The 57671-nt window shown below is 34.4% G+C and carries 59 protein-coding genes (2 of these 59 cut by a window edge); 26 read left to right on the top strand and 33 right to left on the bottom strand.

Going from position 1 to position 57671, the window contains the following annotated elements:
* From K5R64_RS14960 to K5R64_RS14950, 3 genes are all read right to left on the bottom strand, one after another.
* Nucleotides 1–194: the 5' portion of a heavy-metal-associated domain-containing protein gene (locus tag K5R64_RS14960; protein ID WP_220764573.1), read on the bottom strand. It extends 67 nt beyond the left edge of the window; only the first 194 of its 261 coding nucleotides appear in the window; the start codon lies at nt 192–194; its stop codon lies beyond the left edge, outside the window.
* Between the two features lie 282 nt (nt 195–476).
* Nucleotides 477–1709 (bottom strand): ammonium transporter, encoded by a 1233-nt coding sequence (locus K5R64_RS14955; RefSeq protein ID WP_220764572.1) that lies wholly within the window; start codon nt 1707–1709, stop codon nt 477–479.
* Between the two features lie 15 nt (nt 1710–1724).
* Entirely contained in the window at nt 1725–2063 is a 339-nt protein-coding gene (locus K5R64_RS14950) for a P-II family nitrogen regulator (RefSeq protein ID WP_220764571.1), read from the bottom strand.
* A gap of 673 nt (nt 2064–2736) precedes the next feature.
* Here K5R64_RS14950 and K5R64_RS14945 point away from each other — a divergent pair.
* From K5R64_RS14945 to msrB, 9 genes are all read left to right on the top strand, one after another.
* Nucleotides 2737–3072 (top strand): arsenosugar biosynthesis-associated peroxidase-like protein, encoded by a 336-nt coding sequence (locus tag K5R64_RS14945; protein ID WP_220764570.1) that lies wholly within the window; start codon nt 2737–2739, stop codon nt 3070–3072.
* A gap of 100 nt (nt 3073–3172) precedes the next feature.
* The gene (arsS, locus tag K5R64_RS14940; RefSeq protein WP_220764568.1) at nt 3173–4225 is read left to right on the top strand and encodes an arsenosugar biosynthesis radical SAM (seleno)protein ArsS; all 1053 of its coding nucleotides are present in this window, start codon (nt 3173–3175) and stop codon (nt 4223–4225) included.
* A 191-nt stretch (nt 4226–4416) separates the two neighbouring features.
* On the top strand, nt 4417–5229 hold the full coding sequence (locus tag K5R64_RS14935; protein ID WP_220764566.1) for a purine-nucleoside phosphorylase: 813 nt from the start codon (nt 4417–4419) through the stop codon (nt 5227–5229).
* A 112-nt stretch (nt 5230–5341) separates the two neighbouring features.
* Nucleotides 5342–6310, top strand: coding sequence for an arsenosugar biosynthesis arsenite methyltransferase ArsM (gene arsM / locus K5R64_RS14930; protein WP_220764564.1), 969 nt, complete (start codon nt 5342–5344; stop codon nt 6308–6310).
* Between the two features lie 314 nt (nt 6311–6624).
* The gene (locus K5R64_RS14925; protein ID WP_220764562.1) at nt 6625–7509 is read left to right on the top strand and encodes a DUF488 family protein; all 885 of its coding nucleotides are present in this window, start codon (nt 6625–6627) and stop codon (nt 7507–7509) included.
* Nucleotides 7510–8082, top strand: a complete 573-nt coding sequence (locus K5R64_RS14920) for a hypothetical protein (RefSeq protein ID WP_255580394.1) — start codon at nt 7510–7512, stop codon at nt 8080–8082.
* An 11-nt stretch (nt 8083–8093) separates the two neighbouring features.
* The gene (locus K5R64_RS17260; RefSeq protein ID WP_255580393.1) at nt 8094–8330 is read left to right on the top strand and encodes a hypothetical protein; all 237 of its coding nucleotides are present in this window, start codon (nt 8094–8096) and stop codon (nt 8328–8330) included.
* Nucleotides 8331–8598: 268 nt separating this feature from the next.
* Complete coding sequence (gene msrA, locus K5R64_RS14915; RefSeq protein ID WP_220764811.1) at nt 8599–9216, top strand: peptide-methionine (S)-S-oxide reductase MsrA; 618 nt, start codon at nt 8599–8601, stop codon at nt 9214–9216.
* A 173-nt stretch (nt 9217–9389) separates the two neighbouring features.
* Nucleotides 9390–9929 (top strand): peptide-methionine (R)-S-oxide reductase MsrB, encoded by a 540-nt coding sequence (msrB, locus tag K5R64_RS14910; RefSeq protein WP_220764560.1) that lies wholly within the window; start codon nt 9390–9392, stop codon nt 9927–9929.
* A 4-nt stretch (nt 9930–9933) separates the two neighbouring features.
* Here msrB and K5R64_RS14905 read toward each other — a convergent pair whose 3' ends face one another.
* The 15 genes from K5R64_RS14905 to K5R64_RS14835 all read right to left on the bottom strand — a co-directional run bounded on the left by K5R64_RS14905 (nt 9934) and on the right by K5R64_RS14835 (nt 23406).
* Nucleotides 9934–10872, bottom strand: coding sequence for a patatin-like phospholipase family protein (locus K5R64_RS14905; RefSeq protein ID WP_220764559.1), 939 nt, complete (start codon nt 10870–10872; stop codon nt 9934–9936).
* Nucleotides 10873–10890: 18 nt separating this feature from the next.
* Nucleotides 10891–11148, bottom strand: a complete 258-nt coding sequence (locus K5R64_RS14900) for a hypothetical protein (RefSeq protein ID WP_220764558.1) — start codon at nt 11146–11148, stop codon at nt 10891–10893.
* Between the two features lie 14 nt (nt 11149–11162).
* Nucleotides 11163–11744, bottom strand: coding sequence for a sigma-70 family RNA polymerase sigma factor (locus K5R64_RS14895; RefSeq protein ID WP_220764557.1), 582 nt, complete (start codon nt 11742–11744; stop codon nt 11163–11165).
* Nucleotide 11745: 1 nt separating this feature from the next.
* Complete coding sequence (locus tag K5R64_RS14890; RefSeq protein WP_220764556.1) at nt 11746–13110, bottom strand: glycosyltransferase 87 family protein; 1365 nt, start codon at nt 13108–13110, stop codon at nt 11746–11748.
* Nucleotides 13107–14588 carry a cellulose synthase family protein gene (locus tag K5R64_RS14885; protein WP_220764555.1) on the bottom strand — a complete coding sequence of 494 codons (1482 nt, stop codon included), beginning with the start codon at nt 14586–14588 and terminating at the stop codon, nt 13107–13109. Before K5R64_RS14885 ends, K5R64_RS14890 begins: the two co-directional genes overlap by 4 nt.
* A 4-nt stretch (nt 14589–14592) precedes the next feature.
* Nucleotides 14593–15282: a glycosyltransferase family 2 protein gene (locus K5R64_RS14880; RefSeq protein WP_220764554.1), complete on the bottom strand. Its 690-nt coding sequence runs from the start codon at nt 15280–15282 to the stop codon at nt 14593–14595.
* A gap of 4 nt (nt 15283–15286) precedes the next feature.
* Nucleotides 15287–15673, bottom strand: a complete 387-nt coding sequence (locus K5R64_RS14875; RefSeq protein ID WP_220764553.1) for a toxin-antitoxin system YwqK family antitoxin — start codon at nt 15671–15673, stop codon at nt 15287–15289.
* Nucleotides 15674–15884: 211 nt separating this feature from the next.
* Nucleotides 15885–17477: a 4Fe-4S dicluster domain-containing protein gene (locus K5R64_RS14870; protein WP_220764551.1), complete on the bottom strand. Its 1593-nt coding sequence runs from the start codon at nt 17475–17477 to the stop codon at nt 15885–15887.
* A 2-nt stretch (nt 17478–17479) separates the two neighbouring features.
* Entirely contained in the window at nt 17480–18775 is a 1296-nt protein-coding gene (locus K5R64_RS14865) for an NAD(P)/FAD-dependent oxidoreductase (RefSeq protein WP_220764549.1), read from the bottom strand.
* A gap of 135 nt (nt 18776–18910) precedes the next feature.
* Nucleotides 18911–19693 carry a hypothetical protein gene (locus tag K5R64_RS14860; RefSeq protein WP_255580392.1) on the bottom strand — a complete coding sequence of 261 codons (783 nt, stop codon included), beginning with the start codon at nt 19691–19693 and terminating at the stop codon, nt 18911–18913.
* 327 nt (nt 19694–20020) lie between these two features.
* A complete protein-coding gene (locus K5R64_RS14855) occupies nt 20021–20713 on the bottom strand; it encodes a TIGR04283 family arsenosugar biosynthesis glycosyltransferase (RefSeq protein ID WP_220764547.1) in 693 nt (230 codons plus the stop codon).
* Nucleotides 20706–21464, bottom strand: a complete 759-nt coding sequence (locus K5R64_RS14850; protein ID WP_220764545.1) for a DUF547 domain-containing protein — start codon at nt 21462–21464, stop codon at nt 20706–20708. Before K5R64_RS14850 ends, K5R64_RS14855 begins: the two co-directional genes overlap by 8 nt.
* Before the next feature lie 60 nt (nt 21465–21524).
* A complete protein-coding gene (locus K5R64_RS14845; RefSeq protein ID WP_220764543.1) occupies nt 21525–22397 on the bottom strand; it encodes a sterol desaturase family protein in 873 nt (290 codons plus the stop codon).
* Entirely contained in the window at nt 22398–22988 is a 591-nt protein-coding gene (locus tag K5R64_RS14840; protein ID WP_220764541.1) for a TIGR04282 family arsenosugar biosynthesis glycosyltransferase, read from the bottom strand.
* Nucleotides 22981–23406 (bottom strand): rhodanese-like domain-containing protein, encoded by a 426-nt coding sequence (locus K5R64_RS14835; protein WP_255580391.1) that lies wholly within the window; start codon nt 23404–23406, stop codon nt 22981–22983. The genes K5R64_RS14840 and K5R64_RS14835 overlap by 8 nt, the downstream gene beginning before the upstream one ends.
* A 203-nt stretch (nt 23407–23609) precedes the next feature.
* On the opposite strand from K5R64_RS14835, the gene K5R64_RS14830 reads away from it, so the two are divergent.
* Together K5R64_RS14830 and K5R64_RS14825 are read left to right on the top strand one after the other, a co-directional pair.
* Nucleotides 23610–24524, top strand: coding sequence for an alpha/beta hydrolase (locus K5R64_RS14830; protein WP_220764538.1), 915 nt, complete (start codon nt 23610–23612; stop codon nt 24522–24524).
* Nucleotides 24525–24986: an OsmC family protein gene (locus K5R64_RS14825; RefSeq protein ID WP_220764537.1), complete on the top strand. Its 462-nt coding sequence runs from the start codon at nt 24525–24527 to the stop codon at nt 24984–24986. It abuts the gene before it with no gap.
* Nucleotides 24987–25181: 195 nt separating this feature from the next.
* Here K5R64_RS14825 and pepT read toward each other — a convergent pair whose 3' ends face one another.
* Entirely contained in the window at nt 25182–26468 is a 1287-nt protein-coding gene (gene pepT / locus K5R64_RS14820) for a peptidase T (protein ID WP_220764536.1), read from the bottom strand.
* A 217-nt stretch (nt 26469–26685) separates the two neighbouring features.
* On the opposite strand from pepT, the gene K5R64_RS14815 reads away from it, so the two are divergent.
* Nucleotides 26686–27705, top strand: coding sequence for a quinone-dependent dihydroorotate dehydrogenase (locus K5R64_RS14815; protein ID WP_220764535.1), 1020 nt, complete (start codon nt 26686–26688; stop codon nt 27703–27705).
* 117 nt (nt 27706–27822) lie between these two features.
* Here K5R64_RS14815 and K5R64_RS14810 read toward each other — a convergent pair whose 3' ends face one another.
* The gene (locus K5R64_RS14810) at nt 27823–28773 is read right to left on the bottom strand and encodes a sugar phosphate isomerase/epimerase (RefSeq protein ID WP_220764534.1); all 951 of its coding nucleotides are present in this window, start codon (nt 28771–28773) and stop codon (nt 27823–27825) included.
* Nucleotides 28774–28952: 179 nt separating this feature from the next.
* Here K5R64_RS14810 and K5R64_RS14805 point away from each other — a divergent pair, with 179 nt between their 5' ends.
* From K5R64_RS14805 to K5R64_RS14790, 4 genes are all read left to right on the top strand, one after another.
* Nucleotides 28953–31085, top strand: a complete 2133-nt coding sequence (locus tag K5R64_RS14805) for a TonB-dependent siderophore receptor (RefSeq protein WP_220764533.1) — start codon at nt 28953–28955, stop codon at nt 31083–31085.
* 132 nt (nt 31086–31217) lie between these two features.
* Nucleotides 31218–32360: a PepSY domain-containing protein gene (locus K5R64_RS14800; RefSeq protein ID WP_220764531.1), complete on the top strand. Its 1143-nt coding sequence runs from the start codon at nt 31218–31220 to the stop codon at nt 32358–32360.
* Between the two features lie 82 nt (nt 32361–32442).
* Nucleotides 32443–33357, top strand: coding sequence for an AEC family transporter (locus K5R64_RS14795; RefSeq protein ID WP_220764529.1), 915 nt, complete (start codon nt 32443–32445; stop codon nt 33355–33357).
* Between the two features lie 93 nt (nt 33358–33450).
* The gene (locus tag K5R64_RS14790; RefSeq protein WP_220764527.1) at nt 33451–34089 is read left to right on the top strand and encodes a peroxiredoxin; all 639 of its coding nucleotides are present in this window, start codon (nt 33451–33453) and stop codon (nt 34087–34089) included.
* Between the two features lie 150 nt (nt 34090–34239).
* On the opposite strand, the gene K5R64_RS14785 is transcribed toward K5R64_RS14790, so the two are convergent.
* The 9 genes from K5R64_RS14785 to K5R64_RS14745 form a co-directional block, all read right to left on the bottom strand.
* Nucleotides 34240–36048, bottom strand: a complete 1809-nt coding sequence (locus K5R64_RS14785) for an alpha-amylase family glycosyl hydrolase (RefSeq protein ID WP_220764526.1) — start codon at nt 36046–36048, stop codon at nt 34240–34242.
* Nucleotides 36033–36194, bottom strand: a complete 162-nt coding sequence (locus tag K5R64_RS14780) for a hypothetical protein (RefSeq protein WP_220764525.1) — start codon at nt 36192–36194, stop codon at nt 36033–36035. Before K5R64_RS14780 ends, K5R64_RS14785 begins: the two co-directional genes overlap by 16 nt.
* Before the next feature lie 242 nt (nt 36195–36436).
* Nucleotides 36437–36877: a response regulator gene (locus K5R64_RS14775; RefSeq protein ID WP_220764524.1), complete on the bottom strand. Its 441-nt coding sequence runs from the start codon at nt 36875–36877 to the stop codon at nt 36437–36439.
* A gap of 87 nt (nt 36878–36964) precedes the next feature.
* Nucleotides 36965–37537, bottom strand: a complete 573-nt coding sequence (locus K5R64_RS14770; protein ID WP_220764523.1) for an AraC family transcriptional regulator — start codon at nt 37535–37537, stop codon at nt 36965–36967.
* A gap of 255 nt (nt 37538–37792) precedes the next feature.
* Nucleotides 37793–38374 (bottom strand): GDP-mannose pyrophosphatase NudK, encoded by a 582-nt coding sequence (gene nudK / locus K5R64_RS14765; protein WP_220764522.1) that lies wholly within the window; start codon nt 38372–38374, stop codon nt 37793–37795.
* Nucleotides 38375–38423: 49 nt separating this feature from the next.
* Entirely contained in the window at nt 38424–39695 is a 1272-nt protein-coding gene (locus tag K5R64_RS14760; RefSeq protein ID WP_220764521.1) for an adenylosuccinate synthase, read from the bottom strand.
* An 88-nt stretch (nt 39696–39783) separates the two neighbouring features.
* Nucleotides 39784–40284 carry a Fur family transcriptional regulator gene (locus K5R64_RS14755; RefSeq protein WP_220764520.1) on the bottom strand — a complete coding sequence of 167 codons (501 nt, stop codon included), beginning with the start codon at nt 40282–40284 and terminating at the stop codon, nt 39784–39786.
* Nucleotides 40285–40401: 117 nt separating this feature from the next.
* Nucleotides 40402–42621 carry a bifunctional (p)ppGpp synthetase/guanosine-3',5'-bis(diphosphate) 3'-pyrophosphohydrolase gene (locus K5R64_RS14750; protein WP_220764518.1) on the bottom strand — a complete coding sequence of 740 codons (2220 nt, stop codon included), beginning with the start codon at nt 42619–42621 and terminating at the stop codon, nt 40402–40404.
* 195 nt (nt 42622–42816) lie between these two features.
* Nucleotides 42817–43608 carry an RNA methyltransferase gene (locus K5R64_RS14745; protein WP_220764516.1) on the bottom strand — a complete coding sequence of 264 codons (792 nt, stop codon included), beginning with the start codon at nt 43606–43608 and terminating at the stop codon, nt 42817–42819.
* A 231-nt stretch (nt 43609–43839) separates the two neighbouring features.
* On the opposite strand from K5R64_RS14745, the gene K5R64_RS14740 reads away from it, so the two are divergent.
* The 9 genes from K5R64_RS14740 (at nt 43840) to K5R64_RS14700 (ending at nt 53443) form a co-directional block, all read left to right on the top strand.
* A complete protein-coding gene (locus K5R64_RS14740; RefSeq protein ID WP_220764514.1) occupies nt 43840–44436 on the top strand; it encodes a trimeric intracellular cation channel family protein in 597 nt (198 codons plus the stop codon).
* 43 nt (nt 44437–44479) lie between these two features.
* Entirely contained in the window at nt 44480–45457 is a 978-nt protein-coding gene (locus tag K5R64_RS14735) for a GNAT family N-acetyltransferase (RefSeq protein WP_220764512.1), read from the top strand.
* Nucleotides 45454–46554: a DegT/DnrJ/EryC1/StrS aminotransferase family protein gene (locus K5R64_RS14730; protein ID WP_220764509.1), complete on the top strand. Its 1101-nt coding sequence runs from the start codon at nt 45454–45456 to the stop codon at nt 46552–46554. Before K5R64_RS14735 ends, K5R64_RS14730 begins: the two co-directional genes overlap by 4 nt.
* Nucleotides 46551–47831 (top strand): O-antigen translocase, encoded by a 1281-nt coding sequence (locus tag K5R64_RS14725; RefSeq protein ID WP_308443163.1) that lies wholly within the window; start codon nt 46551–46553, stop codon nt 47829–47831. The genes K5R64_RS14730 and K5R64_RS14725 overlap by 4 nt, the downstream gene beginning before the upstream one ends.
* A gap of 569 nt (nt 47832–48400) precedes the next feature.
* Nucleotides 48401–49450, top strand: coding sequence for a hypothetical protein (locus tag K5R64_RS14720; protein WP_220764505.1), 1050 nt, complete (start codon nt 48401–48403; stop codon nt 49448–49450).
* Between the two features lie 126 nt (nt 49451–49576).
* Complete coding sequence (locus K5R64_RS14715) at nt 49577–49765, top strand: hypothetical protein (protein ID WP_220764503.1); 189 nt, start codon at nt 49577–49579, stop codon at nt 49763–49765.
* Nucleotides 49762–51132 (top strand): class I SAM-dependent methyltransferase, encoded by a 1371-nt coding sequence (locus K5R64_RS14710; protein WP_220764501.1) that lies wholly within the window; start codon nt 49762–49764, stop codon nt 51130–51132. The genes K5R64_RS14715 and K5R64_RS14710 overlap by 4 nt, the downstream gene beginning before the upstream one ends.
* 395 nt (nt 51133–51527) lie before the next feature.
* Nucleotides 51528–51866, top strand: a complete 339-nt coding sequence (locus K5R64_RS14705) for a hypothetical protein (protein ID WP_220764499.1) — start codon at nt 51528–51530, stop codon at nt 51864–51866.
* 1241 nt (nt 51867–53107) lie between these two features.
* Nucleotides 53108–53443 carry a hypothetical protein gene (locus K5R64_RS14700; RefSeq protein ID WP_220764497.1) on the top strand — a complete coding sequence of 112 codons (336 nt, stop codon included), beginning with the start codon at nt 53108–53110 and terminating at the stop codon, nt 53441–53443.
* 62 nt (nt 53444–53505) lie between these two features.
* Here K5R64_RS14700 and K5R64_RS14695 read toward each other — a convergent pair whose 3' ends face one another.
* The 3 genes from K5R64_RS14695 to K5R64_RS14685 are packed head-to-tail and all read right to left on the bottom strand — an operon-like array spanning nt 53506 to nt 56048.
* Nucleotides 53506–53964 (bottom strand): DUF1456 family protein, encoded by a 459-nt coding sequence (locus tag K5R64_RS14695; protein WP_220764495.1) that lies wholly within the window; start codon nt 53962–53964, stop codon nt 53506–53508.
* A 42-nt stretch (nt 53965–54006) separates the two neighbouring features.
* A complete protein-coding gene (locus K5R64_RS14690) occupies nt 54007–55032 on the bottom strand; it encodes an aminotransferase class I/II-fold pyridoxal phosphate-dependent enzyme (protein WP_220764494.1) in 1026 nt (341 codons plus the stop codon).
* A gap of 5 nt (nt 55033–55037) precedes the next feature.
* The gene (locus tag K5R64_RS14685; protein ID WP_220764809.1) at nt 55038–56048 is read right to left on the bottom strand and encodes a dipeptide epimerase; all 1011 of its coding nucleotides are present in this window, start codon (nt 56046–56048) and stop codon (nt 55038–55040) included.
* Nucleotides 56049–56294: 246 nt separating this feature from the next.
* Between K5R64_RS14685 and K5R64_RS14680 the strand changes: the two genes are divergently transcribed.
* Entirely contained in the window at nt 56295–56699 is a 405-nt protein-coding gene (locus K5R64_RS14680; protein WP_220764493.1) for an excinuclease ABC subunit B, read from the top strand.
* Here the strand turns inward: K5R64_RS14680 and K5R64_RS14675 are convergent.
* Nucleotides 56693–57671: the final stretch of a tetratricopeptide repeat protein gene (locus K5R64_RS14675; RefSeq protein ID WP_220764492.1), read on the bottom strand. 1136 nt of this gene lie beyond the right edge of the window; only the last 979 of its 2115 coding nucleotides appear in the window; its start codon lies beyond the right edge, outside the window; its stop codon occupies nt 56693–56695. The genes K5R64_RS14680 and K5R64_RS14675 overlap by 7 nt on opposite strands.

Genomic DNA, 57671 nt, shown 5'->3' with positions numbered 1-57671 from the left:
TGTACGGGAATCATTTTGTTTGAAAAAACCCTAAGTTCCCTAGGAAAAACTGAAAAATTGATTAAAACCTCTTTGATTCCGTCTATAGACAGGATGCTTTTTTGAATGTTTTTTAAGTCTGTTTCTTCTTTGGCATCAGTGCCAAAGGATGTGCCGCGATTACCTGGAATCACATTGTCTGATAGTAAACACATAGGTCGATGTTTTTTAATGGTTAATCATTACTTTATTGTATTTCTAAAATTACATAATTTGTTTAATGAAAGGTATAAATTTTAGTTATTCTATTCTAAATAAAGTCTTGTTTTTTTGTTAAAAAAATGAGTAATGTGTTGTTTTGTTGGTATTATTTAAGGAATTATATTGTTTTTGAGGGTAAATGGTGTGGTTGTTTGAAACTGGTTGGTGTGGGGTATAAAAAAACCTGTTCAGAAAACTGAACAGGTTTTAATGTATAAATAGGAATTATAATCAGATTAATTATCGTTCATACGGTAATCAGGGTAAGCGCTCATTCCGTGTTCGTGCTCGTCAAGTCCTTCGATTTCTTCTTCTTTAGAAACTCTTAATCCCATTGTTTTCTTGATTACAATTAAGATAATGAATGAAGATACGATACAGAATGCTCCAATTACAGCAACACCTGTCAACTGAATTAAAAATTGATCCATACTTGCCATTGCTCCAAAGATACCTACAGCAAGAGTTCCCCAAATTCCACATACTAAGTGAACAGCAACTGCTCCTACAGGGTCGTCAAGTCTTAATTTATCCACTAAGGCAACAGCACCTACAACTAACATACCTGCAATAATACCGATTAAGATAGAATCTGTAGGTCCCATTTGGTCTGCTCCAGCAGTGATTCCAACTAAACCTGCTAATACTCCATTTAAGAACATAGTTAAGTCAAGGTTTTTGTATAAGAATTGAGAGAACATGAAAGCAGCGATTCCTCCAGCGGCAGCAGCTAAACAAGTTGTTACTAATGTTAATGAGGTTAATGCAGGGTCAGCAGAAAGTACAGAACCTCCGTTGAAACCAAACCATCCTAACCATAAGATTAAAACACCACCAGTAGCCAAAGGTAAGTTGTGACCTGGAATAACTTTTGGTTTTCCGTTTTCGTCAAATTTACCAATACGTGAACCAAGTAACCAGATGGCTATTAAAGCAGCCCATCCTCCTACAGAGTGTACTAAAGTTGAACCAGCAAAGTCATAGAATCCCATTTCGTCAAGGAATCCACCACCCCATTTCCAAGAACCAGCTATAGGATAAACTATTCCTACATAGATGATAGCAAATACCATGAATGAATTTACTTTAATTCTTTCAGCAACAGCTCCTGAAACAATAGTAGCAGCAGTAGCAGCAAACATTCCTTGGAATAAGAAGTCAGTCCAGTAAGTGTATCCTTCGTTGTATGCAAGGTCTAATGCACCGTCTTTAAGAGGAGCCTCTAATCCGAATCCTGCAAATCCGAAGAAACCGTTAAAATCTCCTGGGTACATCAAGTTGAATCCTACTAAGCAGTAAAGTAACAATCCAATACAAATGATGAATAAGTTTTTGAATAAGATGTTTATGGTGTTTTTTTGTCTTGTCAATCCAATTTCTAAAAATGAAAATCCTAAGTGCATGAAAAATACTAATGCTGTACATAGCATCATCCATACGTTATTTGTGGTTAATAATCCTGTATCCATGTGTAAATGTGTTTATTAGTTTAATGTATCTCCTCCTTTATCTCCTGTACGAATTCTGTATGCTTCTTGAACGTCTGAAACGAATATTTTTCCATCTCCTACATGTCCAGTAGAACCAGCTTCCAAAATGGCTTTGATAGTAACTTCCTCGAAGTCGTCATTTACAACTATCGAAAGATGTCTTCTTTGGATGTCGCTAGTACTATAGGAAACACCACGGTACACGTGACCTTGTTTTTCATTTCCTATTCCTGTCACATCCCAATAAGTGAAGAAATTTACTCCTACAGCATGTAATGCTTTTTTCACATCAGAAAATTTAGATTTTCTAATTGTTGCTTCAATTTTTTTCATGTTTAATTTGTTTTTGAAATAAAGGTTAATGCTTCTTTTTAATATAATATAAGGTCTTTTGTTTTTTTGTTGCTTTATTGTTAGTATTTCGTTTGTTTTTGGCGAATTTATTAACTTTTTTCAAATCGAAATTAGAATTGATTGGTTTTTTGTTAAAATCGAAGACGAATTATTAATATTTTAAAATTGAGTGCTAATAATAACTAATATTTCGTTTTTTTTAGAAAAAATTATGATTTTAATAATGTGTAATTTTTGGTTTTACTGTCTTTTTTTAAGGCTTAAATTGTTTTTAAATGTAAATTTTGAAATTTTTGGCTATATTTTTAATTGTTATTTTTTTTACCCCCTATAATTTTAGGGGGTATAGTTGTTTGTTTTGATTTTTTCGTTTTGTGAATAGGAAGTTTTTTTTACGGATTAAAAAAAGTTTTTTTAAGTGGAATCGCTATTTTTTTGTCAGGTTTACCCATTGTACTCGTCCATAAAAATCTAAGGTTAGTGCGTACCTTATTTGTTGAAAATTTTAGTAATGCATCAATGAAGATGAGAAGGGGTTGATTTGTATAAAATAAATTAAAACCAAAAATTAAATTAAAACGTAGGTTTATATTATAACCAAGATTGTATTTTTGATAGCATAGAAACAAACAACTCAATAAGACACTATAAAATGGACACAACCTATTACGACCCAGCCGACCTGAAAAAATTTGGTAAAATCTCCGATTGGAATGAAGAACTAGGAGACAAGTTTTTTGATTACTACGGAAAAGTTTTTGAAGAAGGCAGTTTGTCTGCCCGCGAAAAATCATTGATTGCCTTGGCAGTTTCGCATACCGTACAATGTCCGTATTGTATTGATGCCTACACAGGCGATGGACTTAAAAGAGGGATAACCAAAGAAGAAATGATGGAAGCAGTACACGTAGCTGCTGCTATTCGCGGTGGTGCTACCTTAGTACATAGTGTGCAAATGATGAATAAATATGATAAACTTTCGATGTAGTTTTTTTGAGGGGCTAAGATTCTAAGTTTCTAAAAGACTGAGTCATTTAGATTTGATCCTATAAAACCTTAGTTCCTCAGAACCTTTAAACCTTAAAAAAATGCTCAAATCACTACAGGCCAAACACAGCGCACTCTCTAAAACCGAAAAACAACTCGAGATTCTTTCGACAGGGATGTTTCAAGATGGAAGTTTGCCCACTTTTGCGGATAAAATAAAAAAAGTGGGGACGTTTCCACTGCAACCTCGAAAGTTGGAAATTCTCCAAATCAACGTTGGCTATATGTGCAATCAAGTCTGTGCACATTGCCATGTTGACGCTGGTCCTGACCGAAAAGAAATCATGACGGTCGAAACCATGCAACAGATTTTAGAAGTGCTTAAAACCACTGAGGTAAACACCATAGATTTAACAGGAGGTGCGCCTGAGATGAATCCTAATTTTCGCTGGTTTGTTGAAGAAGCGTCTAAATTAGGTGTCCAAGACTTTATCGTTCGCTCCAATTTGACGATTATTTTGGCCAATAAAAAATATCACGACTTACCGGAGTTTTTTGCTAAACACAATATTCATGTGATTTCGTCTTTGCCTTTTTACAAAAGAGAAAAAACGGATAAGCAACGAGGTGATGGGGTTTTTGATAAATCCATTCAAGCCTTGCAAATGCTGAATAAAGTAGGTTATGGAAAAGAAGGTACTGGTTTGAAACTCGATTTAGTGTACAATCCATCAGGTGCTTTTTTACCCACAGACCAGAAAGCCTTAGAACACGATTTCAAAAAAGCCTTAAAAGAAGATTTTGACATCGATTTTAATTCGCTTTTTGCGATTACCAATCTGCCTATTTCTCGTTTTCTGGATTATTTAATCGCTTCGGATAATTACGAAGATTATATGTATGCCTTGGTCGAAGCCTTTAATCCTGTGGCTGTTGCCAATGTGATGTGTACCAATACGATTTCGGTCAGTTGGGACGGCTGGTTGTACGACTGCGATTTTAATCAAATGTTAGAATTGAAAGTTGCTTCAAAAGTCAAACACATATCCGATTTCAATCAAGAAGTTTTACAAGATAGAAACATTGTGATTTCGCAACACTGCTACGGCTGTACTGCGGGTGCGGGGAGTAGTTGTCAGGGAACAGTGGTTTGAGGTTAGAAGTAAGAGATTAGAAATTAGAATTGATATATAGCGATTAATAATCTGCTAAAATCTGCCGAACTCTGCGTGCATTATTTTTCACGCAGAGTTCGCAGATTTTAGCAGATAATATAGTATGTTTAAATAGAAAAACGAATCTTATTTAAATGTATTTAGTACTTACATAGAGATGAAAATAAAAAATGAAAATAGAGACAATAAATGAAACGATTGCTTTTTTGCAATCCAAAGGCTTTACTACAGCTGAATTCGGAATTGTGTTAGGGACGGGTTTAGGACAATTAGTAGAACATATACAAATTGAAAATTCGATAGATTATAAAGAAATTCCGCATTTTCCTGTTTCTACTGTCGAATCCCATTCGGGGAAGCTGATTTTAGGAACGCTAGAAGGAAAAAAGGTTGTCGTAATGCAAGGCCGTTTTCATCTCTACGAAGGCTATTCATTACAAGAAATCACCTTTCCTGTCCGAATCCTAAAAGCCCTAGGAATTCAGAAGTTGTTAATCTCCAATGCGGCAGGAGCGATTAATTTAGGCTACAAAAAAGGCGATATGATGTTAATTGACGACCACATCAACCTACAAGGCGGTTCACCCTTGGCATTCAAAAATGTGTCCGATTTCGGAGACCGTTTTGTGGATATGAGTGCGCCTTATAATGCCGAAATGAATCAAAAAGCTCTTGATATTGCTAAAGAAAATAACATCGTTTTGCATAAAGGTGTTTATGTTGGTGTCGTAGGACCACAGTTAGAAACCCGTGCCGAATACCGTTATTTACGCACCATCGGTGCCGATGCCGTAGGAATGAGCACCGTTCCCGAAGTCATTGTGGCCAATCATCTGCGTTTGCCAGTGATTGCCGTTTCGGTTTTGACAGACGAGTGCGACCCTGACAACCTAAAACCTATCGATATTGCCGAAATCATCGCTATCGCCGGGCAAGCAGAGCCGAAAATGGTGACGATTTTCAAAGGTCTGGTTAGAAATTAAAATTAGTTTAAAAGTTTAAAAGTTTAAAAGTTTAAAGGTTTAAAGTTGGTACGCTAAACTCAAACCATTAACGATAAACCCCAAGCAACAAACTATCAACAATCAACACAAAATGAGCTACCTAAACGCCACCAACGACCTGTACAAACAAGCCGCCTTAACACCTGATGTGGGGCTTTGCTGTACCACAACACCCATTTGGAAATTCCCAGGATTGGAAATTCCGCTGATCATGCAAGAGATGAATTACGGATGTGGAAGCACCATCTCGGCACAAGATTTAATCAACAATCCCAAAGTACTATACGTAGGCGTGGGCGGCGGCATGGAATTGTTGCAATTCTCTTATTTCTCTCGTCAAAAGGGCGGAGTAGTTGGAGTGGACGTGGTCGATGAAATGCTCGAAGCTTCCCGCAAAAATTTCCTCGAAGCCGAAAAACAAAACGATTGGTTCCAAAGTGATTTTGTCGAACTCAAAAAAGGCGATGCTTTAAACCTTCCCATCGAGGACGAAAGCATTGATGTCGCCGCACAAAACTGCTTGTTCAACATCTTCAAAGCCGAGGATTTAAAGAAAGCCTTGCAAGAAATGTACCGTGTCCTAAAACCCCACGGACGACTCGTGATGAGTGACCCCACCTGCGAGCAACCCATGAATGAAGCCTTGCGTAATGACGACCACCTCCGTGCCTTGTGCCTGAGCGGAAGCATTCCCATTGCCGATTACATCAAAGCCTTGACCGATGTGGGCTTTGGAACCATCGAAATCCGTGGCCGCCGTCCGTACCGAATCCTAGACCCTGAAAATTACCCAACCGATGAATTAATTTTTATTGAAAGCATCGAAGTTTGCGCCATCAAAGACCCTATGCCAGCCGATGGCCCTTGCGTGTTCACCGGAAAAGCCGCCATCTATTACGGTAAAGAAGCCTATTTCGACGATAAAAAAGGCCATACCTTACTCAAAAACCAACCCCTAGCCGTATGCGACAAAACCGCCGCAGCCCTAGCCAGTTTAGGACGCAATGACATTTACATCAGCGAAAGCACCTTTCACTATAATGGAGGCGGTTGTTGTTAGTTTATTGAGGGTCTGAGTTGCTGAGGCGCTTAGAGGCTAAGGGTAGGAGGGATTTAGTTTTTTGATTATTAGGGCCAGAATATTAGGTTTTTTTAGGAAACATCGCTCCCGCTCCCGATGCTTCGGGATGGCTATATCTCTTCGTTGCACTACGAGGATACCGCCTCAATTGGGGGTAGAGAGAGGGATTTGATTTCTTTATAGATGAGTGGTGGTGTAAATTAATGTTTCGTAATATAAAAACGGATTTAAATTAGTGTAACTTAAGATGGTTTGCATTAGGAGAGAGAAGTTGATTTTACTACATTTGCAAAATGTTTTACAGAAGAAAAATTATATTAGCATTATTACAACTTTTTGAAGGACAAATAGATAAAATCAGTCTTCAAAAACTACTTTTTTTGTTTACCCAACGACAAAAAAAAGCTGATTATGATTTTATTCCTTATAAATACGGATGTTATTCATATTCAGCTAATGCCGATTTGACAGCCATGGTACGCAAAGGAATGTTGAGTGAAACAGCTAGTCATTTTTCAAGTAATGAAATAACAAACTATTTTAATACTCTAAAAGTTGATGATAAAAGGGTTATGTTATATATCAAAGAACAATACGGAAAAATGAATGCAGATACTTTGATGAAGCATACCTATTTGAACTTTCCATATTGGGCAATAAATAGTCTAAAAGCACAAGAAATATTAACTACCGAACAGTTAAAAAAAGTAGATAATAGTCGTCCGAAAAGTAATAAAACAATTTTATTTACAATTGGCTATGAGGGGATTTCATTAGAAGAATATTTAAACCGTTTATTGAAAAATGACATAAAAATTTTGGTAGACGTTCGGAATAATCCATTGAGTATGAAATACGGATTTAGTAAAAGTCAGTTACAACGGTATTGCAATAGCTTGGGAATAGATTATATTCATTTTCCAGAAGTTGGTATACAATCTCAGCAACGTCAAGAACTAAATACTCAAAGTGATTATGATAAGTTATTTGCAATTTATTGTGAAAATAATTTAACAAAAACTACATCTTCGCAAGAGAAAATTTTAAACTTATTGAAAGAGAATAAGCGTATTGCTTTGACTTGTTTTGAATCGAATATTTGTCAATGTCACCGTAAACATTTGGCAGAAGCCATCGAAAATTTGCCTAATTTTGAATATGAAGTAAAACACATTTAAATGGCAAAGACAAAAGTTTTAATCACTGTAAAGACATATCCTGCTATTTCAGGAAAATATGAAGAGTTGGTTTGTACAGCAGGTTTCAAAGAGGATGGGACTTGGATTAGAATTTACCCAATTCAGTTCCGCAAAAAATCATTTGAAGAACAATACAAAAAGTACGATTGGATTGAATTGGATTTAGTGAAAAACACGAGCGATTTCAGACCTGAAAGTTTTCGTCCGTATTCCCACGATACAGAAATAAAAATTGTAGACCATCTTGATACAAAAGGGAATTGGGCTGAAAGAAAAATGTTTGCATTAGGTAAAATTTATTATAATTTATCCGAGTTAATAGCCGAAGCTAAAAATAAAAGTATTTGTACTTCTTTAGCTGTTTTCAAACCAAGTAAAATTTTAGATTTTACAGTTGAAGATGTTGAACGTGAATGGGACAAGAATAAATTAGCAAAACTTGAAGCAGAACGTCTTCAGGGTAATTTATTTCAACAACCTGAAATCCCTTTGATGTCGTGCGAAAATTACCGTATAAATTTCGTTATGTTTTTGAGGATAATCAAGGATTAGAAAGTAGGATGATGATTGAAGATTGGGAAATTGGCCAACTTTATTGGAATTGCCTTGCAAGACACGAAGGGAATGAAGTAAAAGCAGTTGCAGATGTTAAGAAAAAATATTTTGACGATTTTGCTAAAACCAAAGACTTGCATTTCTTTTTAGGGACATCACAACTCCATCATTACGTGTCTCATAATCCATTTATGATTATAGGTACATTTCATCCGAAAATTGAAACACAAACATCTTTATTCTGATATAATAAAAAAACAATTCTAGTTTTGAGGCAATTTTAAAATCGTTAATAAGAACGATACTCGTCCCAAAGTCTCCTGACTTTCATACCCTTCTTTTTATATTTTTTCCTTGCGCCTTTGCGCCATTGCGGTAAAATAAAAAAATGTAAGGAAACTCAAACTTCATCGTCTATAACATTAACATCGGGAATCGCTTAACATAAGTTTAGCAGTCGTTGAGAAACCAAAATGTAAAATCTCCCGTATATTATTAATAAACAAAGAAATGATGAAAGTACTCTCTTATTTGGCGTTCTTATTAGTTTTTATGAGTTGCCAGTCACAAACCAAAGAATTATCACTAAATGCCAAGCCTAGTAAAGCCATAGCGGTTTTTGCTTCGGGTTGTTTTTGGTGTACGGAACACGTTTTTGAAGCGGTATATGGTGTAGATGAAGCGGTTTCCGGTTATACGGGTGGTACCATTAAAAATCCCACCTACCATCAAGTAGGAACCAATCAAACTGGTCATGCCGAAGCTGTTGCGGTTTTTTATGATCCTAAAAAAGTATCTTTTACTCAATTAGTAGATGCTTTTTTTGCCTCTCAAGACCCAACGACGCCCAACCAACAAGGACCTGATGTGGGGTCGTCCTATCGTTCCATTGCATTTTATGGCAACCTAGGCGAAAAGAAAATCATCGAAGACAAAATCAAAGCGCTAACTTTGGCTAAAGTGTTTAATAACCCTATTGTGACGGAAGTGAAACCCATCTCGGCTTTTTATGAAGCAGAAGCCTACCACCAAGATTATGTGAAAAATAACCCGAATCAAGGTTATGTCAAAGGGGTTTCGATTCCGAGATTTAATAAGTTTGTAAAGACGTACAAAGGGAAGTTGAAGTAGGGATTAAACACAAAGAACACCGCGGTGCGAAGGTCACTATGTTTTTTTAATCTTCTAATTTTTTTAGAATCTGTGCTAATCTGTTCAATTTCTTAAATCTGGTGTTCCTTTTTTAAGAACAATCAACACTAAATTAATACTCCAATGCATCCCTTAATTCAAAATTTAAAATCATGAAACGTTACATACAAATTATCAGTTTTCCTCTTGTTCTTCTTGTATTTATGGCTTGTATGCAGGCTACTAAAAAAGACACAAATGCCATGCAGGAAAATCCTAATCCACCGCAAGAAAAATTATCACTGAATGATACTTCTTTGAAAAAAGTGGTGAAATCGGATGCAGAATGGAAAAAAGTGTTGAGTGCTACGCAATACCATATTCTTCGAGAAAAAGGAACGGAATATCCTTTTAAAAATCCTTATTTTGACAATCATAAAAAAGGCTATTATTTCTGCGCAGGGTGTAAATTACCATTATTCTCTTCGGAAACCAAATTTGAATCGGGGACAGGATGGCCTAGTTTTTATGATGTTTTAGACAAAAAAAGAGTCAAAGAAGTAGTTGATAAAAGTCTGGGAATGGTGCGTGGCGAAATCGTCTGTGCACGATGTGACGGACATTTAGGCCATCTATTTGATGATGGGCCACAACCTACAGGTTTACGTTATTGTATGAACTCTGGTGCCATGTTGTTTCAAGCTGCACGCTAAATTTTTAATCTTCAACCACTTCGTTTTGCGTTGTTTCCTTAGTGGGAACATGACAAAAACTATCGGGTTGTCTGGATTTAGCATATTCATATCCCGCTTTCCACCATTTGGACATTTCGACAGGGTCAAAAATTAGCGGGTTGTCAGTGAGTTGTTCTGGGGTGAAGTAAAAATTTATTTTAATGTTTTGGTTTAACCCTATGAGTTTACCAATAATAATATCTTTAGAGTTATTGGTGTTTTTCATGAATTGAAAAGTTCGAAACAATAAAGAAAAGGCATTTTTTATATCGGGAAAATGAAGGGATTGCACTTCGTTTTCGAGAATGATTACATCAATTTCAGTGGCTCCATTTTCGATAGCGCAGGAAATAGGTACAAAATTCCCAAAACCGCCATCAGCATATTGAAAACCATTTTTGGTCATCAAACTCATAAAAGGAGTGTAATTGGAAGAAGCCCAAGCCCAGTCACAAAAATCGTCATGTGTACAATCTATAGAATTGTAATATTCTATTTGGTTCAAACTAAGGTTTGAAACCGTAACAATGACTTTTTTATTTTCGGCTTGTAATTGGTCAAACTCTTCCTTGGTAATGCTTTTTTTTATGAGTTTTTTTAAATTAAGACTTTCGCCAAATGTGGGACATCCTTTGATAAACGATAAAACGGAGTTGAAGTGATTGATTTTAGTGTCGTATCCGTCTTTGGTTTTTTTGATAATAAAAGGAGAAATACTAAATATGTCTTCCTGAGAAACAGAGGTATATATTTTTTTAATTTTTTCGATTTTGCCTAAAGCGAGATGAGGCAATAACAAACAGCCTGTAGAACAACCTACATACAATTCGTATTGGTTACAACAATCATTAATTAAATACTCGGCAATGCCACCTGCAAAAGCGCCTTTGCTTCCGCCGCCTGATATAATTAGTGCTCTCATGAAGCTTTTTTTTTGGAGTTATACTTTTTTTATTTGGTCAATAATAGCTGCTTTTTTGTGTTCACTTAATTTTTCGGATTTATCTTTGAACCATTTTTGGATTAAGCCGTCCAGTACTTTAGATTGACTTTCATAAGCCGTGCAGGTTTTGCACATGGCTTTATGTGCTTGTAATTGCAATTTCTCCTTAATTGTCAACGATGTCAATTGCTGTTTGTCAATTAATTCAGAAGTTAGTTTACAAGATTTGATAAGCTGTTGCATGAGTTTGTTCATTTTCGTTCAATCTGTTATTTCCATTTGGTTTCTAAACATTTTTTTAAAAGCAATTTTGACCGATGTATAATTTGCCAATAATTAGACGTGGTGATTGCCAGTTCCTTACAAATTGCTGTTGCGTTATGTTTAGAAAGGTATTTGGATGTAATAGCATATTTCCAATTTTTAGGAAGATCATCAATACAAGTTTGCATGACGAGATTAAAATCAGGATTGTCAAGCAATTCTTCTTCCTGTTCCCATACGGGATGATTGGTTTTGTCAATCCAATTTTCGGTAGTATTAAACAGTTTATCGGTTAATTCATAGCCACTTTCTTCGGTTAAACTAAAATGATTCTTGGACGTTCGAGCATGAAGTCGGTAATAATCAACGATTTTGTTATTTAGAATCGAAAACAACCATGTTTTGGGTTGGCTTTTGCCTTGAAAACTGTCAAATTTATTATAAGCCGCTAAAAAAGTTTCTTGTACTAAATCCTCGGCGGTTTCTTTAGACGATGTTTTATACAAAGACCAGGCGTACAATTCATCACTAAATTGGTGAACCCACTTTTCGACAATTGTTTTAGAATTTTCGACAGTAATACTCATTTCAATAACTTTCAAAGGTTGATTTATTCAAATATACTGATTTTTTAAGGCGTAATTTCAACCTCACTTCATAAATTATATAAAAAATTACAATCAAATATTCCAATCCAATAAACCAAAAATTTTCTTTGAATTGGAATTCCCCATAAGCACTATAGCTTAGAATCACTGTCCAACTCCAAAGGAAAGGAAAATTGAAAGAGGTAAAAACACCCATCAAGACAAGATTGATGATGTACCACGGATGAACGGTTGTACTAGTCATAAAATAAACGGTTAGGACAATGAGGAATTGCTGAAAGAGTTGAGAGGTCGTTTTGTTTTTTTCGAACAAACTTTTGTAGAGAATAAACAAGACCATTAAGACAGGAATAATTTTACCCGTAGTATGGATGATATTATATCCTTTGACCCAAAAACCGATGGCTCTTATAATATAATAGATACTCGCATTAAACTCAAAATTAGTAAACCATAAACGGATTGTATTGGTATAATTTTCAATAAGTTTAGGTGAATAAAAAGGTAAAAAGAGCAAGGCTGTACTTCCGATGACAATACTGTAAAAAAGGATGATTTTTTTCCAACCCAACTTTTGAAGGAATAACGGGAGTAAGAGCAACGGAAGTAATTTAGTCGAAATAGATAAGGCTAATAGCACGGCACTCGTTTTCCATTTGCGAAGCGAAAGGAGGTACATGCTCCAGACCAAGAAGAACAGCATGACTCCTTCGAAATGAAGGTTTCCCGTAAGTTCTACAATGACCAGTGGATTTAAGATGTACCAAAAAATACGTTCTTTTTTTTTACCCCAGCGTTTTAATAATTGTAATCCAAAATATAAGGTCCCCATGTCAGCAAGTATAATGAGGATACGCATCGCTATTACCGCTCCGTCGATGGTGTTGTTGCTAAAAAAGGCCGCTATAGCAAACAGCAGTTGGTTAAACGGTGGATAATTAGAATAATGCCCTGCACTTAAAGTTCCCATGCCTTCATAGAGCATTTTTGCGTTTGCTATCGAAAAGTCTGCTTGAGAAATAAGGTCATCCGGCAAGTAGAGATATGGGTTTATTCCTTCTAAAAGCAATCTTCCATCCCATATAAAACGGAAATAATCCTGCGATAAATTGGGTATAACGCTCCACAATGCTATTCGCATGGCCAGACCTAAGCCTACAAGAAACGAGAGGTTCTCCTTTTGTAGTTGGATGATTTGATAAGTGCAAAAAAATAATAAACTATAACTCACTAACAAAGGGAGCAATTCAAAACGTTCTAAATGATACCCCACATATAAATAGAGTACGATGCTTAATAAAGAATAACCAAAAGTTTGTAGAGTGGGTAAAGTAGGTAGTGTCATTTAGGGATAACAATAGATTGAAAAAATACGTAGCCATATCCTAACATCAACATCAGATGAAAGAAGACGAGACTAAAATCGCCTAATTGGACGGCACTGTAAATACCAAAACAGAAATAAAGCATCAAAAAACCTTCGAAATAAATTTTTTTGGAAACTGTTGAATTCAAATAACTATTTTGTTTCCAATGATCTTTTCGACCTTCTATGTTCAGTTTTGGGGTGCGAACAAATTCACTTTTTTTACCCCATAGGCCTTCTAATACCGCTACGCTATTGTGAAAAGAAAATCCCATGGCTATTGTATAAAACGTAATGAACATCAGTAAGTAATCCAAGAAGTTTCTAAATCCGCCACCATGAATACTTTTATAAGTTACCCAATAACAAATAAAAAACAACAAGGAGGTAATGATAAAAAAGATTAAAAAATCGAAAAGTATATCAAATTGTGGAAATTTTTTTTTGATAAATAAAACTGGGATGCTGAGTACTGACATCGTAAATACAGCCATAAACATGGAACTATTTAACAAATGCAAAATACCATGAACTTTAGTCTTAATCGAAATGGAATTTGATTTCAAGACGCGTTTGGCATTTTTACTGAAATTTTCAGCGCCACCTTTGTTCCATCGAAATTGCTGTGAACGTGCGGCACTAATGACAGCAGGCAATTCAGCAGGAGTTTCAACATTTTCAAGGTATTTGAATTTCCAGTTTTTCAGCTGTGCACGGTAACTCAAATCCAAATCTTCGGTAAGGGTATCGCTTTGCCAATTGCCTGCATCTAGAATACAGGATTTTCGCCAGATGCCCGCCGTACCATTAAAATTGATAAAATGCGATTGCGAATTGCGCCCCACTTGTTCTAGTGAAAAATGGGCATCAAGGGCAAATGCTTGGATTTTTGTTAAAATGGAATAGTTGCGATTCAAATGGCCCCAGCGTGTTTGAACCACGCCAATTTTGGAGTCTTTGAAATAGGGAACGGTTTGTAATAACCAGTTTTTCTGGGGTACAAAATCAGCGTCAAAAATGGCAATGAATTCTCCTTTGGCAATAGCCAATCCATCTTTAAGCGCACCTGCTTTGAATCCTGTTCTATGGGAACGATGCAGGTGTATAATGTCTAAACCTGTTTGTGCTAACTCATCAACGATTTTTTTGGTAAAAGCCACGCTCTCATCGGTGCTATCGTCCAGCACTTGGATTTCAAGTTGTTCTCTAGGATAGTCTAAAGTCGCAATAGTACGCAACAAGCGTTCTACCACATATTTTTCATTGTATAGAGGCAATTGTACGGTTACCTTGGGAAATGAATCACCTTTTTCAAAAGTATAGGTATGATTAGAATGGGTGTCTTTTTTGCTTTTCAAATAATTGAACAACAGATTGAACTGCGATAATCCATAAAAGAAAATCAATACAATCGCGAGGCAGTAAAAGAATAAAATGATATAAGAAATGTGTAACATAGAATTATTTGAAGGTGTATTTAAAAATCCAACCGATGATTTTGAATCCTGCCATAACTGTCCCTTTGACGGTTCCTGAAACTTTAGAAACACCTATCCGGTTTTTATAACGCACAGGGATTTCGAGGTAGGTCATTTTGTGTTTGAGGACTTTCAGTTGCATTTCAACTGTCCAGCCATAGGTTTTGTCTTCCATTTTCAAAGCTAACAATTTTTGGTATTTGATAGCACGAAACGGACCTAAATCGGTGAATTTAGCTTTGAAAAACAATTTCATTAAAAAAGTAGCCAACCAGTTCCCGAAAATTTGCTGCGGGGTCATCGCATGTTGTTCTCTCAACCACGGCACTCTAGCTCCAATGACAAAATCGATATTATCGTCGAGTATAGGAGCAATTATTTTAGTCAATTCTTCTGGATAATCAGAATAATCGCCATCTAAAAATACCACAATGTCAGGCTTGTTTTCTTTTTGGGCGAGGTAATCCAATCCTTTTAAGCAGGCGTAGCCGTACCCTTTTTTATTTTCAGTTAGGACAGTGGCACCCGCTTTTTGAGCGACAAGAATTGTATTGTCATTCGAATTATTGTTGACGACTATAACTTCACTTACTATTTCAGGGATTTCACGTATGACGTGACCTATTGCATTTTCTTCATTAAATGCGGGTATAATTACAACGATAGCATTCATTTATTTAATTGTCTTTTTGATATTCAGCTAGGGAATGCCACTCTTTTGTTTTGATACCCATAGCGTATTTTTCGGCTTTGATGATTTTTCCGTCTTTGTACAAGAGATTCAGACCGCTGGGTTTGTCGTTTTGATATTCTGTTTTCCGAATAAGGGTTTCATTTGAATCGTAAAACAACCACCATTTTTGTTTTTTGTTGCCAAGATAATGTCCTTCTTCTTTTTTGTTGCCATTTTCATAATAGAAAAACCAATAATCGACCTTTTGGTTTTGGTTTAACCAACCTTCGCTTTGTAATTTTCCATTTGGATAATAACTTTTCGAATACTGCTTCTTTTCCGAAGCTCCGAAAACAGTCATCATTAAAAGAAGAAAAAGTCCTTTTGTCATTTTATTCTGCTCAAATTATTTGTTTAGCCATAAATCAAAAAGATTAACCTGTGCTAATCCTTTTGATTTCATATTTTTTTTAAAAATCTGTCTCATCTGCAAAAATCTACCTGAAAAAAATACCACGCAGATTGGGCTGATTTACACGGATAATAATTTAGATTTTATACAAATGAAAGTCAAAATTTACTTTCTTGTAATTGAATGTTGCTTATTTTTGATTCACCAAATCCATTAAATCCACATCATTTCCTAATAAGATTTCGTTTGCATTGATGCGTCCCGCGGGGGTATCATTTTCCAATTTCAAAACTCCACGAGGACAAACGGCCGCACATATACCGCAACCCACACAAGAGGAACGCACAATGTTTTCACCTTTTTGTGCATAAGCACGTACATCAATTCCCATTTCGCAATAGGTAGAACAATTTCCGCACGAGATACATTGTCCGCCATTAGTAGTAATTCTAAATTTAGAAAATAAACGTTGTTGTAATCCTAATATAGCTGCCATAGGACAACCAAAACGACACCAAACACGATTTCCCAAAATAGGATAAAAACCCACGCCAATCACGCCACTAAAAGCTGCTCCAATAGCAAAACCGTACCATTCTCTTAATTTATAGCTATCGATAAAAAAAATGTTTGAGTTGCCCGAAAAATAATTCATTACTAAGGCAAGCACCATGATAATGACCAAAGTCAGCATGGTATAGACCGCATCCGTATCTAGTTCTTTTCTTTTGAAAACATATAAAAATGAAGTGAAAATGCCTAAAAAAATAACAATTCCCCAAACAAATTGGTCACGGGTGATAAAACTCATTTCGGGATTGTTCGACAGAAAAGTGAAAATTACAGCAATGGTACTCACAAAGGCAAATACTAAGACCAAATGAATCATCCAACGTTCAATTTTCCATGCTTTTACGGACTTATCGCTCAAATGACGAAAAGAATCTCCAGCGGTTTCGGCTAGTCCTCCACAACCACAAACCCAGGAACAATACCATCGTTTACCGTAAAAATAGGTAAGAATAGGGGAGATGATAAAAATCATCGCCACTCCAAAAAGCAACATAAAAGCGCCTAAATCGCCACCATTAATCATGTTTTTTAAATGCCATTCGTCAAAAAAATAATAATTCAACGGCCACATATTTTTTAAATCTTTGGCAAAATAAGCTTTGTCTGGATTAAGTTTTTCGAGAATTTCAGGAATTAAAAAAGCAAACCCCAACTGGAAAAACATCACTGAAAGCGTGCGAACCAACTGGTAGTTGTTGTGACGGTATTTTAAAATAAATTTGTAACCCAAACCTAAAATAGCAACGGTGTAAAGTGTTCCATAAACAAACCATTGGCTAGCTGGTTTTCCGTTTAACATCAAACTCAAAGGGTCGAAAAAACCAACAATTCCGGTATTTGTTCTGCCTTCTGAATTTAGTCCGAGATAGCTTGGAAACCAATACAGCACCACATAAAAGGCTGTCAAAATAATACCTATCATCCAAGCGATTGTTCCTTTGTTTGTTAATCCAGATGTCCACACATCGTTGTTTTGGATTCCTTCGGGTTTGTTGAGATAGGTGCTATTCGCATAGATGATAATCCCAGTGAAAATGGCAATTATAGAGGCCGTTAACCAAATTTCTTTGTTGGGAAAATTAAAATTGAATAGTGCCAATGCTAGGATAAACAAACCGATTAAGCCAACAGCAATCCCTAATTTTTGGATGCTGTTAAGGTAGTTGTTCTCGTGTGAGGCGATAGAAATATTTTTTGGTGCTGTACTCATTTTTAAGCTCTTTTAACTCCAACGCATTGATTAATGAATTGCTTTTGAATTTCTCGGATATGACTTTTGTAAAGTTCGGGATCAAAGTTCGCTTGTGCCAAATGTTGTATCACATAATCAATGGTTTTATTTTCGTTGAGGACTTTGTCAAAAAAGTCATGGCGCATTCGGATTCCGAAAGTGTTGATGCCCAAAAAGGTGCTGTCATTTTTGTCAAATGCTATTCGGATGGCTTTTTTACCAGCTGAATGTTCCCAATAAAAATGCGCCTCATTCTCCTTAGGTTGTGCCCAAACCCAACCGTACGTTTGGTATTCAATATCGAGAAATTTAGCCGAGTTGAACCAATGTCCCGGTTGGTATTCAGTATGATTGCCGGTTAAGGTTTGTGCCAAGGTTTCGCCCATGATCCTTCCAGTGTACCAGACTGCTTCGATAGGACGACGTTGTCCGATGGCTTCGTGTTGTTCCGCACAATCGCCTATGGCATAAATATCTTCGTAATTGGTTTGAAGATAGCGATTGACTTTTACTCCTTTCCCCAATTCAATTCCTGAATTTTTTAGGAAATCTACATTGGGAGAAACGCCCGCTGTTAGTCCAACTAATTGGCATTCGATGGTTTCGCCTTTGTCGGTAATAATGGCTCTTGCGCGACCCTTTTCATCAGCGAGAATTTTTTTTAAGCTAGTTTCTAATCGCAAATCAATATGGTGTTCACGGATGTGACGATTAATCATTTGGCTTTCGCCAAAAGGCAAAACACCGTCCCAAAAACTTTTTTCCCGAACCAAGAAAGTGACTTCGATTTTGCGTGAACGCAACATCTCGGCAAGTTCTATCCCGATGAGTCCTCCGCCCACGATTACGGCTCTTTTGGTACTAGGTGCCCATTGTTCAAGAGATGCGACATCTTGTTTGTGATACAGTCCAGTCACTCCTTTATGGTCTTGCCCTGGCCAGCCAAATTTGTTGGGTTTAGACCCCGTGGCAAGGACTAATTTGTCGTAATGTAAAACGGTATTTCCTTGCAATACAATGGATTTTTCTTCAGGAAAAACTTGGGTTACCTCTTGGTGAATTAAGTCAATTTGGTTTTTTTTCCAAAAATCATTTTCATACGGTTGGGTATGTTCCCATTTCATATGCCCCATAAACACATACATCAAAGCGGTACGGGAAAAGAAAAATTCAGTTTCCGATGAAATAATAGTGATTTTGAAATCCGATTGTTTCCGAATATGTCGCGCGAGGGTAACTCCCGAGATTCCGTTTCCGATGATGACAATGTGTTTCATAAATAGTTTTTAATCCGTTTGGTGAAATGAGGTTTTCAGAGTTCATTTTATGACCGTTGTCACATTAAGCTTGTTGAAGCTTCGGGACAGACTGACATTGGGGGTGTGTACTGTCCACTCAAGAGAATCTGGGTTTTAGATTGTTTTGAAATCGGAACCAGGAGCAAAAGTATTGGCATCTACTTTTATGAATTTGATGTTGGTTAGCGTTGCGTTGCCAATTTCTTCAGTCAAACCTTTATCAGTTGCCCATTCCCAAAAACTCCATTTTGTCGCCACAGGAATACCGTCAATAGTCTTGTAATCTGTATATTTTATAGCATGAGGATTTTTCTCAGCTTCTTCTTTGTTTTTATTAGCAGTGACAATATAAGCCGCTTTTTCAATTAGATTGGTTGCTTTATTGGTATAAACAACATACCAATCGTCAGGAGCGTCGCCCGTTCCTGCTTCAAATGTTAGGCGTTGGCTGTCAAATTTTTCATGATCAGATTCTTTGTTTTCATAGTTTTCCCATTTAGTACCTCCATCACTCATTTTATAAGGGAATAAAAAGAAATACGACCATGTGTAAGCATCAAATCGAACAGATTTTTCAGATGGAACATCTGGGGAATAATAGACTTTGTCATGGTCCGCAATAATTTTGGCTCCATTTTTAAAAACAATCAATCCTTTGCTCGAATTCGTTAAAAGCGTCATTGTCGCGTTCATACGCTCTTTGCCACCAAAAAATAATTGAATGTCAAATTGGATAGCTTCTTTTGCACTAAAAGCTTCTTTGTGGTGTGCTTTTTCAGTTTTTTGAACAAAAGTTTCTTCTTCTTTGTTTTTTTCTTCCTCTTTAGAAGATTTGCAACTCGCTAGCGAAAATGTTGTTAGAAAAATGACTACGACTGTTTTTGTGAATGGATTCATGTGTTTTTAATTTAAGCGATTTGATTATTTTTTAAATTATTAAGTCATTAAAAAATTTATTTAAATAAAATTTATCTAGAAACTTCGGGACTTAATGGTTCTTTTTCTTTTTTTATATAAATAATATCCGTTGGGTGCTATTAATCTTTCATTGATGATTTTTCGTCAGTTCGAGTGAATTTTCAGAAAATGCGAATAGCTTTTTCAGGAAATTTGTATCGAGAACAGGAAAAATGTCATTAAAAACGGTTCTCGATACATTTTTTGTTCCGTTTCTCTCCACAAAAAACACTCGAACTGACGTTTTTAATAATTGCACACAATAAGTTAAATAATATTCCTATTGTAATATTCTTGTAAGCTATTTATGGAATGCCCCATCTTTTTTTTGAGATGAATCACACCAAAATGGTATTGTAATTTCCAAACGCCGATTTGTTTGTATTTCCTTGCGGAAGTAATCAGGTAGTTCGGAATCACAACAAATTGTTTTTTGGCGTAAAGCCGTTCAATAATTTCGTTGTCCTCATAAATGATATAATTTTCGTTAAAACCATTGATGTTTTCAAACAACTCTTTGGATATAAATAAAGACTGGTCGCCACCCCTGCAACTGCTGTGATTGAAACGGGTAAACCATTGTGAAATCAATAAAAGGGGATGATTCCAGTCAAATTTCATGCGGAAGCAACCTGCGAGATTTCCTTTTTCAAATTGTTTGAATATCTCCAAATCAAAATTTGCAGGCGGGAAACTGTCGCAATGTAAAAAATACAACATATTGCCCGTTGCTTTTTGGGCACCCGTATTCATTTGTCTGGCTCTGCCTTTGGGCGACTGAATCAAACGAATGGTTTCCGAAGGAATGATTTTTTCCGGTGAACCATCCGTGCTGCCACCATCGACAACAATAATTTCATAGTCGATGTTTTTTGAAATTACTCTTTCAATATACGACAAACTAGATTGAATCGTTTCAACCTCATTGTACATAGGGATGATAATCGAAATCTTATTCATTTAAACTCCAGTTGTAATCCTTGAAGGAAATTTTTGCATTCGAATTAATTTTTACAGTGCTATACTGATTCAGATATTCAATTAAACTGCCTTTAGTTGTGAAATCTTTTGAAAACCAATTGAAAATTTCTGAAACTTCAATTTGGTTGGGGGAAATAGTATTTTTTGATTTATCGTTGATGAAATCTTGAGCAACTTTAGCAAGTTGTTTGCTTAGTTTCGTTTCGGTATAGGCTTCGTTTAGTAAATTGGGACACGAATAAGAGGCACAATTGATGGCAAAATGAATGCGGGGTTCGCTCATTTTACGCAATATTTTATGTTCTACTTCTTCGAGACTATATTTTTGACCACCAAGGGTGAAGAATTTTTTACCCCAAGGATTATTGATTTCCTTGATGCTTTTTACGGGATAGTTATTAAGAATTAATTTTACGGTAAAAGCATTGTAAACATTAATCCAATAGGCTAGTGTGGCGTTTCGGTTCCAGGATTTTGAAGGCGTTGCAGTTGCTAAAACAGCCAGATAGGCATCCAGCTCTTTTTGATCTTTAAGAAAGCCTTTGTAGTTTACTTTACCTGAATTGGAAACATGTTTTCGTACCAAGGCATCCCATTTGGAATGATCAATGGATTGGATGGATTCATTGGCACTCAAGACAATTTTTGTGGCTACATTTGGGTCTTTTGAGAAGTTGTTGCACATGGAAAATAGAGGCAATAAGAGTATAAAGTAGCATAGCTTTTTCATGTTTTGTCTTTTTAATTTGTAATTATAGTCGGTGCTATATGCGATTCCTGACACTTTTTTTTATTTTTTTATGGGGTACAATTCTTGTTCTAAAAAATCTTTTGGGAACTGTTCGTCTTGGTCAAAACCCAGTTCGATGTTTTTTCCATCCGATGGAATGTAATTGGTCTTGAAAAGATAATCCCAGAGACTCAAAGAAATCCCGAAATTGATGCCGTTTTTGTTAGGGATTTTTTTGCTGTGGTGCCAGATGTGCATTTTAGGATTATTCAATAGGTATTTTAAATAACCATAATCCCATCCAAGGTTTGCATGGTTCAAATGACCAATGGCAATACTAATGAAATGAACAATAAAAACGTCTTCCAGTTGAAATCCACCAATCAGGATGATGGGGACATACAAAATAGTTTTGTACACGATAGGTTCCATCCAATTGTATCTAAAATGCGCAGCAAATCCCATTTCCTTAACGCTATGATGGGTTTGATGAATTTTCCATAAAAAGGGAACCGTATGCAGTAGTCGATGGACGTTCCACTGAACGAAATCACTAATGATAAAAAATAGAAAAAGAGACAGTGGCTTAGGCAATTCTGATAAGGAAAACAATTGAATCGATGAGAGTTGGACACCGAATAATGATAAAAAATCGTTGATGAGTTGCTCTGTTAGATTGGATAATGCAATGAGTAAAATAAGGTTGAGCAAGAAAAAATTAAAAAAGAGATAAAATAAGTCCAACCAAAAATCTTTTCGCAGTACCTTTTGGTTTTTTCGCCAAGGAAACAGCAATTCCAGTACAAAAACCACTAACGAAATCGCAATTAGCCCATAGAAATAATTGTCCCAATCTGGAAAAATGATTTCGTTTTTGAGGTAATTAAAATAACCCTGATAGGATTCTTGTATAATTTGAAAATACTTTTCCATTTATTTTAAGTGATAATTGCTTTGTTTTAAATCATCCAGCGTGTCAATATCGTTCAAGGTAATTAAAAAATACACCTGAGCAATGTTAATTTCGCTCAAAGTATCAGCCAATACTGAGGGTGTACCCCATTCTTTGTTTTGGAACAACCCTTTTTTCATTTTCTTTAACCCTAATAAATAATATCCTCCATCTTGTGCGGGACCAATGATGATTTTCTTTTTGTCTAACATTTGGAAGGCTTTTTCAATTAAGTCGCTAGTGAGGTCGAATAAATCACTCCCAATAATGATGCATTTTTTGTAGCCTAATTCAAAAAGATAATCAAAAGCAGCTTCCATTTTGTTGCCTAAATCGCCAGTGGCTTGAAGGCGTTTGTGAAAGCAATTGTTATCCCAAATATCATTTTCTATAATTTGTGTGTCATAAAAAACATATTTGTCGCAGGCGATGGATTGGGTTTGCTCCATAGTATGTTGTAACAAATCGCGATAGACCTGTAATGCTTTTTCATCTCCAATAGATTGTGCTAAACGTGTCTTTACCTTACCTAATTCAGGATTACGAGTAAAGATGATCAAGGCATTATTCATAAATTTTAATTCCTTTAGTGAGATATTGGCTCCATTGCTTGTTGTAAGCATGAACGCTGTCTGTAGCTTGTTGTTGTGAATTGACAACTTGGCCACCTTTGTTTTTGTATTCAAAAATCCCGCCAAAGAGATTGTAAACACGAGTATAACCCAATTTTAGTAATTGTTCAGCAATTTGTTCTGAACGTATTCCTATGGAACAATATACGAGAATGGGGGTGTTTCGGTTTTTGACGAGTTTTGTTACCTGCTGGGGTTTAAAAGTTGAAAATCCTACCCAAAAGGCATTCGGAATGTGACTGACTTTAAACTCAATGGCTTCTCGGGCATCTAAAAGGATGTATGGGTTGTTTTTCAATGCGTTAACATGAACATAGGGTACAGTCTCTTTGTTGTATTTTTTTAATATTGTAGCCATGGAGTTTTGGGCTAGCAGAGGTGTCAACAACATCAAAAAAAGGCATGAAAATACAGTGCGCATAGCTGTTTTTGATAAAAGTATTCAAAATTATAGAGATTAAAAAATAAGTTCGATGAAATGCATCGTGCCAAATTATGCAGTAGTGGATAAAAAAGTTAACTTGCAATCTTTGTTTTTTATAAAAAATATAAACGTATCCTATGAAAGCCTTATTTAGTTCGTTATTTTTAGTAGTCACTTTCAGTTTTGTTGCACAAGACAAGGTGGTGACATTGTATCTTCAAAAAGTACCTAATAGTAAGACGGCTGTTGATTATAAAGAGACGGCAGAAACTGCAGAAGATAAAAGCGTTCGAATAAAAAAAGTTAGTAATCCTGAATTATTGGTTTTTTGTCCCAAAAAAGTAACACCCAATGGTGTGGCGGTTTTAATTTGTCCTGGAGGTGGTTACCGTTTGCTTTCAATGACCAATGAAGGATATACAGTAGCCGAAAAACTGAATGAAAAGGGGATAACCGCCTTTGTATTAAAATACCGTTTGCCGGATGATGAAATCATGATAGATAAAAAAATAGGTCCCTTGCAAGACGCGCAACAAGCGATGAAATGGATTCGAGAAAATGCGACGAAGTACCATCTCGATGAGAACAAAGTAGGAATAATGGGATTTTCGGCAGGAGGTCATTTGGCTTCCACTGTGGGGACACATCTCGACCAAATCGAAATTGAGAATGCTACTAAGACTAATTTACGACCTGATTTTATGGTACTGGTTTATCCTGTGATTTCTTTTGGGAAGTATCAACATAAAGGTTCGAAGCAAAATTTATTAGGTGAAAAACCAAGTGAAGCAGTGGTGGCGCAATATTCTAATGAATTGCAGATAACCAAAGAAACCCCAATTACTTTTTTGGTTCATGCTGCTGATGATAAAGCAGTTCCTTTTCAAAATAGTGTCGATTTTTATATGAAATTGCATCAGGAAGGCATTCGAAGTGAAATGCATCTTTACCAAGCAGGAGGCCACGGTTTTGGGCTGAACAATAAAACGATCAAGGATTCTTGGTTTGACTCGATGTTACATTGGTTAGAAACCAATCAATTATTGAAATAAATGGATGTAAAACACTTTTTTAAAGCGCGCTTGGATTGGTTCGCTAAGCCCAAAGGAACCACTCGGTATGTTAAGAATCATTCTGTGACGATGGAAGGGAAAGACCCTTTGCGTCTTTCAGCAGCTAAAGCATTCAAAGGCGATCCTACAGCATATAATCCCGAAGATTTGTTGTTGAGTAGTGTTGTGTCTTGCCACATGATGTCCTATTTATTTGTATGCCATCAGCACGGTATAGAAGTTATTTCGTATCAAGATGAGGCACAGGCTGTTCTGGAAGTAGGAGCAAATTATGCTGGACGCATTACAGAAGTTCAATTATTTCCCAAAGTGACTATTCGTCAAAAAGACAAAATAGCCCTTGCGTTATCGTTGCATACCCAAGCAAATGCATTGTGTTTTATTGCAAATTCCTGTAATTTTCCTATTGTGCATAGTGCAATTTGTGATTACGAAGAATAAGGCTGGAAAATAATTAAACCGCAGATTCGCAATTATTATTACTATAAGTCTTTTAAAACTTGCGAATCTGCGGTGTGAATTTAAAAGTATGCATTGAAAGGACCAAGGTTTAATTCAATTCAAACCCAAATTAAGCTGAATTGAATTTACACCCGGCTTTTATTCCTATTAAAAACCGAGGTAATGGGAAGTTTTTTACTTTACAGCAACTTGTTTTTTAGTTTTACTCATTGGCAAACCATAATTAGGAAGTGCGGTTAATGCAGCAATTTTAGTAATGACTTCTACTGCTTTTAGCATGCTTTCTACTGGGACATATTCGTATTTTCCATGAAAGTTATGACCGCCTGCAAAAATGTTAGGACAAGGCAATCCCATATAAGACAATTGACAACCATCGGTACCACCACGAATGGGTTTAATGATGGGTTTAACATTGACTTCTTTCATCGCTTTGGCCGCAATATCAACGATATGTTTTACTGGGAGAACCTTTTCTTTCATATTGTAATATTGGTCTTTTATCTCAGTGATAACAATATCTTCTCCGAACTTTTTAGCATATCTTTTATTGAATTTTAGGGTGATTTTTTCAATTAATGCTTTGCGTTTTTCAAATTTTTTCTTGTTGTGATCTCTGATAATGAGTTCTAAAACAGTTTCTTCTATTGAGCTATTTAAGTGATGAATGTGAAAAAAGCCTTCATATCCTTTTGTTTCTTGTGGGGTTTCGTCTTTTGGTAAGGCATTGATAAAATCGTTTGCTAGCAACAGAGAATTTATCATTTTTCCTTTGGCATATCCGGGATGAACGCTTTTTCCCTTGAAAATAATTTTGGCTCCAGCCGCATTAAAATTTTCGTATTCTAATTCCCCAATTTGACTCCCGTCCATGGTGTAAGCCCACTGCGCTCCAAATTTTTCTACATCAAAATGATGCGCTCCACGACCTATTTCTTCATCGGGTGTGAATCCTACTCGGATCTTTCCGTGCTTAATTTCAGGATGTTGGATGAGGTATTCCATGGCAGTTACGATCTCAGTTATTCCGGCTTTGTCATCAGCGCCTAAAAGAGTAGTTCCATCAGTAGTAATCAAGGTTTGTCCTTTGTACTGCAATAAATCTTTGAAATAATCAGGAGAAAGAATGATGTTTTTTTCAGCATTTAATACGATGTCTTTCCCATCATAATTGGGAACAACTTGGGGTTTTACATTTGCACCTGTAAAGTCTGGACTCGTATCAAAATGCGAAATAAAACCAATGGTAGGTACATCATGTTCGACATTGCTAGGAAGGGTTGCCATGATGTACGCTTTGTCGTCGATGGTAACCTCTTGCATACCAATTGCTTTTAAATCTTCAACTAATTTGTTAGCTAAATCCCATTGTTTTTGAGTGCTGGGAGTTGTATTGGATTTTGAATCTGATTCGGTGTCAATCGTTACATAGCTTATGAAACGGTCTATAATAGGTTGCATAGTTTTTAATTTTTTTGTGAGTCACAAAGATAGGTTTTTTGAATCATATCTTTTTTTAGAACCATTATGAGGTTAGGTATTTTTAGGAGAAGAGGTATGTTGAATGTAGGTGAGAATTTGAGATTTACGATTCAGAATTTGAATTTAAAATTTATCATCAACTGTTTCTTATTCGGTTAGATAGTACTATTTTTGTACCACTTTAAAAACAACACCTATGTACAAATTATTACTTCGTCCTTTGCTTTTTTGTTTTGATCCTGAAAAAGTACATTATTTTACCTTCTCATTGGTTCGATTTACTTCAAAAATTCCGGGATTTAGTGCTTTGTATAAAGCAATGTATTTGGTAGATGACAAACGTTTAGAGACGGAAGTTTTTGGATTAAAGTTTAAAAATCCAGTGGGATTAGCCGCTGGTTTTGATAAGGATGCCAAGTTGTACAAAGAGTTGTCAAATTTTGGATTTGGATTTATTGAGATTGGAACGCTTACCCCAAAAGGGCAAGAGGGAAATCCTAAAAAACGCTTGTTTCGCTTGAAAGAAGATTCGGCTATCATTAACCGAATGGGTTTTAATAACGGTGGTGTAGCAGAGGCTGTCGCACGATTAAAATCAAATACCGGTGTTTTGATAGGTGGGAATATTGGAAAAAATAAACTAACTCCTAATGAAGAGGCGACCTCTGATTACGAAATTTGCTTTGATGCGCTTTATGATTATGTGGATTATTTTGTAGTCAATGTGAGTTCGCCTAATACACCTAATTTACGTGCTTTACAAGACAAAGAGCCGTTGACACAGTTATTACAAACCTTGCAAAATAAGAATGTTGCAAAGCCCAAGCAAAAACCGATTTTATTAAAAATAGCACCTGATTTGACCGATGAGCAATTATTGGATATCATTGAAATTGTTAGTGAAACGAAAATAGCAGGAGTTATTGCTACCAATACAACCATTTCTCGTGAAGGCTTGCAGTCTGAAAACAAGACCGAAGTAGGAGGATTGTCAGGTAAACCGCTAACCAAGCGTTCCACTGAAGTGATTCGGTTTTTATCTCAAAAGAGCAACAAAGCATTTCCTATTATTGGAGTGGGAGGGATTCATACTGCCCAAGATGCAATTGAAAAATTAGAAGCAGGAGCGAGTTTAGTTCAACTATATACAGGTTTTATTTACGAAGGACCTGATTTGGTTAAAGCCATTAATAAAAAGATTTTGGCTAGAAAATAACTGTAAATTTCATTCTCGTTCCCTTATAAAAGGAGGCTGTCCTAAAAGCATCCATCCGGTCTTTTTATTTAAATGGATAAAAGACCTTTTTTTGATGCTTTTATGACAGCTTTTTTTTTAGGCTTCTTTCCATAATTTTTGGACGGCACGAAGGTCTTTTTTCATGGCATCAAAAACTATTTTTTTATCTATTTTGATGGTTTGATTTCCTTTTTCGGCTCCTCCTAAGTCATATTCTAAGTGCAGTGAAACAGGTGGGGTTAATCCGTGTTTTTTTAGCAATTTGAAGTAGGAGCCAAAGTCTACCATTCCTTCTCCAATAGGACAGTCTTCAGCTGACCAAACCCCGTTTTTTTTCACCCATTTAAAGTCTTTAAGCACAATAGTCTTAATTTGCGATTGTAATAAGTGGAAACCATTTTGCCAAGAATAACCCCCTTCGACTGTCGCGTGTCGGATGTCATATTGTGTACCAAAATAAGTTTGATTGGCATTTTTTAATATTGCTTCAACTTCCCAAAAAGAAGCGCCAATACTGGTGCCAGCATGATTTTGATAGCAACCTATAATATTAAATTGTTGATTGAATTCACTGAGTTTTTTAATTTCTTCTCGATACTGTAATAATGCTTGTGGCATGGATACGTTTGGGGGGTATTTGAACCAATTGGTGCGGTAAAAACCAATTTTCTCCTTTGCAGCAGCTTGAATAATGGCAACATCTAGTGGGTTTTGAACACTTTCAATTGCAGTTGTTATCATGGTACAATGTGATCCCGCTTTTTTGATGTCTTGCATGGCTTTGGGTAAATCAGTATGTACAGCCTCTGGCAAGACATGCCCTTTGGGACGGACAGTTAAATCCAGTCCAGAAAATCCAATCTCAGCAGCTACTTCGCCTGCTTGATAATAATCTAAAAATTGTAAATGTTTTGAAAATACATTAATAGATAGGGTTTTTGTATCTGTTGCATTGTTAAATAGTGGAATAGAAAGATCAATAAAAGGAATAGCACTCAATCCTAAGGCGCTGTTTTTAATGAAAGCTCTGCGGTTATTTTTTGGCATAATGTAAATATTAAATTGGTTAACCAAAATTAAGCATTTATTTGGTTATAAATAAGCGGATTATCTTTTATTAAAATAAAAAAATAATAAGTTATTTTTATTTATTCTAAATAAATTTTGCTTTTATGGTTTTGGGTTTTTACATTTGCGACATTATTTTAATTCAATCTAAATAAAACATGAAAAACACCATTTTACTTAGTTTTGCTGTACTATTTACTCATAGCATTTATGCGCAAAAAAAATCCAAAGACACGATTACTAAATTAAAAGCCATTGAAATTATTCAAAATCATAAATACAAGCGAGAGAAAAGTATCACTGTAGCAAAAATGCCTTTGAATAATATTGAAAATCCTCAGGTGTACAACACGGTAACTTCTGATTTGCTAAAAGAACAAGTGGTAACTAATTTTAACGATGCACTTAAAAATGCCACAGGTATTACTCGCTTGTGGCAATCCACTGGTAGAGGAACTGACGGTGGCGAGTATTATACTATGAGAGGATTTTCAGTACAACCTACGATTATTAATGGATTGGCAGGAATCAATAACGGTAGTATTGACCCTATTAATATTGATAACATCGAAGTGATAAAAGGACCTTCGGGAACCTTGTTTGGAAGTAGCCTTATTTCGTATGGTGGTTTAATTAATTTGGTAACCAAAAAGCCTCATTCTAGATTTGGTGGAGAAATTAGTTATAATTCGGGAACTTATGGTTTGGATAGGGTAACAGCCGATGTAAACATACCACTCAACGCAGATGTTTTGGTCCGTGTCAATACCGCTTATCAAAAAGAAAACTCTTTTCAAGATGCTGGTTTTTCAAAATCTTTTTTCTTGGCCCCTTCCTTAAGTTATAAGGTAAATGACCGATTGTCATTTTTAATCAATACGGAATTTTCGAATAGAAATTCATCCAATGCTCCGATGATTTTCTTAAATAGATACAACCCACTAACCTTTAACTCGATGGAGTTGTTTGAAAAAAGTTATGAAAAATCATATACTTCAAACGAATTGACCATCAGTAATCCAACATTTAACATGCAAGCACAGATGTTCTATAAGTTATCAGACCAATGGACCTCTCAAACCGTATTGTCTAGGAGCAATAGTAAAACAGATGGTTATTATTCTTATTTATGGGATTCTTCAAATGGGGATGAATTTACTCGATTTATTTCTAAAAGAAATGGGGAAACCATGGCAACAGACATACAGCAAAATTTTATTGGAGATTTTGAAATAGGCCGTATGCGAAATCGTTTGGTAATAGGAGCAGATTATTTTAAATCGGATATTCTCAACGGTAGTACGGGCTGGAGAGTAAACGGAATAGTTTCTTTACAAAATCAAACCGATACTGGTGATTTGACACAAGCTGGTGTAGATAATGTACTAGCGGGAACCTATTCTGGGAATTCAACTGCGGAGACAGAAGTATTGAGTGCTTACGCCTCGGATGTTTTGAATATTAGTGATAGGTTTTCGGTAATGGCTAGTTTGCGTGTGGATCATTTCAAATCGGGTACAGGTGATGAAAGTCATTCTCAAACGGCAGTATCTCCAAAATTTGGAGCTGTTTACCAACTTATTGAAAATAAAGTGTCGCTTTTTGGAAATTACATGAATGGGTTTACCAATGTAGCTCCAAAAGAAGTTACTGATGTGAATGGTTTAAATCCTGAGCTAAAAACATTTGACCCTGAACAGGCAAATCAATACGAATTTGGATTAAAAACAAATCTGTACAAGGATATTGTTTCGGCAACGATAAGTTATTATAATATTGATGTGAAAAACAGGTTGATGACTGACCCAACTAACATCAACAATTCCATACAAGGAGGTGAAGTAAATAGCCAAGGAGTCGAAGTGAGTTTGACGGCTAATTTAGCTAAAGGATTGAATGTAATTGCAGGTTTTAGTAACAACCAAAGTGAGGTTACTAAGGACAATCCTGGTGATGGATATTTAGGTTTGAGACCAGAGGAGGCAGGTCCAGAAACCTTAGTAAATTTATGGGCTAGTTATACCTTGTCGTCAGGAGCTTTAAAAGGATTTGGAGTTGGATTTGGAGGGAATTATGCAAGTGAATATAAAACTTTAAACAGAGCCAATATAGGAACTTTTACTTTGCCTGAATATACCATTTTGAATTCGGCTTTGTCTTATAATGATGATAAAATTACGGTTATACTAAAAGTTAATAATTTGCTAAACGAAAAATACTATTCAGGCTGGTCCACCATTACTCCTCAAAATTTAAGAAGTCTTACCGCTGGATTGACATATAAGTTTTAAGTAAAATACTAAACATACCTAACAAAGAGAGTGACTAAAAAGTACTTGTTTTGAGTCGGCGGTTTCAAATAATTGAGAGGATGGCCGTCTTAGAATGAGTACTTTTTAGAAACGCTCTTTAATTCATTTCAGATGAAAAAGAATAATTTTAAAAGAATAATTGGCAAGATTCACTTGTTATTAGGTTTGTCTTCAGGGCTTATCGTTTTTATTATTGCCATTACAGGATGTTTTTATGCTTTTCAAGAAGAAATTCAAAACATAACTGAAGAATATCGTTTTGTAAGTAAAGAAGAAAAACCTTTTTTGCCCCCATCCCAGCTAGAAGCAATAGCTAGAAAAGAATTACCTGGTAAAGTGTTGCATGCCATTCAATACCACGGGGCTGAAGAATCCGTAGAAGCCATTTTTTATCAACACGATCCTTTTTATCATTTTGTCAGTTATCTGAATCCTTATTCGGGCGAAGTTTTAGCTACTGTAAATATGGAGGAAGGCTTTTTTAGGTTTATACTTGATGGTCATTTTTATCTTTGGTTACCGCATAAAATTGGACAAACTGTTGTGGCTACAGCTACATTACTATTTGTTATTATGCTAATTTCAGGGCTTATTTTGTGGTATCCAAGAAATAAGAATGCTCGAAAACAACGTTTTAGTTTTAAGTGGAAAAAAAGCACCAAATGGAAGCGAAAAAATTATGATCTGCATGCCGTTACAGGATTTTACGTTTTTTTATTAGCACTTGTGTTTGCAATTACAGGATTAGTTTGGGGATTTAACTGGTTTGCCTATTCGTATTACAAAGTTCTCGGTGGCGAAAAATCATTGGTTTATCAAGATCCTATTTTGAACAAAAGCAAGTTGACGGTAGAAAAACCAATAGATAAAGTTTGGGTGATTATGAAAACCAAATATCCGCAAGCAAAATCTATTGAAATTCATCCTCCAGAAACTGATACTACTGCTATTGCAACTAATGCAAATCCCGATCAAGGAACGTATTGGAAAACAAATTATCATTATTACGACCCTTATACATTAGAAGAAATTGAAGTAGATCATATTTATGGGAAACTTGCAAACGCTGGTATTCCTGATACGTTAATGCGAATGAATTATGATATTCATACAGGCGCCATAATAGGTTTTCCGGGTAAGGTTGTCGCTTTTTTAATTAGTTTATTTATAGCGAGTCTTCCTTTGACAGGATTTTATATTTGGTGGGGACGCAAGAAGAAAAAAGAACCTACTACAGTTTTAGAGGAATCATAGTATTGCTTTTAAAATAAAGAGGAAGATGGCAGGATACTTTTTAAATTATGTGGATATTTGTATTTCCTTTTAAAGTCCATGCATGAGTAATATCATTATCATTTTTGTTTTTTTGCTACTCGGAATTTTGTTGCAAAATCTGAAATCTTTTCCTGTAACCTCAGCTTACAAATTACTGAATAAAATTGTGGTAACGGTTTGTTTGCCAGCTATTGTATTGTATTACATCCCAAAGTTGACCTGGAGTAATGAGTTGTTGTATCCCATTGGTGCCGCATGGATTTCATTTATTTTGTCTTTTGCTTTTTTTTATTTTTTAGGTAAAAAATTAGGATGGTCAAAAAAATTAATTGGTTGTTTGGTACTTACAGGAGGTTTAGGTAATACTTCTTTCTTAGGGTATCCCATCGTAAATGCATTGTATGGAGAGCAAGGATTGAAAATAGCCATTCTTTTTGACCAACCTGGTACGGTGGTCTCACTTTCAACTTTAGGAATTTTTATAGCGACCTATTTTTCTAAAGAAAACTTAAAACCCATCCAAATGGTGAGTCGGGTTTTTAAATTTCCGCCTTTCGTTTCGTTTTTAATTGCTTGTTTTTTGAATGTTTTTTCAATAGAAATGTATGGTGAAATTCTGGTTGTTTTAAAATTTCTGGGAAGTATTATGGCACCTCTAGCATTGACCTCTATTGGGCTTCAATTGCGGTTTGAAAGCAAGAGTCAACATTGGAAATTTTTAAGACTTGGACTGCTGTTTAAGCTCGTTTTGACTCCAGCATTTATTTATATTTTGTATGTTTTGGTTTTAAATCAAAGGTCGGAGATGGTCGATGTCGTAATCATGGAAGCGGCTATGGCATCTAATATTACCGCTAGTATCATGGCAACGAGTTATGGCTTAAAGCCACGGTTGTGTAGTATGATGATAGGGTATGGGATTCCTATTTCGTTTATTAGTTTGATTTTTTGGTATCTGATAACCTTGACAATATAGCTACCGATTTATTTAAAGTTTATTTATGATAGGATGTCTGAGTGGTTTGTTTTTTTTTGACTAATTTTAATGGAATTTAAAAACAAAGAAATTATGGCATCATTACGATTAGGAGATATTGCACCCGATTTTACTGCAGAAACTTCTCAAGGAAATATTCATTTTCATGAGTGGTTGGGTGATTCTTGGGGCGTGTTGTTCTCGCATCCCGCTGATTTTACACCAGTGTGTACAACAGAGTTAGGAACAGTAGCAAATTATTTTCCAGAATTTGAAAAACGAAATACCAAAGTCTTGGCTTTAAGTGTTGATGGATTAGCCTCCCACAAAGAATGGATTAAAGATATTGAGGAAACTCAAAATGTTACGTTACAATATCCTATTATTGCTGACGAAAATAGAGCAGTGGCAACACTTTACGATATGATTCATCCCAATGCGAATGAAACTTTCACAGTGCGCTCGGTGTTCATCATTGGACCAGATAAGAAAATAAAACTAATGTTGACTTATCCTGCTTCCACGGGTAGAAATTTTGACGAATTACTTCGTGTAATTGATAGTTTGCAATTGACAGCAAATTATAGTGTAGCCACACCAGCAAATTGGAAAGACGGTCAAGATGTAGTCATTGCACCTGCGATTAAAGACGAAGATATTCCAGCAAAATTCCCAAAAGGATTTACTAAAATTAAATATTATCTGAGAACGACACCGCAACCTAATAAATAAGCAGGCACGGCATTTAAAAGTAAAACGGGAGCTCAAATTATGTGGAGTTCCCGTTTTATTATTTTACTATCTAATAAGTATTCGTATAAGATATTCTACCTAAGCTTAGGTATTTTGATGTAGAAATAGGAAGCATCTTTTTTGAAAATCTTAAGTTGCATTTACTTTAGGAGTCAATATTAATGCAGTGTAAGCAGGTAAATTGGTGGTTGCTTTATGAGGTTCATTATCATAATTTACATTTTCGATAATAATTGAATTTACTTTCATTTCTGTAAATTCTTCGTCATACCCTTTCCAATCACTGTTAAAAACTAATTGATATTGATTTTGATATGGAATACCAAAGCTGTAATTTTCATAAGATATATTAGAGAGATTTATTAGTATAATGGTGGAGTCAGTAAAGTCTTCTTTGGTTGATCGTGCATAAATCAACACTTTATTATGTTCATTATAATGCAATATTTTTGTAAACTGACCTTTTAAGCCTTGAGTTTCAAATTTTTCTTCAGTTCTCAAACGAATCAAATCTTTTACCATCTTAGTAATACCTGTATGTTTTTCTTTTTGTTCCCAATCCAAAGGTTGTGAGTCCTGAAAGTATTCATCTTCAATAAATTCTTGTCCCTGAAACAACATAGGTATTCCTGGTGAAGTTAAGGTAATTGCAATACCTAGAATAGCTCTTTTTTTTCCAAAATAACTGTCTGCATTTCCAGGTTCAATTTCTTCTGGAACCCGTGCTTTCCCATTGGCAACTTCATCATGTGATTCCGTATAGATGATTCTCTCGAAAACATCATCATTATATTTAAAAAGGATGGCATCAACCAATGATTGTAAATCGCGATACTCATCTCCTTGTTCAATCAAGATTTTTCTAACAGGATGCACAAAATGCATGTCCCATTGTGAACCGTATCCAATACCTCCATAATCAATATTTAATGTGACTAAGTCATGTCCTTTTAAATCCTCGGCTATGGTTAATTTTTCGGGATATTTAGCTTGAATTTCGGCATTTATATCTCTCATTAGCCTATTGCCTTCAGGTATTTCGGAATCATATCCCATTCCGCCTCCTTCATAACGAATAAAAGAAGTTGCATCCATGCGTAAACCATCACAATGGTAGTCTTCAATCCACATCAAGGCATTGTCTCTTATGTATTGTCTAACTTCTTCCCTGCCGTAATCAGGTCTAGAATCTCCCCAAGGAGTTGTAGAACGGTGATCGTTGTAGAAATAAATACCTCCTTTTTCGTTTTCAGACCAACCATCAAATTGCCATAAATCCATATCAGAAGGACCAAAATGGTTGTAAACCACATCTAGAATTACTGCAATATCAGCTTTGTGAAATTCATTGACCATTCGAGCAAAGGCTTTAGGACCGCCATAATCTCTTTCAATTGCAAAGGGATGCGAAGGATTGTATCCCCAAGATATTCCTCCTGCAAATTCTGCAATTGGTAGTATTTCAACACAGTTGATTCCTAATTCTTTTAGGTATGGGATTTTCTCAATAACATTTTCAAAGGTTGCAACTTGGTCTTCATGAATTCGGTTGAATGTGCCCACATGTAATTCATAAATCACTAGATGATTCCAAGGTTTCATTTTGAAATCATGATCTTCCCATTCGAAATCTAAATTTGTAATTAATGAATTGCCATTACTGTTGGTCATTTCCTTTGCATAAGGATCATTGCGGTAAAGAATTTGTTCACCATTGTGAATTATGAATTTGTATTCGTCACCTTCTTTAGCCTTTTTAACTGATGTAGCCCAATAACCATTATCCTCTTTGATAAGGGGATTTTCAGAATCGTTCCAATTGTTGAAAGAACCTGTTACAAAAACTTTATCAGCATGGGGAGCCCATACTCTGAAGGTTGTTCCTTTTTTTGAAACAATGGCTCCCATTCCCTCTACTTTTTCTATAGTTTTTTCCATAATTGGAAGCTTTTAGGGAAGTCAAGTGCCATTTCTTTTTTTATTCCTTCATTTGAAAATGAGAATGATTTTCTCCAAGGATCATCTTCAATTATTACGTTTGTTTTAGGGTATGTTTTTCCGACTTTAGCAAATTGTGTGTTCATCTTTATTTTTGTTTTATTAGTAATAGATTTTAATAATACAAAGATGAGCTGGTTTTACTTTTTTAAATTATAGAATTATCTGATGTAGTTATATAATTTTTATTTTCTATAATAAAAAAAAATCTAGAACCTTATAAAAAAAGATTTTTTTTGAAAAGGTTCTAGAATATTTAAAGCAAAAAAATAAGATAAATTATCATAAGCATTAGTATTGGCACTAATATATATGCGTGGTAAGCTAATTAAATTAAAATGAAATTATTAATGTCAACTTTATGGTTGTACCAATCTATGTTGAGAATAGCTAGAATCATTTTTTGTAAGTCATCAAATTTATATGGCTTTACTGCATAAAAATTAGCTCCCAGTTGGAGGCTTCTATTGATGTCGTTTTTATTGGAACTTGTGGAATAGATGATTACAGGAAATTTTTTAATTACTGATTCATTTCGAATTTCTTCAAGAAATTGAAAACCAGATTTTTTAGGCATGTTTAAATCTAAAAACACTACGCCATTTGCTGAATTTAATTCTTTAATTTTATCAACCAATTTTTCTCCATTTCTATGAATATGGAGTTTAATAACAGCATTGTTTGTATTGGAAATACTTTCAACAGCATCGCTAAAAAACATTAAATCATCCTCGTCATCATCTGCATAAAAGATGTTTAGGTTACTCATTTATTTTAATTTAGGATGTAAATGTATCTCTTTACATCCAAAAAAAGTTCACATTTTTGAGCGAAATATTGTGAATTTTATTGGTTTTTACTCTAAATCTTTATTGAGTTCTTGTATCGCTTTTCTTCTTTTTTCTTTTAATTTTTTAAAGTAGGTTGGAGTGAACCCAGTGATTTTTTTAAATTGAGTCGAAAAAGCAGACAAACTACTGTAGTGCAGTTTTTCAGCAATTTCGGAAAAATTAGACTCCTCAAATAGAATCATTTCCTTAGCTCTTTCCGTTTTTAGTAGATTTATATAATTTATTATGGTACACGAAGTTACATTAGAAAATGTATTGGATATGTAATTGTAGTCTAGTTCTAGTTTTTTTTCTAAGTAGTCGGAAATGTTGACTGTTTTTTCAATTTCTGAATTAATGTACTCTTGACAATAATTTTTAATTTTTTCGATTAATACACCTCCTTTGCTTTCTATGAGCTCTAGACCAACTGTTTTTATTTTTTTATTTAATTTTTTCTTTTTTTCTTCACTAAGTTCTCCTTTTACTTGTACCTCACCTAACTCTACTTTTAGAGGATGTAGTCCAAGTTCTTCAATCGCTTCTTTTACAAATACTTTACAGCTTTCGCATGCCATGTTCCTAATGTAGATTTTCATTTTTAAATAAAATTGGTTTGCAAATATATAATTTAAGTGTAAAAATTTTATTAAGATGTGTTTTATTTCTAGGATACTTGATTACTTAAAAAGGATAGTTTTCTAAGATAAAAACGAAAGCTACAATTACATCAAACAAAAACCTTTTCCAAATAGTATTGGTAAGAAAGCTGTCTGGAGCTTGTGTTTTTATCAGCGGATTGGGTAGGCTTGAAGTCTATCGTTTAAAAAAGGGTCAAGCGATATTTTTATATTTTAGAAACCTAAATTAATCTTAGCGTATTGCAATAATAAAATGGTTTTGGCATCTTTAATTTCACCAGTCGCAATCATTTGGTAGGCTTTGTCAAATGGCCATTCTAACACCTCGATTTCTTCTTGTTCCTTTTCGAGTCCACCTCCTTCGCTTACTTTCATACTGGCATCATATTCGCCTATAAAAAGATGTAAAATTTCAGTAACGGCACCTGGAGAAACATAGGTTTCCATTACTTTTTTTACTTCTGAGATGCGATAACCTGTTTCTTCTTCGGTTTCTCGAATGATGCATTGTTCAGGGTGATCAGCGTCCAAAAGGCCAGCACAAACTTCGATAAGCATACCGTTTGGATTTCCGTTAAGGTAAGATGGGAGTCGAAACTGACGGGTAAGAATAATGGTTTTTTGTTTTTTGTTGTAAAGTAATATTCCAGCGCCATTGCCTCGGTCATACACTTCTCTTTTTTGGGTTATCCATTTTCCTTTTCTTGTTAGGTAATCAAAGGTTACTTTGTTGAGAATGTACCAGTTGTCAGAAAGCAATTCGGTACTTTTAATTTTGATATTTGGGTTTTCCATTTTGTTTTTATGCGAAAAAAAACGCCCTGATGTTTCAGAGCGTTTGGTATTATTTTAGAATGGTTTGTTTTCTGTCTGGACCTACAGAAACAATTTTGATAGGTACTTCAACTTCTTTTTCAATAAATTCGATGTACTCTTTTAATTCAACTGGTAATTCTTCATAAGTAGTCATACCGGTTAAATCTTGTTGCCATCCTTTGAATTCTTTATAGATTGGCGTAACATTTTCTTCTTCCACATTGTAAGGGAAGTGTGCAATGTTTTGTCCTTTGTAATTGTATTCAGTACATACTTTCAACGTTTCAAATCCGGAAAGTACATCGCCTTTCATCATCATTAATTGGGTTACACCATTCACTTGAATGGCATATTTCAAAGCGACTAAGTCTAACCAACCACAACGTCTTTGTCTTCCTGTTACAGAACCAAATTCGTTTCCAACTTTTGCCATAGTTGAACCTACTTCGTCAAAAAGTTCTGTTGGGAATGGACCGCTCCCTACACGCGTAGTGTATGCTTTGAAAATTCCGTACACTTCTTTGATTTTATTAGGGGCAATTCCTAATCCGGTACAAGCACCAGCAGCAGTAGTGTTAGAGGAAGTCACAAAAGGATAAGTTCCAAAATCCACATCTAGTAAAGAACCTTGAGCACCTTCACAAAGAATTGATTTACCCGCTTTTTGAGCTTGGTACATGTATTCTTCACTGTCAATGAAGTCTAATTTTTTGATTTCTTCGATAGATTCAAAAAATTCAGCTTCTAATTCCGCTAAATTATATTCTAATTCCACTCCGTAAAAAGCAATCATGGCTTCGTGTTTGTCAGCCAATGAACGGTATCTTTCTTTGAAATCTTCTAATTCAATATCTCCCACTCTTAATCCGTTACGACCTGTTTTGTCCATATAGGTTGGTCCGATACCTTTAAGAGTAGAACCTATTTTAGCTTTCCCTTTAGATGCTTCAGAAGCCGCATCTAACAAACGGTGGGTAGGTAAAATTAAGTGTGCTTTTCTAGAGATAATTAATTTCTTTTTGATATCGATATTGAATTTTGCCAATCCTTCGATTTCTTTTTGAAAAACTACAGGATCAATGACAACACCGTTACCAATAACATTTACCGATGATTTATGAAAAATTCCAGAAGGGATGGTTCTCAATACGTGTTTTATTCCGTCAAACTCTAAGGTGTGTCCTGCATTTGGACCTCCTTGGAAACGGGCAATAATATCGTAATTAGAGGTAAGAACGTCAACAATTTTTCCTTTTCCTTCATCTCCCCATTGTAATCCTAGTAATAAATCTACGGTCATTTTAATTTCTTTATTTAATCGTTAATCTGATTTGGTGGTCAAACACAGTTAGGCCAGACCTTTTTATTTTTTTAAACTAAATATATTTTTAAGTGTTTTCTCCTTCTTCTTTCGGCTCTTCAGAGGCTTCTTCTTTCGGCTTTCTTTTGGTGCCGTAAAAGTACAAGGAATGATTGGTAATTTCAACATCAAAAATATCCTCAATGGTTTTTTTGATGGTTTGAATTCGTGGGTCGCAAAATTCTATTACATCACCAGTATCGGTCATGATGAGATGGTCGTGTTGTTTGTCAAAATACGATTTCTCGTAATGTGCTTGATTTTGACCAAATTGATGTTTGCGAACTAAGGCGCAATCCAAAAGCAATTCAATCGTGTTGTATAGGGTAGCACGACTCACACGATAGTTTTTGTTTTTCATTTTAATGTATAAATTTTCTACATCAAAATGTTCTTCACTATCGTATATTTCCTGAAGGATAGCGTAACGCTCTGGCGTTTTTCTATGTCCTTTATTTTCAAGATACATTGTAAAAACGTTTTTTACAATTTCTTGGTTTTTGTTGTTATCTGTGGAAATGAGTGTCATATTCGGCAAAGATAAATTATTATTTTAATAGTTCCCTAGGATTAATTTAATTTTGTGACAAATGAAAAAAAAATGCCTCATTAAAATCAAAAATAGTGGGTTAGGGAAAATGAGTTGTTAATTAGTATAGACACGGGTGACTTTATCCACACCGTCAATTTTTTTGATGTTATCAATCAATTTTTTTAAAATGCTATTGTTTTGAACAATCACAATTACTTGTCCTTTAAATAAACCTGCTTCTCCGCTTAAGGAAATACTTTGGATGTTAACGTTCATGTTGTTTGAAATCACTTTGGTCAACTCGTTCGTAAGTCCTAGCGTGTCCATACCAGTAATGTTTAACATCGCTTTAAACTCTTGTCGTGTGGAGTCTATCCATCGAGCCGGCATGATGCGATAAGCATAATTGGATTGAAGCGAAATGGCGTTTGGACAATCTTTTTTATGGACTTTGATTCCTTCGTTAATGGTAACAAAACCAAATACATCATCACCAGGAATAGGATTGCAACAGTTTGATAGTTTGTAGTCGAGCTTGTCTTGTTCTTTTCCAAAAACCAACATATCGTAATTGTGGTGCAAGATATGTTTGTGGATGTCGGTAGGAACCGCTTTGTCCGTTCTTTTGATTTTGTTCTTAAAGAAATTAATTAAGGTGTTCCCTTTTTGCGCGGCATAATCCTTTAATTGTTGGTTTTCAATCGAACCTACGCCTACTCGATAAAACAAATCCAAACTCGTTTTTAAGTTGAAAAAATTGACTAACTCATTCACGGTGGTTTCGTTCAAAGTTACCTTTAAATGTTTCAACTTACGGGTAAGTAATTCTTTTCCGTGTTCAGCAATTTTCTTGGTGTTTTCGTTTAAAACATTCTTAATTTTTGTTTTGGCGCGAGATGTGGTTACATAATCTAACCAGTTCACGGTAGGTTTTTGGTTCGGTGAGGTAATGATTTCGACTTGGTCACCACTACGAAGTTCGTAATTAAGGGGGACCAGTTTGCCATTAACTCTTGTGCCTCGGGTTTTGATTCCTATTTCCGAGTGAATGCTAAACGCAAAATCTAAAGAAGTAGCTCCTTTGGGTAAGGATTTAATGTCTCCTTTTGGCGTGAAAACATAGATTTCCTTAGAATATAAATTCATTTTGAAATCTTCAACAAAATCAACGGCGCTGGTTTCAGAGTTTTCAATGGCTTCTCTTAATAGATTTAACCACACGTCTAAACCGTGTTCTTCGTCGGAGCCGTTTTTGTATTTGTAATGTGCGGCGTACCCTTTTTCAGCAATCTCGTCCATGCGTTCGCTACGCACCTGTACTTCTACCCAACGTCCTTTTGGTCCCATGACGGTGATGTGTAACGCTTCATACCCCGTTGATTTAGGAGACGAAATCCAATCACGCAAACGGCTAGGGCTAGGGCGGTAATGATCGGTGACAATAGAGTAAATTTTCCAAGCCAGGAATTTTTCGTCATGAGGATTTGATTTATATACAATACGTAACGCAAATTTGTCATAAACTTGATCAAAAGTCACGTTTTGCGCCTTCATCTTTCTACGGATAGAATATATAGATTTTGGGCGTCCTTTGATGATATAGTCAAGTCCTTCCTCGTCAAGTGAAGTTTTGAGTACTGCCGAAATGTCTTTGATGTAATTGTCTTGTTGTTCTTTGGTTTCTTTTATTTTACTAACAATTTCATTGTAAATTTCAGGCTCCGTATATTTTAGACCTAAATCTTCGAGCTTGGTTTTGATGTTGTACAACCCCAAACGATGGGCAAGAGGCGCATAGATGTATAAGGTTTCCGAAGCGATTTTTTCCTGTTTGTAGTCATCCATGGCATCCATGGTTTGCATATTATGCAATCGGTCTGCAATTTTTATCAGGATTACACGAACATCATCATTTAAGGTGAGAATCATTTTTCGAAAATTCTCTGCCTGCATCGAGACTTTCATGTCTTTTTGAACCAATGATATTTTTGTCAACCCCTCGACTAATTGGGCTACTTTTGGGTTGAACATGCGTTCGATATCTTGCACGGTAATGGGGGTGTCTTCTACAACATCATGCATTAATGCTGCAGCAATTGAAGTGGCGCCTAAACCAATTTCGGATGCCACAATTTTTGCTACTGCTATTGGATGAAAAATATAAGCTTCCCCTGATTTTCGGCGTTGGTCTTTATGAGCATCAACGGCAACATCAAAGGCTTTTCGGATTAGTTTTTTGTCTTCAGGAGTCAAAGTTTGGTAACTAATTCGAAGTAATTCTTTGTATTCTTGCGCAATCGCTTTATTTTCTTTTTCTATGTCGATTTCTGTCATAACGAAGGTGTTCAATTTCTAAAAATAAGGATAAGTTCTTATATATGCAAGGGGAAAATGTGCGTTAATGCAAAGCGTTTGTAACTTTGTAAATTACCTATGGAAGAATAAAGAATAATGATTTTTGATGTTTTCTTTGAATAGAATTTTTCTTGCTAATTGAATTGATTTTATGTGGATCATTTTTGATTTTTGTCATTTTAAAAACCCTCTTTGTCTTTTAGCTTCAAAAATCAATATAGCGGCCGCTACTGAAACATTCATACTATCTATTTCTCCTTGCATCGGAATAATGATGTTTTGAGTCGCAGCTTCTCGCCATTCTTGAGTTAGTCCTGTGGCTTCGGTACCTACTACTAATGCGGTAGGACCAGTATAATCTTGTGTGTGATAAGAGGTTGCATTTTGTAAAGTAGCTGCATAGAACCGAATGTTTTTTTCTTTTAAAAAAGCAATGATTTCAGTAGTGCTTCCCGTTGCCACTTGGTTGGTAAACAAACAGCCTACACTGGAGCGAACAATATTAGGGTTGTACAAATCACTTTTTGGATTTGCAATAATGACCGCGTCGAGTTTGGCAGCGTCGGCAGTGCGTAATAAAGCACCAATATTACCTGGTTTTTCAGGAGCTTCGGCAATAAGAATCAAGGGGTTTTCGGATAGTTTTAAATCGGATAAATCCATAGATTTGGTTTTGGCTACAGCTAAAATTCCTTCAGTAGTGTCACGGTAAGCAAGCTTTTGAAAAACGTCTTTGTTGATTTCGATCAAATCTGTTGTATCAGTTATTTTTTTTACCTCTTTTTCTGAACATATTTCAGGATAAAACAATACGGTCAAGATTTCATAACCTCCTTTGATAGCAATTTCAATTTCACGTTTTCCTTCAATGATAAAGGTGCCAGTTTGTTTTCGGTTTTTGGCTTTATCTTGTAATAAAACTAAAGATTTTATATAAGGATTTTGGATAGAAGTGATTTGTTTCAATGGAGAAAAGGTATAAATTTTTATAAATGACCCTGCTAATGAATAACTAGCATTTGAGTTTTAACTAGCAATGATTTTTTGAGTTCTTTCAGTGAAAGAAACTAATAGTTTTTGAATGGGCTAAGATACTATAGATTTTTTAAAATTTAAAGCTGAGAATGCTGTGGAGGTAAAAAGAAATGGGTTGTGGTATATTTTGGTTATTTTTGTTGGAATTCACAACCGTTAAGAATGTTTTATTTGATACAGATAATTGGTACGCTTGCTTTTGCAATGTCAGGAGCTTTAACGGCCATGAATAAAAAAATGGATCCGTTTGGTGTATTTATTATTGCCTTTGTAACCGCTTTGGGAGGTGGAACATTGCGGGATGTACTTATTGGGCAAACCCCTGTGGGATGGATGAAGGATTTGATGTATGTGCATTTGAGTATTGCAGGTTTTGTGTTGGCTATTCTATTTCGAAAAAGATTAGAACATCTTCGGGTTTCGTTGTTTCTATTTGATACGATAGGCTTAGGTGTTTTTACTCTAATTGGCGTAGAAAAGGGAATAAATAGTGGCCTTCATCCGATCATTTGTATTGCTTTGGGTACCATGACGGCTTGTTTTGGTGGGGTGATACGAGATATTTTATGCAATGAAATCCCCGTTATTTTTAGAAAAGAAATTTATGCTACAATTTGTATTTTGGGAGGTGTGGTGTTCTTTGGTCTTAAAGCATTGGGATTGCCTAATGATGTGTTGTATTTGATTACTTCGTCTTTGATTATAACAATTCGATTGATGGCGGTAAAATTCAAATGGGCTTTGCCGTCTTTGTATTAATAAAAAAAATCATTAGTTTCACCTACTTTTAGAAACAACAATTGTGAAAACTTACCATATTAAGCGTTATACCGCGACTGATTATAAGCAGTGGAATGATTTTGTCCAACAGGCTAAAAATGCTACTTTTTTATTTCATCGCGATTTTATGGAGTATCATAAAGATCGTTTTGAAGATTATTCTTTGATGGTATATGAAGGAACAAAATTAGTTGCTGTTTTGCCTGCTAATAGAGTAGGAGAGGTTGTCCATAGCCATCAAGGGTTAAGTTATGGGGGATTGGTTTATGGCGAATCCTTGAAACTAGCTTCGGTAATTGCTGTATTTCAAAAGATATTGTTTTTCTTGAATGAAAATACTGTTTCAAAAATCAATTTAAAACTAATTCCGTCTATTTATCACAATAAACCAGCGGAGGAATTGCAATATGCGTTATTTTTGGTAAATGCTAAATTAATACGTAGGGATAGTTTATCTGTGGTTGATTTGGTTAAAAATATTTCGATATCAAAGGATAGGAAAAATAATATAAAGAAAGGCAAACGAAACGATTTAGTAATTAAAGAAGAAGTTTCGTTTGATCTTTTTTGGAACGAAGTACTTATTCCCAATTTAGAAGTAAAACATAATAGCAAACCTGTTCACTCCATTACTGAAATTTCATATCTAAAATCCATTTTTCCTAATAATATTAGGCAATTTAATGTGTATAAAGGAAATCAAATTATTGCTGGGACTACCATTTTTACGAGTGAAAATGTTGCACATTCTCAATACATATCCAAAAATAATTTGGATAAAAATTATAGAAGTTTAGATTTTTTACATGCTCATCTACTGTTTAATGTTTTTAGAGGTGTGAGATTTTTTGATTTTGGCATATCAAACGAAATGCAAGGAAGAAAATTAAATGAAGGTTTATCCTATTGGAAAGAAAGTTTTGGAGCAAGCACTATTGCTCATGATTTTTATGAAGTGAAAACTTCTGATTTTTATTTACTTGAAAATATATTTGTATGATTTCTTTCCTAGATTTAAAAAAAATAAATGCCGTTCATGCTCCAGATTTCCAACAAAAAATGACTGCTTTTTTGGAAAGAGGATGGTATATACTAGGTGATGAAGTAGGGGCTTTTGAGAAGGCATTTTCGCTTTTTTGTGGAACAAAATACTGTGTAGGTGTTGGAAACGGTTTTGATGCCTTAGTGTTGCTATTTAAAGGGTATATTGCCTTAGGTAAATTGCAAAAAGGAGATGAGGTACTTGTTCCTGCTAATACTTATATCGCTAGTATACTTGCAATTTTGGAAGCTGATTTAGTTCCTGTTTTGGTTGAACCCAAAATAGACACCTATAACATCAACCCTGATTTGATAATTGAAAAAATAACTTCAAAAACTAAAGCAATTTTAGCTGTTCATCTTTATGGTCAGTTGGCTGAAATGGATAAAATTAATTCAATCGCTACAGCGCATCAACTTTTGGTTGTCGAAGATGCAGCTCAAGGGCATGGTGCGATTATTGAAAATCAAAAAAGAGCTGGTAATCTATCCCATGCAGCTGCTTTTAGTTTTTACCCTGGGAAAAATTTAGGTGCTTTAGGAGATGGTGGCGCCATCACTACGAACGATGCAGATTTGGCAGAGACTGTTGCAATACTAAGGAATTACGGTTCTAAAGTCAAATATCAAAACGATTTGATTGGGGTCAACTCTAGGCTCGATGAGTTGCAAGCGGCTTTTTTGAATGTGAAATTACCTCATTTAGACGATGACAATCAAAAGCGAAGAGGCATTGCCCAACGCTATTTATTGGAAATACAAAACGATAAAATCATCTTGCCATTTTGGGATTATTCGGCAAATCATGTATTTCATTTGTTTGTAATTCGAACTAAAAACAGGTTAGAATTACAGCAATACCTACTGGATAATCATATTGAAACCATGATTCATTATCCCATTCCTCCTTACCGACAAAAAGCATTAAAGGAGTGGCATTCGAATTCTTTTCCTATTACCGATTTAATTCATCAAGAAGTGTTGAGTTTGCCTATAAGTTCCGTATTAACAATGGATGAGGTGGAGATTATTATTTCTACTATAAATAAATATTGATTTTGAAATTTTTAAAAACTTTTTTAAAAACAGAATTATTTAGAATTAGTTCTTTAAACAGCCTGAATATTTTTTTTAGGATTGTTACTGGATTAGTTACATCAAAGCTTTTAGCTATTTATGTTGGGCCAAGCGGAATGGCATTGGTAGGGAATTTAAAAAACTTCATGAGTTCATTAGAGTCTGTTGCTACGTTAGGATTTCAAAATGGAATTGTGAAATATGTTGCTGAAATTCAAGATGATAATGAAAAGTATAAAAAGTTTATCACAACTGTATTTATAACATTGATTGCTGTTGCGGTAACACTAAGTGTCATTTTGTTTTTTGGTGCCCACTATTTTAGTTCCTACATTTTTGGTGACAAAACCGAATATCAATTTATTGTTCGTGTGATGGCCTTGTCGTTACCTTGGTACAGTGTTTCGGTCTTTTTATTAGCGGTTATTAATGGATTGCAACAATTTAAACGAGTAATTTGGATTTCAATCATAGGAAATTTAATCAGTTTTGTTTTTACCCTATTTTTAGTGACCAATTTTAAAGTGATAGGAGCATTGTTAGTGAGTGTTATCATCCCTGCCTTACTGTTTTTTATTGCGTTCTACTTTATCGACAATAAGCTCGTTTTTATTAAAAATATTAGATGGCATATTTTTGATATTGGTGTGATAAAGAATTTGTCTTCCTATTCATTAATGGCATTGTTTTCCGGCGTCATGGGGTCATTGATTTATTTGAGTATTCGGAATAACATGATAGATAAATTAGGAATAAATACAGCGGGTTATTGGGAAACAATGTCCCGACTTTCATCTTATTATATGTTATTTGTTAGTACGATATTAACGGTTTATTTTTTTCCAAGATTAGTAATTGCTAAGAATAACGAGGAATCTAAGGCTGTTTTTTGGAGTTTTTATAAAAATATTATCCCCATTTTTTCTCTAGGATTAGTATGTATTTATTTTTTAAGATATTTTATTATCAATTGGTTTCTAACCAAAGAATTTACACCTATAGCAGACTTGTTTTTGTTGCAATTGATTAGTGATTTTTTTAAAGTTATTTCCCTTATTTTGGGGTATGAATTTTTGGCCAAAAAAATGACCAAAATCTATCTCTTTTTTGAAATTGCATCATATCTTTTGTTGTACTTTTTAAGTGATTTTTTACTCTCTATTTACGGAGTTAAAGGGGTTTTAATGGCACAATTTATAGAAAACGCAACTTATTTTGTCTTATTGGCTTTCTATTTTAGAAAAAGTTTGTTTTAATCTTTGGTGAATATTGATGGAGCAAAAGTTATAAGGTGTTTTTTTTGGGAGAATTATCTAAAAAGGAATACATTTTTTGATGATGTTTTGGAAAAAAAGTGAAATTATAAAAGTAAAAAAAAATGAAAATTAAGATAAAGGAAAGGATTGTTTCTTTCTTAGAAAACTCAAAAGACTATCCTGTTCTCGTTGGTGCTTTGCCAGGATTTTATGCCTTGGTATTTTATTTTTCGAATAATTATGAAACGATAAATTCCTATCAGCATCTGTTATTTTTTTCATTTCTTTTTATACTGTTACCAGTTATAGTAGTTTATTTATTGTTCAAAATTTTTAGTGTTTTTCAAAAATTGAAACCCTATAAAAAGCATCTTCTATTTGTGTTGACTGTTGAGGTGTTTTTTATACTGTTTTCTCAAGTTTATTTTTTTACGATAAAGAAAAAACTGCTTTTAGCCTTATTGGTTGTTTTATTTTTTGTTTCTTTTAAGTTGTATAAATATTATAAGCACCTTCTTTTATTTATACTTTTTTTATCTGTTTTGCCCTTGTATAAATGTGTTTATGTTATGATATACAAGCAGTGTGTGGATACAGTAGCATGGATGAAACAGCCGGATGATATTGTGCATGTTAAATTTAAAAAAACGCCAAATATTTATTTTATTGAACCTGATGGCTATGTAGGAGAACAAACGATGTTAAATGAGCCCTACCGTTATAAAAGTGAAATTTATAATTGGTTAAGAGAAAAATCATTTACAGTTTATGAAAATACTAGAAGTAATTATCCGGTTTCCCTGGTGTCCAATGCGTCAATGTTTGCAATGAAACACCATTATTTAAAAAGCATTATTACTCCTAATCTGGATATGTTGCCTGATACACGGAGTATTATAGTGGGAAATAACCCAGTTATTAGTATTTTGAAAAACAATAATTATAAGACTTTTTTTATTGTGGATAATGCCTATTTTCAGCAGAATTTTGTAAAAGGGACCTATGATTTTTACAATATTGATACTAATGAAATATCATTTTTTCATTCTTTTAGACAGGATAAAAAAAATGTATTTGAGGATTTAAAAAAACAAATTGAAGCCAATAAAAATTTGGCTCAACCCAAATTCTTTTTTATCGAAAAATTGCTTCCCCATCATTTGTTTTTTTATCAAGATGCCAGTAAGGAGGAATTACGTAAAACGTATTTAAAAAATGTTGAATTAGCAAATACTTGGATTAAGAAAACAGTAGATTTGATTATTAAACATGATCCTTCGGGCATTGTGTTAATTGCAGCTGATCATGGTGGTTTTGTAGGGCTTAGTAGTGATTTTGAAATGTATTCTACTAAGGATAAGACATTATTGAAATCCGTTTTTTCAAACTTAGTGGCAGTTAAATGGAATTCAGATGAACATGTTGATTATGATGCAAATTTTAAGACTAATGTGAATTTTTTTAGGATTTTGTTTTCTTTTCTAAGTGAAGATAAGCAATGGCTAGATGCTCTTGAGCCCAATACAAGTTATAATTTTTATGACACGAACAATTCCAATAAAGTTTATAAAGCAATAGACGAAAATGGAAATTCAGATTTTTTAAAAGTTAAACGTTAAAAAGTGTTTGGTAGGAGTAAGAAGCTTCTTTTTAGGAGTTTTTTCGAAATAAAAATCAGATTTGTTACTAGTTGAGCATAAGAAGGATATATTTTATTTATTTTTGACAAAAATATCAATTTGCAGATGATTTCATTATACTTTGATCCTGGTACTGGAGCTTTGATTGTTCAATTTTTTGCAGCAATAGTTGCAGGGATTTTACTTTTTTACAGAACAATTGTTTATAAAATTAAATCTATTTTTGGGATAAAAAACAAACTAGAAGACGATTTTATGAACGACGAAAACAATCAGGAAGAGGGTACTAAATGAGTGTGAAAAGGAATACGTCGTCTTTTAGAGATCCATCAGGGTATGTTTTTACGGAAAATGATACCGTAAAAAGAATTGTGAAGCCTATTTATTTTGAGCAATTTGAGTCGCTATCAAGTAGTGGGTTTTATAAAGAGTTGTTTGCAAAAAAGTTTTTGATTGAACATCAAGAAGTTTCTAAATCGGACACGGAAATCATTTTAAAAGCGACTAAAATTCCTTTTATAAATTATCCATACGAATGGAGTTTTCTGCAATACAAACACGCCGCTTTATTGACTTTAAAAATTCAGAAACACTGTTTGCAAAATAACTTCACGCTAAAGGATGCTTCGGCTTTTAATATTACTTTTCATGAAGGCAAACCTATTTTTATTGACACCTTGTCTTTTGATTTTTATAAAGAGAATAGTCCTTGGAGTGCCTACAAACAATTTATAATGCATTTTTTAGGGCCGTTGGTCTTAACGACCTATTTTGGTCATGATTTTTTAAAATCGTTGTCGCAAAATTTGGAAGGACTAAGTTTAGAAAAAATTTCTAAAATGTTGCCTTTCTCAAGTTATTTTAGCCCCACTGTATTGACGAATATTCATTTGTTGGCTAAATACGACAAAAAGTTTGCCGCCAATAAAAATTCAGTACAGAATAATTTGTCGAAATCATCCCAATTAAAATTAATTGATAATTTATACGATTACATTTTAAATTTAAAAGTAGATGAAACAACCGAATGGGATCATTACTATAACCAGACGAATTATAACGAGTCTGCTTATCAGTTAAAAAAAGAAATGGTTATTAATTGGTTTTCTTCCCTTAAAAGAAAATCGCTAATAGATATTGGAGGGAATGATGGTACTTTTTCTAGGGAATTGTTGGGGAAGGAAGCCTACATTGTTGTTGCTGATGTTGATCCAAATGCTGTAGAACAAAATTACAAGCAAGTATTAAAAAACAAAGAAAAAGCCATACTTCCTTTAGTTGTGGATATCTTACATCCCTCACCTAATATTGGATTTAATAATGAAGAACGATTGTCGTTTATTGAAAGAGCTACCTCTACTAATTTTGAAGGCTGTTTGGCTCTAGCAGTGATTCATCATATTACGTTGTCTGGAAATGTTCCGTTTTCTTTCTCTGCTCAATTTTTTGCTAAGATGGCACCAAATTTATTAATCGAATTCCCTACGAGAAATGACTCTTGGGTGCAATTTTTATTGGATAGTAAGAGGGAGTTTAAAGGACATTTTGATTTTTATAACGAAGAAAATTTTGAATTTGCTTACAAAGAGTATTTTCAAATTATAGAGAAAAAACCAATATTTGGTTCAGATAGGATTTTATACAATTTTAAAAGAATATAATCTGTTTTTATTTAGGTAAAATATTATATTCTTTCCTTTGACTGTTTTCATTTTAGAAAAAAAAGGCATTCCTCTTATTGATTTAGGAAGAGGTTTTTTTATTCAAATTACTGTAAAAGTAATGCTTATGTTAAGAAATTGTTATGCGAATATTTCTTAATTGTTAAGTTTTTTTGATTTTGAATTTTTTTTTCGGTCCAAAATTATGGAGTAAGCATAATTTTAATTCTTTTTTTTTATACATCTACTAAATTATAGTTGTTATTATTATATTCTCAAAAAATTAATCGGAATTACATTGATTTTTGAATGAAAGTTAAGAAAAAAACACATCATTGCTGGTTTGAAACATAGCCATAAATTTGCATCATAATAATTGTAAAAACAGAAATGTCATGAAAAAAACAGTTTTATTATTAGTGATTGCGATGATGATGAATGTAACATTCGTTTCAGCAAAGATTTTGAACCCCAGAAAAAATTATGTAAATGCTTCTCAAGAATTGACTGAATTATTAAGTCCATCTATAGCAATTGGTCAATTAGAAAATGATGTTCAAGTAAAAGTTAGAGTTTTAGTTACAGAAACTGGTGAATTAGTAGTTTTGCAAACTTTGACAGATAATGAAGAATTATCAAATTATATTAAAGATGCTTTGAACTATAAAAAACTATCTTCTGGAGAATTAGTACCAGGAAAAGATTATGTATTTGAAGTTAAATTTAAAGCATAATGTTTCCTATGAAAAAAAGTAATGGTTCAAAAAAGTAAAAATCCTAAGTTGTGAGACTTAGGATTTTTTTTGTCCCATTTTTTGGGCTCAGAATTCATAATGTGTTCCGTGTAGGATTCATGCTGATGCAAATGAAACAGATTACAGTTTTTTAAGATTGAAAATCGACAATATTTGAATAAAAGCACTTGTAACCCGTTGGGTGAAATTAATTTAATGGTTAATTTTATACCTATTGTCACATTGAGCTTGTCGAAATGTATCATACTATGAAGTCTTCGACAGGCTCAGACTGACATTTTAGGTATAAATAACTTTAGATTTAAATTAGGATTACCAGTTTAAATGAATCTTATTAATTTCACCCAACGGGTTTTTATTGTAGTATAGTTTTAGACATGAACTTATCAATCCAATAAGAGCTGGCTGTTTTTGGGATCAATAAATATTCGTAGTAAAACCAAATTATACAGTAGAAATCTACTCCACTTTATTCTACTTCACATATAGGACTTACTCAGTTTTTAATCATTGAATCGGGTGCTTTGTTCGAATGGACGAAACAAATAGTTTGTTTTTCCTTCTTAAAAAATTTCGTTTCCCTATAAGATACACTTCAAAATTAGGGTTGAAACTTGAACGGCAACATTCAAGTTTTTTTTTTTGCTCTTCTGTTTTGTACTGTTGCTTTTTGAAAGTAGGATATGCAACTGGAATTGTTAGGTGATATACTCGTTGTAACTATTTCGATTGAAATAAGGGTTAATTGCGAATTTCGCAAAAACAGATTTTCATACCATTCCAATAGTATTCTTGTTTTAAGACGGAATAGTTTTTTTTAAGTCGGTTTTGCGTATTTGTTACTGATTTTGGTTGTTTGTTTGTTTTTATAGGTTGTTTTTGGTTTTTTTAACGGTTTTGTTGTGAATTTTATGGACTTATCATCAAAGTAAAACGAAGCTAAAAATGCTTTAATGTTAATTTAATGTTATGTAAATATTACCCGAATGTTAATTTTTACATTTTTTTGCTTTTTTTTAAATCCTGAAAAAAAGAGTGAAGTATAATTTTAATTGCTTTTTTTTACATATCTCTTAAAATAAGTAACTAATAATTATGTTCTCAAAAATTAATGCCGAAAATCGTTGATTTACAGTTGGTTTTGTGGCTCAAGGCCTGCCATTGCTAGTCTAAAACTTCATTGTACATTTGCATCATAATAATTCTAAAACAGAAATATCATGAAAAAATCAATTGTATTATTAGTGATTGCAGCGATGATGAATGTAACATTCGTATCAGCAAAAGTATTAGATCCAAGAAAAAGTTATGCAAGTACAGCTCAAGAGTTATCTAGCTTTTTAGTACCATCTGCTTCTGTAGGTACATTAGAAAATGAAGAAGTTGTAACTGTAGAATTTCTTTTGACTCTAACAGGAGATATCGTGGTTATTAACGCGAAAACTGAAAATGAAGATTTATCTGAGTACATTAAAGAAAAGTTGAACTACAAGAAACTTTCAACTAATGAATTGACTCCTGGACACCGTTATAAATTTGAAGTTAACTTTAAATAATAACGGAAGTATATGAAAAATATTGAATCTATTGGAAAGTAAAAATCCTAAGTTGTTATGACTTAGGATTTTTTGTTTTTACCATTATTGAATTTAACTTTTTCAACAATATCAATTTTAGGTTTTTTGTCTTTAGATTTAAAAGAAGGTTTTTTCTTGAAATCTTTATTTTTTGACTTTTGTTCTCCTCTGTTCGCTTCACTATCGATAGGTTTCTTAAAAGGAACTTTTTCTTTGGTGTTACCTTTTGCAGGAATTTCGCTTTTATGTTTAGCGAGCACTTCATTTGGGTTTTTTGGATTTTCTTTAGTTCCTCTTAAATGAATCACTAAGCCATTGAGGAAATTACGCAATACTTGGTCTCCACATTCCATATAATTAGGATGTTTTTCATCTCTGAAAAAAGCGCCTAACTCTGATTTTGAAATTCTGAAATCCACAAGTTCTAAAATTTCGACTATTTGGTCATCACGAAGCATTAAGGCTACGCGTAATTTTTTGAAGATATCGTTGTTGGTCATGGTGTTATTTTTTACAAAGGTACGTTTTAAATATATTTCAAGTTACAAATGGTTAAGAATAGCAATAATTTTGTCTAAATCTTTCTTTTTGTGATTTGCAGTAAAAACGATTCGGTTCAACTGTCCCTTATGATTAGGGTATTTGAAATGGGTGATAATAATGTTTTGTTTCGCTAAAGTAGTAGCCAAATCGGGTACTTCAGGATAAATTATAGGATAGGTGGGGTTAAAGTTTATGGCATTTTTGTGGATTAGTTTTAAGTGCACATAAGCCAGTTTTCGTTGTAATTTTTGATGTTGTTTGCGGTAAATGGTTTTAGCATCAGCAAGTGTTTGTACAAAAGCGGGATTCATTCCTGCACTGGAAACAAAGCTATCGTTGTTGCGAATTCGTTCTATAAAATCTTTGTCGGAAGCAATGACGCCACCAGTTAATCCAAAAGATTTTCCTAAGGATGAAAACATTATTTTTCGTTTAATACAAGGGAAATCGATTGTTGAAAAAAGTCCTTTGCCGTTCTCGCCCCACAAACCCAATGAATGGGATTCGTCAATGACCAACGTAATTTCTTTGGTGGCAGAAATGGAATTTAAAATGGATAGGTCGATGGGTTGAATTTGGGTCGAAGGAACGGCATCCGCCAAAAAGGTGATTTTTTCAACGGTACTATCTAGCAATCGGGGATTGATTTTACCATCAATACAAACGGGTAAACTAGAGCTTGTCTTTAAAGCGTTATGAGTGTCAGGAAAATGAAAAAAACAATCCGTTGTTGTCGCTACTGTTTCAAGAATTAATTTACCTGCTAGCATCCCTGATGACACGGTGATAGCAGCTTCAGCTTTTATAAATTGAGCTAAAAATCGTTCGCCTTCATCATAAGCGGTGAGTTGGATGTTTGCATTTCTTGAGCTACCATAAGTGGTTCCCCATTTCAAAATGTTTTTGATAAGTAATTTTTTAAATTTAGAATGGTTGGGTAAACCTAAATAAGAGGTTCCTCCAAAATAAAGGTAATTTTGGTTATCAATGACAATTTTTCTATCGGGGCAGGCCGTGACTTTCATATTTCTTATTTTAGAATAACTCCTGTACCATGCAATGTGCTGTAACCAATTTTTCCGTTTTCAATGCTCACACCATGAGCAATATCCTCTGCCAGAAGTAAAGGACCGTCCATGTCCACATAGTCTAATTGAGGTAACAAATGGGCTATAGCCGAAATTCCTACTGAGGATTCAGTCATACAGCCTACCATTGTTTTCAAACCTAATGTTTTAGCTTCTTGAATCATTCTGCGAGCAGGAGTAAGACCACCACATTTTACGAGTTTAATATTTACACCATGAAAATGTTGGTAACACTTGGCGACATCTTCTTCAACAATACAACTTTCGTCTGCAATGATAGGCAAAACCGATTCTTTAAAAACTTCGGAATGACCTTCCCAATTTTCTGCTTTTAAAGGTTGTTCTAAGAATTCAACCCCTAGTTTTTGTAGTTCGATAGCATTTTTTATGGTTTCCTCAACACCCCATCCACAATTAGCATCTATTCTAAAAATAGCCTCCGTATGTTTTCGAAGTGCTTTTACAATAGCGATATCTTCTTTAGTACCTAATTTTATTTTATAAATTGGCCAAGGGAGTTCTTTCATTTTAGCGACCATTTTTTCAATTGTGTCAATTCCTATGGTGTAGTTGGTCAACGGATTCTTTTCTGGGGAGTATTGCCATAAATCATAAAGTTTTTTTCCTTTTTTACGCGCATATAAATCATGATACGCCATATCTAAGGCGCACAAGGCAAAAAGATCTTCCTGAAGAAAGGGATACATCGTGTCCCAAAAAAGCTCTGGGCTTACTTCTGGCATATTTTCGATTTTGAAACGAACCGCTTCTAAATCGGCTATCATTTTAGGAATGGTAATTTGATAATAAGGATTAGAAGTTGCCTCGCCAAATCCACTAAAACCCTCGCTTCTAAGTTCAATAATTAATGAAGGTTGTATGTCAATGGACTCTCTGGATATTGTAAAAGTATGTTTTAACTTTAAATCGTAAGCCCTTAAAATCAGTTCCATCATAGTAGTAATATCTTTTATTCAATAGTTTTCTAAATCTAGTAAAAATATGTTAGAATAAACAGGTTTTAGAACGGTATTTATGGTTTTTACAGGATGTTTTTTTGTTAATATAATTTTTTTAGATTTAGATTTTGATGTGTTTTTGTCAAAAAAGCCCTCGAAATAAAATTATATTATCGAAAAATCAATTGTTTTTTGCTTATTGTGAAAAATATGATAAATTAGCACAAATTAAAAGAGGGAATGAACGTCTATCAAGAAAAGAAAAATTTACTATTGGACATGATTGCCTATGCAACTGTCAACGGACAATTGGAAAAAAAAGAATTTGATTTTTTATTCATGTTATCCAATACGTTAGATATTGAAAGAGGTGGTTTTATGGAGTTGTTTTATAAAGGAACAACCTTAAAAATGATTAAAGACGAGAATGTCCGAATTCTTCAATTTTACAGACTGGCCATATTAATGCAAAAAGACGGAATCTTATTTGTGAAGGACGCTACTGCTATCAAACAGTTTGCCATTCATATGGGGGTTAATCTGGATGCAGTAAAAAAAGTACTCAAAAAAATGAAAGCAGCTCCCGATACTCAAATCAGTATCAATGAGTTGTTGCGTATTTTTAAGGAAGCATCGTATCAATAAATTTCGATTGTCAAAACTACTTTTGTTCCTATTACTTCATTCGTATTGGTAAGGAGGTCCTCATAAATTATCGCATTGCTCGTATTTTTATTCCAAATTTCTAAGCGTTGGTCTATTGATTGGGTGGAAAAGGAGTTGTGTTTTAATTGGTTTTTGACTTTGATTTCATTTGACTTTGTTCTTCCAATCCCGTTGTCTTGTATGGTGCAAATGAGATGTTTTTCAGAAGCATCCAATTCAAAAAGAAGCCGTACTTCTTTATATCCTTCTTTGTGTAAAAGTCCGTGTTTGATGCTATTTTCAACAAAAGGTTGAATGAGCATGGGCGGAATTTGGATATAATCATCATCTACTGCGGGGGCAATATCGATGAAATATTCAAAATCATTATCAAAACGCATTTTTTCTAGCTCAAGGTATTTGGTCAGAATTTCAATTTCGGTAGCAATGGGAATTTTTTTCTTTCCCGACACTTCTAATATTTGTCTGGTCAAATAGGTGAAATTGCTCATTTGTTCGTTAGCTGTAATTTTATCCCCAAACATAAATTGCTCTTGAATGCTATTCAATGCATTAAAAATAAAATGGGGGTTCATCTGACTTTTCAATGCTTTAAGTTCACTTTCAGCTGCTTTTTTCTCCGCTTCAATTGTTTTTTGTGCTTCTTCAAGTTCAATTTTTAAAAGTTCGTTTTGTTTCTTGATTTTGTATCGATTGAAAAGGAAATAGCTAACTGCACCTATTGAAATAAAAAGAGTAATTAATACAAAAACAAGGGTTGTTTGTCGCTCTGATTTTAATTCGGCAATTTTTTTCTCTTGAGATAGTAATTTGATTTGGTTTTCTTTTTTTTCTGTTTCGTAGCGATGAGTTGCTTTGAGTGCAATATCTTTACTTTCGTCAAAATATATTTTTTCTGCGATTTCGGCTGCAGCTTTATGGAATAGGTAGGCTTGTTTATACTCTTTCGTT

Source organism: Flavobacterium sp. UMI-01 (genome assembly GCF_019656315.1).
GTDB lineage: Bacteria > Bacteroidota > Bacteroidia > Flavobacteriales > Flavobacteriaceae > Flavobacterium.
This window is presented reverse-complemented; position numbering and strand designations above follow the sequence as displayed.

What these genes read in the sequence shown, in the direction of transcription:
- K5R64_RS14955 (WP_220764572.1), bottom strand. Translation starts at nt 1,709, where the DNA reads ATGGATACAGGATTATTAACCACAAATAACGTATGGATGATGCTATGT.
- K5R64_RS14950 (WP_220764571.1), bottom strand. Translation starts at nt 2,063, where the DNA reads ATGAAAAAAATTGAAGCAACAATTAGAAAATCTAAATTTTCTGATGTG.
- K5R64_RS14945 (WP_220764570.1), top strand. Translation starts at nt 2,737, where the DNA reads ATGGACACAACCTATTACGACCCAGCCGACCTGAAAAAATTTGGTAAA.
- arsS (WP_220764568.1), top strand. Translation starts at nt 3,173, where the DNA reads ATGCTCAAATCACTACAGGCCAAACACAGCGCACTCTCTAAAACCGAA.
- K5R64_RS14935 (WP_220764566.1), top strand. Translation starts at nt 4,417, where the DNA reads ATGAAAATAGAGACAATAAATGAAACGATTGCTTTTTTGCAATCCAAA.
- arsM (WP_220764564.1), top strand. Translation starts at nt 5,342, where the DNA reads ATGAGCTACCTAAACGCCACCAACGACCTGTACAAACAAGCCGCCTTA.
- K5R64_RS14925 (WP_220764562.1), top strand. Translation starts at nt 6,625, where the DNA reads ATGTTTTACAGAAGAAAAATTATATTAGCATTATTACAACTTTTTGAA.
- K5R64_RS14920 (WP_255580394.1), top strand. Translation starts at nt 7,510, where the DNA reads ATGGCAAAGACAAAAGTTTTAATCACTGTAAAGACATATCCTGCTATT.
- K5R64_RS17260 (WP_255580393.1), top strand. Translation starts at nt 8,094, where the DNA reads ATGATTGAAGATTGGGAAATTGGCCAACTTTATTGGAATTGCCTTGCA.
- msrA (WP_220764811.1), top strand. Translation starts at nt 8,599, where the DNA reads ATGAAAGTACTCTCTTATTTGGCGTTCTTATTAGTTTTTATGAGTTGC.
- msrB (WP_220764560.1), top strand. Translation starts at nt 9,390, where the DNA reads ATGAAACGTTACATACAAATTATCAGTTTTCCTCTTGTTCTTCTTGTA.
- K5R64_RS14905 (WP_220764559.1), bottom strand. Translation starts at nt 10,872, where the DNA reads ATGAGAGCACTAATTATATCAGGCGGCGGAAGCAAAGGCGCTTTTGCA.
- K5R64_RS14900 (WP_220764558.1), bottom strand. Translation starts at nt 11,148, where the DNA reads ATGAACAAACTCATGCAACAGCTTATCAAATCTTGTAAACTAACTTCT.
- K5R64_RS14895 (WP_220764557.1), bottom strand. Translation starts at nt 11,744, where the DNA reads ATGAGTATTACTGTCGAAAATTCTAAAACAATTGTCGAAAAGTGGGTT.
- K5R64_RS14890 (WP_220764556.1), bottom strand. Translation starts at nt 13,110, where the DNA reads ATGACACTACCTACTTTACCCACTCTACAAACTTTTGGTTATTCTTTA.
- K5R64_RS14885 (WP_220764555.1), bottom strand. Translation starts at nt 14,588, where the DNA reads ATGTTACACATTTCTTATATCATTTTATTCTTTTACTGCCTCGCGATT.
- K5R64_RS14880 (WP_220764554.1), bottom strand. Translation starts at nt 15,282, where the DNA reads ATGAATGCTATCGTTGTAATTATACCCGCATTTAATGAAGAAAATGCA.
- K5R64_RS14875 (WP_220764553.1), bottom strand. Translation starts at nt 15,673, where the DNA reads ATGACAAAAGGACTTTTTCTTCTTTTAATGATGACTGTTTTCGGAGCT.
- K5R64_RS14870 (WP_220764551.1), bottom strand. Translation starts at nt 17,477, where the DNA reads ATGAGTACAGCACCAAAAAATATTTCTATCGCCTCACACGAGAACAAC.
- K5R64_RS14865 (WP_220764549.1), bottom strand. Translation starts at nt 18,775, where the DNA reads ATGAAACACATTGTCATCATCGGAAACGGAATCTCGGGAGTTACCCTC.
- K5R64_RS14860 (WP_255580392.1), bottom strand. Translation starts at nt 19,693, where the DNA reads ATGAATCCATTCACAAAAACAGTCGTAGTCATTTTTCTAACAACATTT.
- K5R64_RS14855 (WP_220764547.1), bottom strand. Translation starts at nt 20,713, where the DNA reads ATGAATAAGATTTCGATTATCATCCCTATGTACAATGAGGTTGAAACG.
- K5R64_RS14850 (WP_220764545.1), bottom strand. Translation starts at nt 21,464, where the DNA reads ATGAAAAAGCTATGCTACTTTATACTCTTATTGCCTCTATTTTCCATG.
- K5R64_RS14845 (WP_220764543.1), bottom strand. Translation starts at nt 22,397, where the DNA reads ATGGAAAAGTATTTTCAAATTATACAAGAATCCTATCAGGGTTATTTT.
- K5R64_RS14840 (WP_220764541.1), bottom strand. Translation starts at nt 22,988, where the DNA reads ATGAATAATGCCTTGATCATCTTTACTCGTAATCCTGAATTAGGTAAG.
- K5R64_RS14835 (WP_255580391.1), bottom strand. Translation starts at nt 23,406, where the DNA reads ATGGCTACAATATTAAAAAAATACAACAAAGAGACTGTACCCTATGTT.
- K5R64_RS14830 (WP_220764538.1), top strand. Translation starts at nt 23,610, where the DNA reads ATGAAAGCCTTATTTAGTTCGTTATTTTTAGTAGTCACTTTCAGTTTT.
- K5R64_RS14825 (WP_220764537.1), top strand. Translation starts at nt 24,525, where the DNA reads ATGGATGTAAAACACTTTTTTAAAGCGCGCTTGGATTGGTTCGCTAAG.
- pepT (WP_220764536.1), bottom strand. Translation starts at nt 26,468, where the DNA reads ATGCAACCTATTATAGACCGTTTCATAAGCTATGTAACGATTGACACC.
- K5R64_RS14815 (WP_220764535.1), top strand. Translation starts at nt 26,686, where the DNA reads ATGTACAAATTATTACTTCGTCCTTTGCTTTTTTGTTTTGATCCTGAA.
- K5R64_RS14810 (WP_220764534.1), bottom strand. Translation starts at nt 28,773, where the DNA reads ATGCCAAAAAATAACCGCAGAGCTTTCATTAAAAACAGCGCCTTAGGA.
- K5R64_RS14805 (WP_220764533.1), top strand. Translation starts at nt 28,953, where the DNA reads ATGAAAAACACCATTTTACTTAGTTTTGCTGTACTATTTACTCATAGC.
- K5R64_RS14800 (WP_220764531.1), top strand. Translation starts at nt 31,218, where the DNA reads ATGAAAAAGAATAATTTTAAAAGAATAATTGGCAAGATTCACTTGTTA.
- K5R64_RS14795 (WP_220764529.1), top strand. Translation starts at nt 32,443, where the DNA reads ATGAGTAATATCATTATCATTTTTGTTTTTTTGCTACTCGGAATTTTG.
- K5R64_RS14790 (WP_220764527.1), top strand. Translation starts at nt 33,451, where the DNA reads ATGGCATCATTACGATTAGGAGATATTGCACCCGATTTTACTGCAGAA.
- K5R64_RS14785 (WP_220764526.1), bottom strand. Translation starts at nt 36,048, where the DNA reads ATGGAAAAAACTATAGAAAAAGTAGAGGGAATGGGAGCCATTGTTTCA.
- K5R64_RS14780 (WP_220764525.1), bottom strand. Translation starts at nt 36,194, where the DNA reads ATGAACACACAATTTGCTAAAGTCGGAAAAACATACCCTAAAACAAAC.
- K5R64_RS14775 (WP_220764524.1), bottom strand. Translation starts at nt 36,877, where the DNA reads ATGAGTAACCTAAACATCTTTTATGCAGATGATGACGAGGATGATTTA.
- K5R64_RS14770 (WP_220764523.1), bottom strand. Translation starts at nt 37,537, where the DNA reads ATGAAAATCTACATTAGGAACATGGCATGCGAAAGCTGTAAAGTATTT.
- nudK (WP_220764522.1), bottom strand. Translation starts at nt 38,374, where the DNA reads ATGGAAAACCCAAATATCAAAATTAAAAGTACCGAATTGCTTTCTGAC.
- K5R64_RS14760 (WP_220764521.1), bottom strand. Translation starts at nt 39,695, where the DNA reads ATGACCGTAGATTTATTACTAGGATTACAATGGGGAGATGAAGGAAAA.
- K5R64_RS14755 (WP_220764520.1), bottom strand. Translation starts at nt 40,284, where the DNA reads ATGACACTCATTTCCACAGATAACAACAAAAACCAAGAAATTGTAAAA.
- K5R64_RS14750 (WP_220764518.1), bottom strand. Translation starts at nt 42,621, where the DNA reads ATGACAGAAATCGACATAGAAAAAGAAAATAAAGCGATTGCGCAAGAA.
- K5R64_RS14740 (WP_220764514.1), top strand. Translation starts at nt 43,840, where the DNA reads ATGTTTTATTTGATACAGATAATTGGTACGCTTGCTTTTGCAATGTCA.
- K5R64_RS14730 (WP_220764509.1), top strand. Translation starts at nt 45,454, where the DNA reads ATGATTTCTTTCCTAGATTTAAAAAAAATAAATGCCGTTCATGCTCCA.
- K5R64_RS14720 (WP_220764505.1), top strand. Translation starts at nt 48,401, where the DNA reads ATGATATACAAGCAGTGTGTGGATACAGTAGCATGGATGAAACAGCCG.
- K5R64_RS14715 (WP_220764503.1), top strand. Translation starts at nt 49,577, where the DNA reads ATGATTTCATTATACTTTGATCCTGGTACTGGAGCTTTGATTGTTCAA.
- K5R64_RS14710 (WP_220764501.1), top strand. Translation starts at nt 49,762, where the DNA reads ATGAGTGTGAAAAGGAATACGTCGTCTTTTAGAGATCCATCAGGGTAT.
- K5R64_RS14705 (WP_220764499.1), top strand. Translation starts at nt 51,528, where the DNA reads ATGAAAAAAACAGTTTTATTATTAGTGATTGCGATGATGATGAATGTA.
- K5R64_RS14700 (WP_220764497.1), top strand. Translation starts at nt 53,108, where the DNA reads ATGAAAAAATCAATTGTATTATTAGTGATTGCAGCGATGATGAATGTA.
- K5R64_RS14695 (WP_220764495.1), bottom strand. Translation starts at nt 53,964, where the DNA reads ATGACCAACAACGATATCTTCAAAAAATTACGCGTAGCCTTAATGCTT.
- K5R64_RS14690 (WP_220764494.1), bottom strand. Translation starts at nt 55,032, where the DNA reads ATGAAAGTCACGGCCTGCCCCGATAGAAAAATTGTCATTGATAACCAA.
- K5R64_RS14685 (WP_220764809.1), bottom strand. Translation starts at nt 56,048, where the DNA reads ATGGAACTGATTTTAAGGGCTTACGATTTAAAGTTAAAACATACTTTT.
- K5R64_RS14680 (WP_220764493.1), top strand. Translation starts at nt 56,295, where the DNA reads ATGAACGTCTATCAAGAAAAGAAAAATTTACTATTGGACATGATTGCC.